The sequence below is a fragment of the Haloarchaeobius caseinilyticus genome, assembly GCF_051207395.1.
GTDB lineage: Archaea > Halobacteriota > Halobacteria > Halobacteriales > Natrialbaceae > Haloarchaeobius.
On record NZ_JBPJZC010000001.1, the window covers coordinates 490075 to 547745 of the forward strand.

The window sequence follows — 57671 nt, forward strand, 5'->3', positions numbered from 1 at the left end:
GCGTACACGTCCACGTCCACGGTGCCGACGTCGCCGCCACAGCGGACCACGTCGGCCTCGGCGTACAGGTCACCTGTCCCCGCCGCGAGGTAGTCGATACGCATGTCGATGGTCGGGACCGGCTGGTCCACGACCGAGACGAGCGCCGCGCCGCCGACAGTGTCTGCGAGCGTGAACGTCACGCCGCCGTGGGCCATCAACTGGTCGGCGTTCCACGACAGCTCTTCTCGCATCTCGATGTGGCCCTCGGCGTGGCCGTCGTCGACTTCCGTGACCTCGACGCCCAGCAGGTCGGCGAAGGGCATCGTCTCGAAGAACTCCTCTACGTCCATGGTGATGCCTGCTCGGGCAGTCCTCTTAACGCTTCATGCAGCGCTCCGGTAGTGGCCGACGAACCGGGAAACCGCCCGACTGCGCCATCTAGTCTAATATATTAGAGTGAATCCCACTCGCACACTCATAGATTTGACCCAACGGTTACTACCCTTTGCGTCCATCCATTAGATGGCGAACGAGCAGCGAGACGCTGTCGCCACCCCCATACTCCCCCCAACCCCCTTCCGATACTACTCCTCACGAGCCATCGCTGTGGAGTCCCGACCCCGCAGTGACACGTGGCCGATATCGCACCCACCGCAACCCCCAAGTTCCTGACCGGAGTGCTCTCGAACATGGACGGCCACGGCCGCGCGACCGCACCTGCCGCGGGGACGGTACTCAACGCCCTTGCGACACACCATGGGAGCGCCTTCGCCATCGACCTCGAAACGACAGCCACGGTCGACCTCGACGACTCGGGCGAGTTCGACGGCGACGTCGCAGGCCACCCAGACGCGGACACGCGACTCGTCGCGCGCTGTGCCGAACTTGCCGTGGAGCGCTGGGGCGACGAATCGGCCGCGACCGATACGGCCGCGATTGGCGCACACGTCACGACCGAGGGCGAGATTCCGATGGCTGCTGGGCTGAAATCGTCCAGCGCGGCCGCGAACGCGACGGTCGTCGCCACCTGTGACGCGCTCAGCGTCGACCCGGACCCACTCGATGCCTGTCGCGTCGGCGTCCAGGCCGCCCGCGACACCGGCGTCACGGTCACCGGCGCGTTCGATGACGCCAGCGCCAGCATGCTCGGCGGCGTCGTCGTCACCGACAACGACCGCGACGAACTCCTCGCACACGAGGAACTCGACTCGCACGCGCTCGTCTGGTGGCCCAACCAGCAAGCCTTCAGCGCGGACGCGGACACGGCACGGTGCGAACGAATCGCGCCGATGGCCCGACTGGTCGAAGAACTCGCCCTCGACGGCCGCTACGGCGAAGCGATGACCGTCAACGGCTTCGCCTACTGCGCCGCACTCGGCTTCCCGACCGACCCGCTCGTCGAGGCGCTGCCCGACGTGACGGGCGTCTCGCTCTCGGGCACTGGCCCGAGTTTCGTCGCACTCGGCGAGAGAGACGCACTCGAATCGCTCGCAGACCGCTGGAACACGAGAGAAGGTACGACATGGCTCACGACGACACGACAGACCGGCTGCCGGACGACATGACCCTCGACGAACTCCGCGAGGAGATCGAGGAGATAGACCGCGACATCGTCGAACTCATCGCGAGACGGACGTACGTCGCCGACACCATCGCGCAGGTCAAAGCCGACCGGGACCTGCCGACCACCGACGAGCAACAGGAACAGGCGGTGATGGACCGCGCGGGCGCGAACGCCGAACGGTTCGAGGTCGACTCGAACCTCGTGAAGGCGATTTTCCGGTTGCTCATCGAGTTGAACAAGGTGGAGCAGCGAAGCAAGCGGTAAGCAGAAATCTGGCGGTAGAAACCGTATAACGCCTGTTCATCCCTATAGATATGCTTTCGGTCGCTGTCCTCTCGATTCGGGGTCGATGAAAAACACCACATTCCAAACCCGCCGAACGCGAAGCCGAGGCGGGTCGCGGTCGACGAAACAACTATCAAAATCAATGGAGAACGGTCTTGGCTGTATGATGCAATAGACCTCGACACAAAATTGATTCTCGACGCTACATTGTTCAAGCATCACGACACGAATCCAGCAGCTGCGTTCCTGTTTAGGCTCGCTGAGAAACACGATCTCTCAGACGCAGTGTTTCTAGTCGATCAGTTCGGCTATCGGACTGCCCTCGCTCGGTTAGGATTGATCGGTCGGGTCGACTACACCGACCGAAACCTGATTGAAAAGCGGTTTCAGACCCTGAAGATGCGAGTCGACCGTTTCCACAACTCCTGGGTGGGCAGTCGGTTGAGCGTTCGCCGATGGATTGAGATGTTTGTGCATTACTACAACGTTCAGCGACCGCATCAGTCGCTCGATGGACGAACGCCAGCTCACGAGGTTAACTAGACAGTGCCTATAGTCCCTTATTCCCAGATGATGTGGACAACGCTATATAGATAATTGATAAATTAGGACTTTGCTTTTTAAATAATCCTACATAAACTCATCACTATGTCAATTAAGAAATTTTGGTTCCGTGCCACATTCGTACTGATGATTGTCGTCTCTGGTTGTACTACTTTCTCTTTTGGTGGTCAGTCAAGCCAGGAGCAGCCGGTAGAGTTAGTCATTGAGAATAAAGCAGATATAGAACAAACATTCGAAGTGTCAGTAATACAGCGACCAGGACCGGTTAAAATATTCTACGAAGATGGCAGGATTGGGAACCAAACAGTCAAAGAAGGAATATCCCAAACAGTACCTAATGAAGATGAAAATGTGTCAATTAAACGAGTGGAGCTGCCAAGCTCAGCTCGCAGCTATGACAATTTCAGGGTGGAAGGAGGCCAAAGAATCAATGATAATATATCCAACCTTCCTTCGAATTTTGCTATTGTTGTAGTAGTATATCAAAATAAAAACCGAATAATTTCTGTAGTAACTGCAAATTGTGGTGGGGCAGTACTAAAAGGATTAAGGGTTACGGGAGATCCAAACCCTGAAGAGGGAATCTATACCGCATATTCATGTGAATAGATGGTGTAGAAAGCGTACCTCTATCCCAAAGTACCCGATCCGGGCTACGGCACTGTCTAGATAAGCCAGTTTGAGAAACGAGCAAGTCCTAGAGTTAGTGATTGATGCTACTCTCAGACTTGCTCAAACAGAGTTTAGACACGGCTACGCTTGAATGTTGGCAGCGAGAGAGGACGGCAACGCCCATCAGGGCGTTCGCCGTCCGGCTCCACTCAGCAGGACTTTCACTCAGAGAAACAGAAGCCGTTCTTCGGTTACTTGGCGTAGAACTGTCGTTTCAAGCTATTTTCCAGTGGGTGCATCGACTTTCTGATAGCCTTTCAAACCCGCCGAAGGCGAAGCCGAGGCGGGTCGCGGTCGACGAGACTGCTATCAAAATCAATGGCGAATGGCCTTGGATGTACGCTGCAATAGACCTCGATACAAAGTTGGTTCTCGACGCCACATTGTTCAAGCGTCATGGCACGAATCCGGCGGCTGCGTTCCTGTTTGGACTCGCTGAGAAACACGATCTCTCAGACGCTGTGTTTCTAGTCGATCAGTTCAGCTATCGGACTGCCCTTGCTCGCTTAGGGTTGAACAGTCGGGTTGACTATACCGACCGAAACCTGATCGAAAAATGGTTTCAGACACTGAGGATGCGAGTCGACTGGTTCCACAACTCATGGGTGGGCAGTCGGTTGAGCGTCCGACGATGGATTTCGATGTTCGTGCATTACTACAACGTTCACCGACCGCATCAGGCGCTCGGTGGAAGAACGCCAGCTCAAGAGGTTAGCTAGACAGTTCCGACGGGTAATTGTTGTCAAGGATTCGGCTCTCTGGAGATCTCTCGAGAACCCTATCCTATTCATCATCGTCGTTTGTTTATATGCGACTGCGTTTCGAGGTCTGTACCAGTTGATATCGACACCCTTAAAATCGATATATTCAATATTTTCAATAAAATATACCATGGATTTAATCCATCTGAACAAGGTCGAGCAACGAAGCAAGCGATAGCGCGCTCTTCCGAGTCCGAGGACGTATTTGGGTCCTATCGCTCGCAGTTTGCGCATCAGGTCGCAAGTCGCTCCCCCGAGTGTGAACTCCCGACAGCTACCCGACAGTCACGTCGAAGCGGGCACCACCGTCGGCACTCTCCGACGCCGTGACCGTCCAGCCGTGTGCCTCGGCGATGCTCTTGACGATTGAGAGCCCGAACCCAGTCCCACAATCGCCCGTCGAGTAGCCGTGCTCGAATACATTCTCCAGCTGGTCGCAAGTGATTCCCGGGCCGTCGTCCGCGACGTAGAATCCCGCGTCGGCGGCGAGTAGGCCAACCGTGACGGTCACACCATCGCCGCCGTGTTCGACAGCGTTCGAGAGGAGGTTTTCGAGCAGTTGGCGTAACCGTGCCTCGTCGGCTTCGAGGGAGTACTCCTCGAACGCCACCTCGAGGTGCGCGTCGTCGAATGGGATGCTCTCCCACGTCGACTGGACGAGCGGCGCGAGTGCAACAGATTGGGTCTCCTCGACGCGCCGGCCCTTTCGTGCGAGCGTGAGCAGGTCGTCGATGAGCGTATCCATCCGCTCTAAGGCCGACGCGATGCGGTCGAAATCTTCCGGGTTGTCCCGCTCGCGAGCGAGTTCGAGCGACGTCCGGGCGACCATCAGCGGATTGCGAAGGTCGTGGCTGACCACACTCGCGAACTCCTCGAGGCGGTCGTTGTGCCGTTTCAGTTCGGTTATGTCCTCGAACGCGATGACCACGCGTTCGACGGACCCGTCTGCCGCGAGGATTGGTGCGCCACTGACCGAGATGACTCGATGTTGGCCGTTCGGGGCGACGTACGTCTCCCGTTTGGCGTACACCGGTTCGCCGTGCTCGACGACCTGGACGATGACGTACTCCTCTTTGGGAATCTGGTTACCTTCTTCGTCGAGGATGGTCCATTCGTCTGACCGATACGTCCGCGACTCGATCTCTTCTTTCGTCAAATCGAGCAGAACCGCAGCACGACGGTTCGCCCGGACGACGTTACCCTCGGGCGAGAAGATAACGATGCCGACGGGGCTGGTCTCGACGACTCGTTCGACGAGGTCCCGCTCACGCCTGAGCGCTTCCTCACGCTCGCGGCGGTCGGTCAAATCACGGGTGACTTTCGAGAAGCCCGTGAGTTCGCCGGCTTCGTCGTAGATGGCGGTGATGGTGACGCTCCCCCAGAACTGCGTGCCGTCTTTCCGGATGCGCCACCCCTCGTCTTGCACACTCCCCTCGCGTGCTGCACGTGCGAGTTTCTGGTCGAGCGACTCCCGCGGCACGTCGTCGGGATAGAACACGGAGAAGTGTTCGTCGAGGACTTCAGCCTCAGAGTACCCCTTGATTCGCTCGGCTCCCGCGTTCCACGTAACGACTCGCCCGTCGGGGTCCAGCATGAAGATGGCGTACTCGTCGACACCTTCGACGAGCGACCGGAACTGCAGTTCACTCTCTCGCAACTCGCGTTCGCGTTCTTTCAGTTCGGTTATGTCCGTGTACCACGCGAAGGCGTAGCCGGTGGTGTCGGTAACGTCGAACGGGATGACTCGCAGTTTGAAGTCACGCACCTCGCCGACGGTCTGCCGACGGACTTCCGCTTCGACGGGAATCCCATCGAACACCTGTTCGCGGAGTGCGAGATGCTCGTCGCGTTCCGATTCCGGGATGAGTAGCTCTGTGAGGTCCTGTCCGACGACCGCCGCGTCGTCGAAGCCGAAGATATCTACGAAGGCACTGTTCACGTCTTGGATGATGAGCTTCCTGTCTTCGAACGTGATATCGACGATCGGGTCGGGTGTGTGCTGGAAGAGTGCCGCGTGCCGCGTGCGTTCTCGTTCGAGTGTTCGTTTGACACGGTGCTGCTCGACGACGTTCTCGACTCGATTCGCGAGAATCGCGTACCGGTTCGGACCGGGCCCCTTCTGGAGGTAGTCTGTCACACCTCGTGAAATCGCCTCACTCGCTATCTCCTCGCTCCCCTCTCCCGTGAAGAGGATGAACGGTACGTCGCCGTATTCGGCACGAACCTGGTCGAGGAACGCTAGACCGTCTACTCTGGACATCTGATAGTCGCTGACAATACAGTCGACAGCCTCGGTCTGGAGTCGGTCGAGGCCGTCACTCGCGCTGGTGGCCGCTATCGTGGCGATACGGTCGTTTTCGCGCTTCAATAACGCAGCCGTCAGTTCGACGATTTCGGGGTCGTCGTCGACGCAGAGGACACAGATGTCCGGCTCACGCGTCGACTCCAGGGAGTCGGAAACCAGTGTAGCGCCGTCGTTCGTTGCAGGGTAATCGTTCATCTTCGTGACCCGTGCACGGTTGTACCGGCAGTCTTCCCCGAGGGTACTCGCCTCGATGTTCTCTCGGTGCTATCGGATGTATGACCACTGCCCGACACGGTAGGTCGGTGCGTCCGCGTCAGTCGTCCGTAACTAGTACGTGGACGAATTTCTATTCACTGGTACGTGTACGTACACTGGCTGCAAATCCCCCAACGAGGGACGAGACGATGGTAGTCACTCGGCGTGGGCTAGCCGTCGACCGACAGCGGACGAGTCTCAGAGAGCCACTCGTACATAGTATCGAAGTGATTCAACGGAAACCGGCTGCTACTCGCGCCGCACCGCGACGCTTCGACCCGAACAGTCGTACTCGTCCCTTCTCCACTCGTCGCGTCGACGAAGTGGACCCGCGGTGGAGCGAGTTCCCGCAGCTGCTCGAAGTACCGCTGCTGGGGTTCGGCGAACCGGATGTGCGTCTCGAAGTTTCGGCGAGTCCGTGTGTCGTCGGTTCCCTTCCGTCGTCGGAGCGTTCGCTCGTCAGCTGTCAGAACGAGATAACGGTCCGGGAACCCGATCGCTTCCGTTCGAAGCTTCTCACGGAAGAACGAATACACGGCATCGACCGACGCGAACACCTCGATACTCGGGTCGGCTGCCGCGAGTCCACGTGCGATCCAGTTGTACCAGAGCGGCTGCAACACGTCGCCGTCGAGAATCACGAACTCGTAGTCGGATTCGCGTTCGAGCGCCAGTTCCCAGCGGTCGCACTGACACTCGAAGTACCACGTTTCCGGCGCGCTCGGCGGCCGGTCGAACAGTTCGTTCACTTCCGGGACGCGGGAGGCATCGAGTTCCTCACAGAGCCGTTTCGCGGTCGTCGTCTTCCCGACCGCACTCGGGCCTTCGAGCGCGATGATGGTCATCGCCGAACGGTCATCAGTACGACTCGGCGTACTCCACGAAGTTTTCGAGAATCTTGAGACCGGTATCGCCGCTCTTCTCCGGGTGGAACTGGGTCCCCATCACGTTGCCCGCTTCGTTGGCGGCGACGGCGGCGAAGTCGAAGCCGTAGTCACACGAGGCGACCGTGTGGTCGCTCGTAGCCGAGCCGTACGAGTGGACAAAATAGGCGTAGTCACCGTCGCCGATGTCTCTGACGAGGGGGTGGTCGCGCTCGATGATGAGTTCGTTCCAGCCCATATGGGGCACTTTGACCGCGTCACTCGGAAGTCGTTCGACGCGGCCCGGGATACAGTCCAGTCCGGGAATCGTCTCGCCGGCTGGTGCCCCCTCGGTACTCTCCGTGAACAGGAGTTGCAGTCCGACACAGATACCGAGTATCGGCGTGTCCTCGGCCGCCTCTACGAGTACGTCGTGGAACCGTTTCGAGTTCCGGACGCACTCGCCGAACGCGCCGACGCCCGGGAGGACGAGCGCGGGGGCCGACGCTATCGCTTCGGGGTCGTCGGAGACGGTCACCGTCGCACCCGCTCGTTCGAGGCCGCGACGGAGGCTCCGAAGGTTGCCGACGCCGTAGTCGATGATCGTGACCTGCACACCGGAAGTGGGGACGCTCGCGGTATATCGTTTCCCGTCGGGAGAAACGTCGCCAGTGCCCATCGATGCGAACGGTTTTACTTCATATCGCCGTCCGACACGAGGATGACGGACTCCCGAGACCGGCCCATCGCCGAGTCGGCCTACGACGAACTCGCCGCAGGGTACGACCGACTCGGCGACACGAAGCCGTCGAACGCCTACCTCGAACGGCCAGCGATGCTGGCATTGCTGCCCGACCACGATGGCCAGCGCGTCCTCGACGCGGGCTGTGGCGCGGGCCACCTCACTGTCGAACTCTGCGACGGCGGAGCAGCGGTCGTCGGCCTCGACGCGAGTGCCGAGATGCTCGGCTACGCGAGCGACCGCGCACCGGCGGCCGACTTCGTGCGGGGCGACCTCGGGACGGAACTCCCGTTTCCGGCCGACGCGTTCGACGGCGTCGCGAGTTCACTGGCGTTCCACTACGTCGAGGACTGGGGGCCACTCTTTCGGGACCTCCGACGTGTCCTCGCGCCCGGTGGCTGGCTCGTGTTCACGGTCCAGCATCCACACGCAGACTTCGTAGAGTATGACGACGCTTCGAACTACCACGAGACGGAGTTCGTGACGGCGACGTGGGGGTCGTTCGGGACGCCGGTGGAGGTGCCAGCGTTCCGGCGACCGCTCGGCGCGATGGTCCAGCCGGCGCTCGACGCTGGCTTCGTCCTCGACGAGCTACTGGAGCCGACCCCGACCGAAGCATATCGCGAGGTCGCTCCGGACCGATACGAGTACGAAGCGACCAACCCGAACTTCATCGGGTTCCGGTTCCGCAAGCTGGATTGACTCGTTTTTCGTGGTCAGTACTCCCAGAGCCGGTCGATTCTGGCTTCCATCTCGGGGTAGGACTCGCGGAGGCTGTCGGTGTCGGTCTCGCCGTCGACGTTGATGACGTGGACTTCGCCACGGCGCTCCGAGTACACGTCCTGGAAGTCGTAGACGACGCCAGCGACCGTGACCGACTCGGGTATCTGGTCACTCGCTTCGAGGAATTCGACCTGCCTGTCGACGTTGTACTCGACGAGCCGATTGATGGCCTCGGTTCGGGACAGGTCGTCGGGCAGCGCGTCGACGCCGGCCGCGAGGTGATTTTCGAGCAGGCCGACACAGTGTTCGATACCGGCAGGTTCGTCGATGCCGCCGGTCAGTGAGTCGAAGGTCGCGGTCACCGCGCCACAGCCGGTGTGGCCGACGACGACGACGGTCTCCGTTCCTGTGTGGGCGACCGGGTACAGCACGTCGCCCGAGACGACTTCGCCCGCCGCCGTCTGCTGGACGACGCGGTTGCCGATGTTGCCGCAGGTGAAAATCTGTCCGGGCTCGTCGTTGCCCCAGATGTGGTCTTGCAGCACCCGAGAGTCCGAACAACAGACGGTCACGACATCGGGGTGCTGTGCGTCCTGTACGTCGTCGAAGCGGGACTGGAACTCGTCCGCGTGGGCTGCGTTCCGTTCCAGCAGGTCGAGGAGCGTCTGGTCCATGCCTTACACAGAGCATCGTCCGGAACACTATTTTTTGGTTTCCCTCCCTCGACGGCTGCTTCACGCAGCGTGTGCCCAATGACCCATTTTCCGGGCGACTACCCTGTCACAGCGGGATGCAGAGTGAACGAGACTGGGTCACTCGAACGTCTCACGAAGCGCCTCTCCGACGAGGTGCAGCACGTCGTCTGCAGCCTCGATGCCCGGGAACGGGGCCGCGAGTGTCCGCATGTTCGCGAAATCGTGTATCATGTCGTCGAAGTTGTGGTGGTCGACGGCGACACCGGCGTCGTCGAGGGCTTCCGCGTAGGCGAACCCTTCGTCACGGAGTGGGTCGTAGCCGCACGTGACCACCGTCGCTGGAGGAACCGAAGCGAGGACTCGCTCTGGCGCGCGCAACGGTGACGCGAGCGGGTTCAGCCCGTCGATGTCGTCGCGAAGGTAGTGGTTCCAGAACCAGACCATCGCTCGCGTCGTGAGGAAGAACCCGTCCGCGTTCTCCTCGTACGACGGCGTGTCGAACGAGTGGTCGGTCACCGGATACAGGAGCACCTGCCGGTCGATCGCGGGCGCACCCACCTCGTTCTCTCCAGCCAGTTGACAGACTACAGCAGCGAGGTTGCCGCCCGCGCTCTCACCGACGACCGCCAGTCCGTCACCAGCACCGATTTCGGTCGCGTCGTTTGCGACCCACTTCGTCGCGAGATACGCGTCCTCGACGGCGGCCGGGAACGGGTGTTCCGGTGCTTTCCGGTAATCGACCGAGACGACGACACAGTTCGACGCATTCGCTATCGACCGGGCGACCGAATCGTGCGTGTCCAGATTGCCAGCGACCCATCCGCCGCCGTGGAAGTAGACCACCGCAGGGTTTCGCTCGTCCGGCGCGGGGTCGTAGATTCGGACGCGAACGTCGCGGGCGTCGGCCCGAATCTTCCGTTCCGATACCGAAGCGACCGGTTCAGGCTCGTCAGGTGGCGTGAACAGGTCCCCGAGGACTGTTCGGGTCTGTTCGGCTGAAAGGTGTGTGATGTCTGGCGCACCCGCCGCTGCGAGTTCGTCGAGCAGTGCGCGTGCGTCAGCGTCTATCTCTCGAGCACGACGGTCGGCGCTGGCAGTGTCGGACATCGTGATTCACGCTAGCATTCGTCAGTCCATAACTCGCGTCCTTGATGGCGCAGTCCGGTCACCGGACGATTATTCGACGGCGCGAACTCGGACGTGGATGCCGGCCGCCCCTGTGACCTCGAACCCATCGTCACGTTCACCGACGAGATGTTCGCCACCTGAGAGGCGGTCACGTATCTCGCGTAGTGTCGTCGTGTCCGGAACAACGACTTCGAACCACGCCAGCCCCCGACTCGATTCGCGAACCGGCGATGACCGTCCCTGCCACGTGTTCAGCCCGACGTGATGGTGGTAGCCTCCAGCCGAGACGAACAGCGCCGACGGGTAGGTGTCGACCGTGACCGCGAACCCGAGTTCGTCGACGAAGAACGACTGGGCCGCTTCGAGCGACTGCACTTCGAGGTGGACGTGGCCGAGGTCAGTCGCTGGCGGAGCCTGCGAACCGCCACCGGCCTCAGCGAGCAGTGCGTCCAGGTCGAGTCCGTCGGTCGCCATCTGTATCGACCCGTCGTCGTGTCGCGGCCACGCCTCACGTGGCCGGTCGCAGTACACCTCGACCCCGTTCCCTTCTGGGTCGGTGCAGTAGAGCGCCTCGCTGACGAGGTGGTCCGACGCCCCGTCGAGTCTCCATCCATCGCGAATCCGTCGGAGTGCGTCGCCCAGTGCGGCCCGCGAAGGAACGCGAAATGCACTGTGGTACAGCCCAGCCTCGGTCCGTTCCCGTGGTTGCACATCTGTGTCACCGAGCAGTTCGAGCAGTGGCTCCTCGCCGGCACCGAGCGTCGCGTGCGCTGTGTCCCGGTCCAGTACAGCGAGACCCACTACGTCTCGGTAGAACGCGACCATCGCGTCGAGGTCCTCCACGCGGAGTGCGACCCGGCCGAGTCGGGTACTCGCCGGGAGCGTCGAATCGGTCATGCCACGAAGAGGTGCGCCCGACGCATAGCTGTCACGTCGGCCGGGCGGTGGACCAGCCGACACCCCAGCGTCACCTCACAACACCTTCCGCATCTCGACGACCGTTCCCTCGACGCCGCTCGGTGCGGAGAACTCGTGGCGCAGTTCGCGGACTCGCTCGTAGCCGTGTGCCTCGTAGAACGGAACCGCGTTTAGCGACGCTTCGAGTCCGACCGCGCCGAGGCCGTGGTCCTGCGCTCGTCGCTCCAGTTCGGTGATGACTGCCGTGCCGACCCCACTGCGTGCGACCGACGAGTGAACGTACACACCGGTCACTTCGCCGTCGACGCTGGCCCCGTAGTCCTCGGGTGCATCGACGCAGAGCGACCCGAACGCGACCACTTCGTCGTCGATTTCGGCGACGATGTACGCCATCGAGTCGTCGGTGATGACCGCCGCGTAGTCAGCGTCCTCGGCGTCGTCGACACCGCCGGCCCACGCTTCGACCTGCCGGTCCGAGTACGCTTCTGGACCGAGTTCGAGGATGGCGTCACGGTGGACGCGCCGGATGGCAGACGCGTCCTCGGCGGTCGCCGTGCGAACGTGCATACGTGGGTCGACACGACGGCGCAGGGTAGTGATTTCGGTCACACAGGTGTGGCTGCAAGTGACGGCCGCTGGCCGGTGGAAGGTGAGACAGGCCAGGACGGTTCGGGGAACGCCCGGTCAGTCCAGTCGTCGACGGGCGACGAGCAGGAGCGATACGACGGCTGCCACCGTGACGAGGACGGAGAAGCCCGGTGACGGCCCGGTCGAATCGTTCTCGCCGTCGGTCGGCACCGAAGAGGACGCACTGCCGGTCGTCACGCCCGAATCTGTCCCGGTCGTCGGTTCTGGCGTGTTGATGAGCGGTTCCGTCGTCGCCTGGGCGTTCTCTACCTTCTCGATGCGGAACCGGGAACTGACCGTGCTGTCGCCGACGCGTACCGGCTCGTCCGACGGCGTCGAGAACTCGCCGTCGCCGCTTCGTTCGTAGAGGCCGGCTTCGAGCGTCGTCCGGTTGCCCGTGTCGATGTCCGAGAAGAACGAGGACGAGAGCGAGACGGTCATGTTGTCGTACGTGCCCGGGTCGACGGTCTTCGTGCCGACGACGGTGCTCGCCGACCCATCGTCGCCGACGGCTCTGACGACGAGGTAGCTCGGGCGGTCGGTGGCGACCTGTCGGACCGTGACAGCGCTGCTGTCGACATCCTGGTCGTTGAAGCCGGAGGTCGCGACTCGAACCGCGCCGTCGTCGGACTTCCCGACCTCGATGGTCTGGCCAGCGTAGCCGCCGGTGAGACCCTGAATGGGAGTGTCCGTCCCGGGTTCGAACTTCCCGTCACCGTCGTCGCGGTGGAGCACGACCCAGTACGTCTGGTTACCCGAGTGGGCCTGCCAGAACCGGTCGTCGATGGCGACCTGTACGTTCCGGTGAAAGCCCTGCGAGACCTGTGCCGACCCGAGCGGTTGGCCGACACCGCTGCCGGTCTTCTGGTGGACGACGATGTGACCACCGTTCATGGTGAACAGTGATTCGACGACGAGCGTGCCGTCGCTGGAGAGCTGTGCGTCGGCGCTCAAGTGGTTGCCGTGGGCGGCGACCGGGACCGCGAGGGAGGCGGCGACCACGCACACGGCGAGCGCGAGAGAGAGGGGACCTCGCATGCCTCCACCTGCGAAGTGAACGAAAAAAGGTCTATCGCCTACGACCGGCACTCACAGCGTGAGCGTCGCACCGCCGTCCATCTGCAAGAAGGCGGTCTCGTACCCCTCGTGTCTGGCCACCTGCGGCGGTGTCACGACCGAGAGCGTCACCTCGTCACCGGACTGGAGCGCGTCGGTCTCCACGCCGTAGTGGTAGCCAGCCTCGTGGTCGATGGCTCTCGACAACTGGCCCTCGAAGACGGTCTCGCCGCCGCGAGTCACGGTCGCGTCGAGGCCCATCATCGGCAGGACGAGGTCGTTGTACGGCGTCCGCGCCGAGACGTACAGGTACGACTTGCCCGAGGCGGCGAAGCGGCCGCCGTTCACGTACTTCGTCACGAGGTCGGCGTCGTCGACGCGCTTCGTGCCGACGGTCGTCCCCGGTAGCGCCTTGGCTTCGGCCGCGATGCCGACGGGCATCATCATCGATTCCATCGGTTTGATGGCTCCTTTGTCGCCGGCCGACGGCAGGTCCTTCGTCGTAATCTTCGAGCGCGTCTGGTCGTTCAGGGCGAACTCCACTTCGGCGGTCGCGGGCGAACCGAACAGGTCCGCGTAGTTCCCGAGTCGGCCGATGCCGAGTTTCCCGACGGAGAGTTTCGCGATGTAGTCGCCGTCGCCCGAGAGCGTGAAGTTCCCGCCGTAGTGGAAACCCATCCGCTGGGAGAGCATCGGATAGATGACCTCCTCGCTGACGAGGTCGCCGTCTTTCAGAATCTCGATGGACATGTCCGTGTCGGCGAGTACTTGCTTCGTCGGCTCGTGCCACACCTGCGCCATGACGTGTGCGGTCTGTTCGTCGGATTTCTCCTGTTTCGTCCGGTCGGTGCCGGTGACGGTCCAGAACGTGTGCGGGACGGCGAGCATGAGCGCGAACGTGTAATCGCCCTTCGTCACCGGGCTGAACATGGCCATGCCTTCTTGGAAGGACTGGACGTACACACCGGCGGGACCGTCGCCGGACGTGGTATTCGTTCCGTTGTCGGTCGAGGATGGGCTATCGGTCGGTGGTGCTGTGGTCGACGAGCCGTCGTCACTGTCGTCGCCGAGACAGCCAGCCACAGCGACCAAACCGGCCGTTGTGGGGAGCGCGTGGAGGAACTGGCGGCGTCGCATGCCTTCGAGTACCAATATTCCGTAAAAAAGGATTGTGGTTCGACCGTCGAAACGCACCAGACCCGCCGTCAGTCGCCATCAGCCCCCGACAGGCCGAGAGAGAACCCACAGCGACAGCACCGTGTAGCCGACCATCAGCACCACGAGCGGCGCGTGGCCACGGGCGGCCGGACGCCCACGACCGAACAGTCGCGTCGCGACGGCGTGGGCGGCCAGCACCGCGGCGACGTGGCCGAGGACGACGAGACCGACTTCGCTCGTCCAGTACATTTCCGGCGACAGGGCGGCCAGTGGGTCGGCGACGAGTGCCTGCCCGAGCGACAACTCCGCGAGTTCGAACAGGTTTCGGACGACGTACGGGTAGTTGTGCGCAACGTCGTAGCCGACCGCGATAGGGAGCAAGGTCGCCCCGAAGCCGAGACTCGCCCGGGTCGGTGCGTCACCACCGAGGCGGGCGGCGAGACCGACGACCAGCCAGAACGTCACGAGGAAGGCGACGAACCCCGCGACGTACAACGCGATACCGGCGTACGCGCCGACACCGGCGTCTCGCACGTCGAACAGGAGCGACTGGAAGACCGCCGTCTCGACGAGGCCGTCGAAACTGACGGTGTAGACCGCGGCGACCGCGAGTGCAGCCGCGCCCTCGTCGGGAAGCGGGCGACTACAGGCGTGCCAGGGCGAGGCCCGGACGAGCGCGAGCGAGCCGTCGTCTCGTTCCTGCACACGGAGTGGGGCGACTCGCCCGACGAGGTCGTAGAACGCGCCGAGCGGGTCGGCCTGTGCGAACCACTCCCGACCGAAGACGACCGCCCCGGCCAGCATACAGACTGCGTACGCTGCGACGAGGACGGCGGTGAGTCGCGGGCGCGTCGGGACGACGGTCAGGTTCTCCACGATGCCGACGAGCAACAGGAAACCGACCGCTGCCGGCCACGTCCCGAGGCCGTCGGGGTAGGAGCGAACCGCCGGGTCGTCGCCTTCGAGGAGCGCGAGCAGGTCGTACAGCGTCTCCCACGGCGACAGCGTGCGCCACGGGCTGCCGACGAGCGCGGACACCACGAGGACGCCCTTGAACCACACTGGCCAGACGAAAACGGTCGCGAACTGGACCGGTTGCTGTGGTCCGGTCAACCCCGCGTAAATCGCCACGAGGAACCCCGTCAGGAAAGTGAGTCGCGCGACCCACCGGCCCGCCGTCGCGGTTTCTGCCGAGACGGCGACGAGGGTGGACCGGGTCGGTGTCGGTGTCGTCTCGAGTCGGGTGAGAACGCCGGCGGTCAGCGCGACGGTTCCGGCCGCGCCGACGAGCAGCAGGTCGGTCGGAATCGGCGGCGCGAACGTCGTCACACCGTGGGCGCTCACCGGACCAGCGAGCAGCGAGAGCGTGAGCACGGCCGCCAGTGCCAGGCGTCGAAGTCGCGCCATTACTCGGGATTGGTCGGGCCGCGCAAAAAGCGGCGTTGGTTTTCCAGTCGAATCCCCACGCTGGACGGGCACGCTTTTCTACCGGAATCGCCAACCTCGGGCCGAGATGCGTCTTCGAACCGTCCTCTCCGTCCTCCTCGTCTGCGGTGCCCTCCTCGGCGTCGTCTACGTCGGACTCGACGATGCAGGCGACACACTCTCGGTGACGTGGACCAGTGACACCGCGGTCGACGCGGGTGGGAACCACCACGAACCGGCCGTCGCCGTGGTCGACGGGAAACCGATGGTGTACGCACCCATCAGTTCGTCCCGCGTCGCCGACCAGTGTGAGGTCGTCGCGCTCTCTGGGGACACGGGGGAGCGGGAGTGGAATTATCGGGTTCCGCAAGCGAGCTGCACGCTCCACTCCGTCGCTGACCCGACCGTAGTCGACTACGACACGGACGGGACGCGCGAGGTGCTGGCAGCCTCGACCGAGCGCGAGGTCATCGCGTTCGGCCCGATGGACGGTGCAGTCGAACGTCGCTTCCCGCTGACCGACTACGGCTACACGACGCCAATCGTGGCCGACGTGGCGGTCGACGCACCCGGCGAGAACGACACGGCGACCGACGAGATGCTCGTCGCCGACGTGAACGGCTTCGTGCAGGCGATTCGCCCGAACGGCTCGGTCGCGTGGTCGGTGAACCGCTCGACGTACGTCTGGGCGACACCGGCGGTCGGCGACCTGGACAGCGACGGCGAGACCGAGGCCGCAGTCGCGGGCCGTGACGGCTTGCTCGCCGCGTACGACAGAACGGGCGACACGGAGTGGGAGCGAGACACCGGTGAGTCCATGACGTGGCTCACGTCGGGCCAACTCGACGACGACCCCGCGATCGAACTCGTCGGCGGGTCACAGTCCGGTTCGGTCGTCGCCTGGGACGGCGCGACGGGTGCGCAGGAGTGGCGATACGAGACGGCCCTGCTCTCGGCGGTCCACGCCATCGGCGCAGTCGACGGTGACCCGACCGTGTTCGCTACGGCTGCCGACGGGTCGCTCGTCGCGCTCGACGGCAACACGGGTGAGGTTCGGTGGAAGACGACGGTGACGACCGAGAAGGTCCAGATGATGCCGCCGCCAGTGCTCGGTGACGTGGACGGCGACCGCGAGGACGAACTCGTCGTCGCAGCCAACGACGGCACCGTGGCAGTCTACAACCCGGAAACAGGTGAAGTGCTGGCGAGTCACGAGCGTGACGTGGACATCCTCGCCCATCCCGTCCTCCACGACGTGGACGACGACTCGGCGAAGGAACTGTTCGTCATCTACGCCGACGGTCGCATCCAGCGGTTCGACTACGAAGGAAGCGAAAACTGAGTACTACTCGAAGAGTGGTTCGTCCGGCCGCGGCAGGTCGTACGTGTCGCGCATGGTGTCCGGAAGCAGGCCACCCTTGTCGAACGTGATGTAGACGACGACGAACTCGTGACCCGCGGGTCGGAGGACGAACACTTCGCGGGGGGCTCGTCCCTCACGGTCGTTCACTCGTGCGACGAGTGGTTCGATGGGCCGCTGCCCAGTGCGGAACTCGTCGTACAGGTCGCTCGCACCCGAAGACTCACCGAACACGTAGAGGACGCCGTTGACTGCCCCGTCGGTGTCTTTCGTCACCTGCGAGTTCATCCCCTCACCCTGTGCGCGAGCGTTTTCCCACGCGTCTGTGGCCGCTTCGAACAGGTTCGTCACGTCGTCGGCGAAGGCGTAGAGGCTCCGACGTTCGACCGATATCGATTCGACGGTCGGGTCGGCGTCGACCCACGACAGCGTCGCCTCGACCACGTAGCCCGGCCGGAGGTCCCCAACGGTCTCGTCGTGGTCGCCGTGGCCAGTGTGGGCCACGTCGATTGGCTCGTACTGCTCGGCCCCGTCGAGGTGTGGGTCGTCCGGTCCTTCGGCGGGGAGCGCGATGAACGTCCACGCGTCGGTGTTGCGCGTCCCAGCGAGTACCCGGAACCGGCCGCTCGTGGTCGTAGTCACGGCTATCCGTTACTGGCCACGGCAGTTAACGCTCGCGCTCTCCGTCGGGCCCGATACCCGATACGCTCCGCCGAGTCCACTGGCCGCGTTCGAACCTACGGCGTCGACCGGTCAGTCGAGGCTGACCTCGACGGTCGTCGACCGGGCCGACCGCTGTGCGTTACGGTCGTTCCACCACGGCTGTGTTCGGACGACGACCTCACTGGTCAGTGTCTCGTCGGTCGCACAGGACGCGGTGTCGACGTTGAGCAACAGGTCGTAGGACTGTCCCGACCCGATGGCAGGGATCTCCCAGACACCAGTCTTCGGGTCGTACAGCTCGCCGTACGTCCGGCCCGCCCCGGCGTGCCAGTGCGTTATCTTCTTCAGCACGTCGTCGACCGGTCCGCGGCGGACCCGCATTCCACGGACGTTCAGAGCGCCGCTCTCGTCGCGAGCACAGGCGGCGAACGCTCCTCGTTCGGCTGCGTCCCCGGCTGTCCCTGTCACGAGGTGCGCCCACGGGGTCGGTTCGACGACGACGCCGGTCGCCTCGCCGGGACCGGTGTTGTCGACGCGAACCACGTAGACGAGACTGTTCCCGTCGTTCTGCGTCCACGCACGACTCGTCACTTCGAGGCTCGCGCCGGGGTCGTCACCGCACGGGACGGCCAGGAAGCCGAGGTCGAATTTCACTGACGACTGGTCGAGTCGGGCCGCGAACGCTTCTGGAAGCGCCCAGTCGAAGCGAACGACGAGGATGTCCTCGGTCGTCGCACAGTCGACGAGGTCCGTCGAGGCGTCGCCGTCGAGTGTGGCCGGGGCGAGCGCGAGTTCTGCCAGGACAGACCGAAGCGTCCCGTCGACGAGGGGAACGTCCTGAAAGAAGCCCCGCTCGTCGCGGACGACCTGAACGACGGCGAACTCGACTGCGTCTGCGAGTCCGATAGGGTCGGCAGCCGGGTCGGGCGAACCGGTACCGGTAGTCGGTGCGTCCAAATCTGTCGACGTAGTTACGTCACCCGACGACGTGTCCCCCTCGGCAGTCGCCACGCTGCGACCGTCGGCCGTTGTCGGAGTCGTCGACTCACCTGACGAGGGTGCGGCTTCTCTCCCGGTAGTCGGTCGTGGTGTCGGTGCGGGTCCACCCTCGACGAGGTCCCCGGAGACACCGACGATGCCATCGCCGTCGACCAGATTCAGATACACCGTCAGCGACCCGGAATCACCGGGCTGAGCGGCCGAGAGGTCGAGCAATGGCTCACGCGCGCGCTCGCCGAACACCGCCGAAACGTCGGTGAACTGTGCGTCGAATCGCTCCTCGATGGCCTCGTCGTCCAGTTCGGGATGCTGGCTTCGGAGTTGCGACCGAGACCAGAGCACGGCTTGTGCCCCCGATTCGTCGCCCGGCGGGAACGCCTCCACCGGAAATCCGTTTATCGTCTCCGCCCACGCCACGCGAAGGTCGAGCGACTCGTCCGAGGCTGTGTCATCCGCAGGCGCTGTTCCCGCTTGCCCTCCGATTCGATTCCCTTCGAACGTCTCACGGTCGTCGGCGACTGGCCGCGCACCGACCGGCTGGCCGCCGATTCCGACGGCCGACCCACCGGCGACGATTCCGAGTAGCTGTCTCCGTGTCACTGTTGTCTCTCGCATTTTCGTCCTCTGTGCTCCGGGTTGCGTGGCCGCCCACCGTCAGTCACACCCGGAGGTCGTCTACAACTATGTCAGCATCGGTGATATGGCACACGCGCTCGGCCGACCTCGCAGCCCAATCGTCGATGGACATCTCAGCCAGATGGATTGTCACGGACTCGTCACCGAGCCAGACCGAGCCTTTCAAATCCGAACCGTCCGTTGTACGGACGAATGACCATACCCACGTTCGTCATCGGCATCGCGGGCGGAACCGGGGCCGGGAAGACGACCGTCGCCCGCGAGGTCGCCGACACGGTGGGCGAAGCGGTCACACGAATCCCGCTCGACAACTACTACGAGGACAACTCGGACCTCGAAATGGCCGAACGAGAGCAGGTCAACTACGACCACCCCGACGCGTTCGAGTGGGACTTGCTCGTCGACCAGCTCGACTCGCTGTTGATGGGCCAGCCTATCGAGATGCCCCAGTACGACTTCACCATCCACAACCGCAAGGAAGAGACGGTGACGGTCGAACCCTCGGACGTCATCGTCGTCGAAGGCATCTTCGCGCTGTTCGACCCCGCCGTCGTCGACATGTGCGACCTGCGCGTGTACGTCGAGACCGACGCCGACGTGCGTATCCTGCGACGCATCCGCCGCGACGTCATCGAGCGCGGGCGCGAACTCCCCGGCGTCATCGACCAGTACCTCTCGACGGTCAAACCGATGCACGAACAGTTCGTCGCGCCGAGCAAGAAAGACGCAGACGTCATCATCCCCGAAGGTGCCAACCAGATGGCGGTCGACCTCCTCACCGAGAAGGTCGAAGCCGAAACGTCGGACGACCCACACCAATCTGAGAGTATCGAGGAGGGCTCGTCGTGGGAGCGTGAGGTCCGAGACGGACGAACGAGAGTCGTACCCTCCGAATCCACCGCCGAACAGCCCGATTCGCCCTCTCCCCAGTGAGCGAGGAGAACAGGCAATTTTTATCTGCGTGCGGGCGTGATTCGTTCACATGAGTACTGGAACGGAACGAGCCGGTGACGGCCGTATCGAGGGTGTCGACGACGGGTTCCTCAAGCGGAACGCGTGGATAAAGCCCTTCTTGCTGGTCGAAGCTGGTCTCTTCGCCCTCCTCATCCTCATCGACATTGCGAACGACTTCGTCCCCGCGGTCCGCGGCGGATTCAGTGAGGCCATCTTCGGGATGGTGTTCGCGACGATCGTCCTCACGGCGATCACCGCGGTCGTCGTCCTCGCTATCAGCGGCGTTCGCTACCTCCTCGAAGGCTGAATCGGCACTCGAACACACTTCTCTCACACGTCGGGCTCCCAGCCGGCGGCTCGTCAGGCGAGACCAGCGAGGAGGTCGCCGACGACGTACGCCACACTCGCCGCGAGCATCCCGACGACGAGCATCTCGCCGCCGTTACGGTGCCACGCTCGTTCGGTGACGAGACTGCGACTCGCCCCCACGACGAAGAATGCGATACCCGTGACGACGACGGACAGTTCGAACAGTGGCTCCACGCCGACGATGTACGGTGCGAGAGGCATCCAACCCGCAGCCACGAACGCGAGGAACGTCGCCAACGCCGTTTTGCCCGGGGTCTTTCCGTCGTCGACTGCCTCGTCGCCCGCTGCTGCCTGATAGTCTATCTCTGAGCGACGACTCAGGTAGTTGCTCATCCCCATCGAGAAGCCGTCGGCGAAGAGGTTCGCCGCGCCGAGTACGAGAACGATTCCAGGGTCGAGTGCCGCACCCGCAACCCCCGAAACGACCGCGAACGTCGTGACGATACCGTCGTTCGCCCCGTAGATGATTTCGGCGATGTATCGACCGGAGTCGGTCACGTCGTCGCCGAGCAGTGCCCGTAACATCACGTCTCTATTCGTCGCGCCGACAGTTGAACCTCGCTACGCGCACGGACGATGCTATCCCCACGGCACGACTAGCAGTGGTATGAACGTCCTCGTGCCACTAGACGGCTCACCGCTCGCGGAGAAATCACTGACCTACGCACTCGATACGCACCCTCGCGCGACCTTCACACTCCTGTACGTCGTCGACCCGGTAGAGGCCATCTACGTGGCCGAGACCGAAGGGCTGGCGAAAGGGCGGTCGTTCGTTGCGGCCGCGCGCGACCGCGGGACCGAAATCTGCGAATCCGGGGCCGCGCTCGCGGCCGACCGAGACGTGTCTGTCACGACGGTCATCGAGACGGGGAACCCCGCCCGTGAGATACTCGCGTACGCCGACACCCACGATGTGGACGCCATCGTCATGGGCAGCCACGGCCGCGACCGACTCTCCCAGGTATTCCTCGGGAGTACGGCCGAGACAGTCGTCCACCGGTCGTCTGTCCCAGTGACGGTGGTCCGCTGAGGTGACGGGCTACTCGGTCGCCGGTGCCGCTTCGACGAGGACGGTCGCCTCACCCGTGATGACCTGTTCGTCTTCCGGGTCGGTGACTTCGACTTTGAGCCGGTAGCGCCCCCGGCCGATATTCTCGATTACCTCACACGCTGCGGTCACCCGGTCGCCGATGTGGACCGGTGCCCGAAACGTCAGGTTCTGACTGAGGAAGATGACCAGCCCCGGTAACCGAGCGAGCGCTGCGCTCACCGCGCTCGACACCAGCGCACCGTGGACGATTCGCCCGCCGAAGCGCGTCTGGGACGCGTAGGCGTCGTCGAGGTGGAGTGGGTTCTCGTCACCGCTAATCTCCGCGAACCGGCGCACCTCTTCGTCCGAAATCGACTGTGAGAACCGAACCACGTCGCCGACGCTCAGGCCCGCGTCGTCCCGGTCCTCGTACCCGCCTGCCCACTCTTCACCCGTGTCGATGACCGATTCGAACAGGAATTGCGGCAGGTAGTAGGACAGCTCTCGAATCGAAAGGACGCCGACGAGGCTCTCCCCCTTTGTGACGACTACCTGGTCGATACCATGCTCTCTGAGGATATCCGCCGCATCCTCGACCGACGCGTCCCCCGCGATGGTCCGTACAGGCGACGACATGAACGCCGTCACCTCGACCTCGTCCAGATTCGCCCCGTTCGCGACCAGTCGCACGATGTCGCCGTCGGTGATGATGCCGGCCGGACTCCCTTCCCGCGTCACGACGATTGACCCGACCTCGGCGTCGCGCAGTCGCTCTGCCGCCGTGCGTGCCGTCGCCGCCGCCGAGACGGTCTCGACGGTCTGGTGCATCACGTCCTCGACAAGTGTCTCGATCTGCATGGTCGAAAGTACCGTCGGAGGTGTGATATTTCTAGGCGTGGGTGAGAACGAAGGGGGGAATGGGGGGTCGCCTCGTCTGAGTGCCCAACGTTCCACCGAACGTGACGATAGCGATTCTCGCCCACTGGCGGTAATCACCAAATCGTCTGGGCCCTCGTCACTGTTACCTTGCCGATGGGGCATAAATCGCTTCGAGTAGTATCTCGTTCTGAGAACGCATCGGCGAGCGAGTACACGGCTCTCACCCCAACAGTTAGGTTCGAACCTCTCGAACGTGAATCATGTTCCATCTCGCTCGCCCTGTCCCCGGCGCACTGCTCGTCGCAACGGCGCGAGATGGCGTTCTCTGACCCGCGTGGTTCCGTCACGCTCGGCGTACCGGCCTGACGAACGCGCGTCGAACCGTCCGAAGACTACGCAACCATCCTGTACGTCGACAGTACCTGACGATGGCCGTCGTCGGTCTCGGTATCTGGCTTGGTGGGATGGGACTGTTCCTCGCAATCGGGGTTCGTTCGACGAGTGGACCCCTTAGTGTCCCAGCCGAGGCCGCAATCGGAGTGACAACGTTGTGGCTGTTCGGTGTCTGGTTTCTCGCACAGCGAACACGATTGCACTGGCGGACAGTCCAGAACGGTGACCTCCTGTTCACCACCGTCAGCACTCGGACGGTCGCGGCCGGAGTGGTCCTGACCGAACTCTGCCGCGCGGGATTGTTCCTCGCTGCACGACGGTTCGAGCGGTACACGCCGTACTGAGCAGTACTCGACGAAACAGTGTGGAGAAAATGTAAGCCGGTGGGGGGATTTGAACCCTCGACCTATTCCTTACGAAGGAATCGCTCTAGCCAGTCTGAGCTACACCGGCGCGGTTGCGTGCATCGCGTTCGGCCGCGCAGTCGTGCGCTCGAACGCATTTCATCGTAGCCCCAAGACGACAATAAGGGTTGCGAATCGATTCGGTCGTCATCGTCGGGTCAGGCGAACGTCGAGGCAGACGTTGTTCTCGTGCGGGGCGTACGACCGGACGGTCTGGCGGGTCTCGACGCTGACCTCGTACTCGGGTTCGGCGGCGTCGCGGATGGTTCGTTCGCCCGGTCCGAAGGCGTCGTCCTCGTGCTGGATGTCGTAGAGGTGGAGGACACAGTCGTCGCCGGCGAGTGCGACCGCGGTGTCGACGAACTCGTTCGCGCTGTGGGGCAGGTTCATCACGACGCGGTCGGCCCAGCCCTCGTAGTCTGCGGCGAGTTCGCGCACGTCGCCCTGAATCGCGGTCACGCGGTCGGCCACCCCGTTTCGCGCTGCGTTCTCGCGGCAGTACTCGACGGCGCGTTCGTTCAGGTCGGTGGCGACGACCGCCGCGCCGCGCTTCGCGGCCGGGATGGCGAACGGGCCGACGCCCGCGAACATGTCGAAGAAATGCTCGCCGGCTTCGACCTGCTCGGTGACGCGATGGCGCTCCGTGGCGAGTCGCGGCGAGAAGTACACTTCGGCGATGTCCAGTGCGAACTCGGTGCCGTACTCGCGGTGGACCGTCTCGGTCCCGTCGCCGGCGAGGACGGTCCAGTCGCGGATTCGCAACTCGCCTTTGACCTCCGAGGCGCGGTCGACCACGGTTTTGACTGGTAGGTCCGAGGCCATCACGGCTTCGGCGGTTTCTCGCGCTCGGTCCATGTCGTCTTCGTCGATGATGACGATATCGCCGAGTCGTTCCAGACTCGGTTCGTAGCCGAGGATGTCCGCAGGCGTCTTTGGCGTTCGCCGCTGGTCGGCGTCGAACTCGACCACGTCGAAACCGTCGGGGACCCCGGCCGGGTCCGTCACCGGAATGTACAGCCAGCCGTCCTCGTGGGTAATCTCGAACTCCTCCGAGAGACAGTCCGCCTCGGCGAGTGCTTGTCGCGTCTCCTCACCCGCCGACCGCTCGACTCGCACGCAGGGGACGTTCATACCCGGTCCGAACGGTGCAGGCGTCCTAACACTGACGCTTTCGAGTGGTACGAAGATGATCGTCGATGAAGTACTGTCCACTCTGGCGCGCGCGCCGCCGAGCGTTCCGAGCGCACGGCGAGGCGACGTAGTCGCCTCAATGCGAACGGGGAGCGAAGCGACCCGTGAGCGCGCGAGACCGCGAGGTGTAGGCGCGCGAGGGATGAGCGAGACGCAGTCGAGCGAATCGGATGGGGAGGGTGTGGCCGAGGGAGGCGGGAGGTGCGGTCATTTTCCGCCGGCGATAGTGAACTGATTCTCGGGCCAACCATCGACTGCAAAATTCACGCACCGACCACGGGCGACGACAGAACGCGCCACCCCATCAACGACAGCGACCACGAACAGACTCGAAACGTTATAGCCCCTAATCCCGCTACCACCCGTATGCTCACGTTCATCGGACTCGGCCTGTACGACGAACACTCCATCACCGTCGAAGGGGCCGACGCCCTGCAAGCGGCAGACCGCGCGTTCGCCGAGTTCTACACCAGCAAACTCCTCGGGGCCGACGTTGCCGACCTCGAAGCGTACCACGGCACGGACATCGAGGTCCGCGACCGCCCGGGCGTCGAACAGGACCCTGGCGACATCCTCGACGCGGCCGAAGACGAGGACGTGGCCTTCCTCACCGCAGGCGACACGATGATTTCGACGACGCACGTCGACCTGCGCCTGCGGGCCCACGACCGCGGCATCGAGACGCGTGTCCTCCACGGCGTCACGGCTCAGACCGCGACCAGTTCGCTCACCGGTTTACAGAACTACCGCTTCGGGAAGGCCACGACGCTTCCGTTCGAATACGCCCACGGCGGCGACGACGTGCCCGTCAGCGTGCGCGACACTATCGACGCGAACCGCGAGGCAGACCTCCACACCGTGGTCTATCTGGACATCAAGGTCGGGCGCGGCCCAGACGGCGACGACCCCGACCACGAGGAGTACATGACGGCCGACTACGCGGCGAACCTGCTCGCGGAGTACTACCCCGACACGCTCGGCGTCGTCGTCGCGCGTGCCGGGAGTCCCGACCCGCTGGTCGCCGCGGACTCGCTCTCGGCGCTGGCCGACCGCGAGTTCGGTGACCCGCTGCACCTGCTGGTGATCCCCGGTTCGTTGCACCTCATCGAAGCCGACGCACTGCGCGACCTCGCCGGTGCGCCTGCCGACCTGGTCGACGAATAGCCAGCTGTCGGTCTCTCTCTACCACTCGAAAAAAGGCCGAAACCGAAGACCGTCGCTCAGTGCAGCCGCCGACCGGCGAGGAGCGCAGCGCAGACGAGTGCGATGAGCGCAGCAGCGACACCGAAGCCTGGCTGGCCGGTGCCGTCGGTCGTCCCGTTGGTGCCAGTGCCGTCACCGCCGCCGACGGTGTCGCCGGTACCCTCGGTGGGCTCCGTGTTGTCGGTCGGTCCGTCGCCGGCCTCGGTCGTTTCCGTCCCGTCAGTTTCGCCCTCGCCGGGGGCCGTGGTGACCGTGTCGGTGCCGGTCGTTCCGGTCGTCGTGGCCGTCGTCGTGCCATTGGGGGCGGTGGTCGTGCCCGGCGTGGTCGTCGTCGTGCCGTTCGGCGACTCCGTGTCGTTTCCGGTGACCTGTCCCGTGGCCGTCGCCTGCCCGCCTTCGTCGTCCAGCGCAGTCATCGAGAAGTTCGTGTTCTCGGGGACGTCGCTGAAGTCGAGGGCTGCCTCCCACGTGCCGTTCTGGGTGACGGTCGCGGACGCGGTCTTGCGGAACGGCGCGCTCCGATCCTCGCTGTCGACGCGGAGGAGAATCTCCGACCCGGGTGCGAGCGTGCTCGACCCGGAAAGCGTCTGGTTGGCCGCTGCCTGCACCGCGACGCCGTCTCCCTCACTCGTCTCGAACGTTATCTCTCGCTCGACGAAGGTGAAGGCAGTCGACGCAGACTGGTTCTGTCCGCCTTCGGCATCGGAAGCGCTCCCGATGTAGAAGTTCGACTCGTACTCTTCACCAGCAGCCACGTCTCCCAGCGCACCGGTGGACGTGACGAGGTAGTACGAGTTGTTGTCAGCGTTGGCGACGACCTGCGTGTTGCTCGCGTCGAGCGTGATGCGCTTCGGGTCTCGATTCCTGCTGGCGTTCGTCTGGGCGATTTCGAGCGTGACGTTCTCACCGTCGACGACCTGGAAGAACTGCTCGGTGGGGCTCGCTCCGCCCGCGGCTGCGAGACGGCCTTCGAGTCCCGACGTGGTGAGTTCGTGGACCAGCACGTCGCCAGTGGCGATGCTGGTGTCCTGCGTGAGCGCACCGCTGTCGAGGGCTGCGCGAACGTCATCCGCAGACGAGACACCCAGACTCTGTGGTGCAGTCCAGACCGCCAGTCCGTCCGTGCTTGGGCTCTGGAGCGTCAGGGTCCCGATGTCCTGCGGTTCGGCCGTCGCGTTCTCGCCCGCGCCGACGGTCACCGGATAGTCGCTCGCTTCGATGGTGTCCGGAAGTTCGGTCTCGTCGAGGACCGTAACGCTATCCGACCCGAGCGTCGAGTAGGTCGTTCCCGACGCGACACCACCCATCGTGTACGTGTTCACGAGGAGCGTAACCTGTCCGTCACCGTCGCCGTCGGTGATGGAGACGTTGGCCGAGTAGCCAGTGTCGGCACTGCCGATGTGGACGATACCCGTGTCCGTCCCGGTCATCGAGACGTTGAGCGCGGCGACGTCGCCGACTTCGTCCGTGGTCGTGCCTTCGGGTAATGCGAGTTCACCCGGCTGCACGTCACCGACGGTGAGGTTCGCGACTGCGGTCGTGCCCGAGTCTGGGGCCGTGACGGTCACAGAGTAGTTGCCGGGTGCTTGCGGTCCGAAGTCGAGCGTCGCTTCGCCCGCCCCGGAGAGTGTCGTCGTCGTGTTGGCGACCGACTCGTTGTTCGAATCGAGCAGTTCTGCTTCGACCTGCAGACCGCCCTGATTACCGGTCACCGTCGCGGTCACCGATTCCTCCGCGGTCACGTCTTCCGACGAAACCGAGAGGTTGCTCTCGAAGAGACTGATAGCCGTCTCGCTCGACGAGGTGTTGAGCCACCACGTCTCGTCGGCCGCCGCGTCGGCGGAGTCCCAGACGTAGAGGTGACTGTTCACACCGGTCGTCCCGGTGAACACGCGGCTGGACCCACGCTCGACCGTGATGGGCGCGTCAGGCGCGCCCGCGTCGAACGCGACGACCGTCCCCGATGGGACTTGACTTTCTGCCGTCCCGGCCGTCACGACTGCGCCCGTGACCGTCGCCGAAACCGTCCCGGGCGTGACCGTGTTCCCGGACGCGTCACTCACTTCGCCGATGTCGACCGTGACCTCCTGGGTCTGGTCGATGTCTGGCAGTCCGGAGAGGACGAGCCGTCCCGTCGTCGAGTCGCCGTAACTGGAGACCGAGACCTCCTCGCCGTCGACGAGCACCGTGATGTCCTCGCCGTCCAGCGGCGCGGTGCTGTTCGGCTTAAACACCGGTTCGGACATCGCGATCTCGATGTTGCCGTCGTACTCGACGGCGGACTCGAACGCCGGTTCGGAGTCCTGCACGGTGAGCGTCGCCGACGTATTTCCGGCGAGTGCCTGCCCGTCGCTCGGTTCACTGGCGAGTTCGACGGCGTACACGTCGTACTGGCCGTCCAACCCTGCCGTGTCGATGCTCCCGACGGTCTGCGTGCCGTCCGTGCCGGTGGCAGAGAGGACGGTGTCGTTGGCGTCGTACACCCCGTCACCGTTCTCGTCGAGGATGACGTAGACCGTGCCGTTCGCGACCTGTCCGTTCGTGTCGGTTCCGTCGTCCGTCGCGTTGACCGAGACGCTCGTTCCCGATTCGACGCTCTCCTGTGCGAGCGTGACATCTGTCGACTCCGCGGTCGCACTCCCGGAGAACGCGACGACGCCCGCGACGACGGACGTGACCATCAGCGAGGCCAAGAGGATGCTTCGTACTCTGTAGTTTTCTTCTGTCATAATTTGTGTCTTGTATCTGTAATAGATTCGAGCCGCTCATCCGACGTCGATGGAGGGACGCTGGCTCTGAATCGTGCTGCCATCATGGGTAGGGGTACATCGTAGTGGAATGTGCGAAGAGGGCATATTACCCGCCGATGGATGCACTTCGTTGTACACTCGAAACAGTCTCATTCGCGAATCTCGTCGGCGTTACCGAAAATAGTGAAGACGGTGTGCCGTCGTTACGAACACCCGACCTCACGCGCATGGTCGACCGCTGACGGATGCGCGTGCCCGTCGTCGACCTGTCACAGATAGCGCATCGCCGAAGGATTGTTGCGAAGTTTTGTCGAAAATAGTTCACGCTAGCAGACTATTCGGTTACAGTTCGCCCGCTCGCTTCGGTGGCTACGCCTTCGACGCTGCTGGTACGCTCCCGTTTCGAGCGTCGGTCACTGACCAGACTGCCTGTGGAAACGTGACCCTATCCGACCTGCGTCGCTCGCGTTCTCACGCCTCGGTCGTGTCTATCCGGTTCTCACACCGGGGAAGCGTCTCTGGTGACCAGCATCCCCACTCAAGTCGAGCGGATCTCGTCGACGCTGTTGCGCAGCCGTAGTGCTGCCGCTGTGTGATGTAGCGTCCGAAGAAAAATGGGAAATCAGGGACCGGAACGATTCCGGTTAGTTAGCTTAGTCCTGGCGGCGGGCCGCGAGGAGTGCCGCACCAACGAGTGCGACGAGAGCGATGCCGATGCCGAAGCCGGGCTGACCGGAGCCGTCGTCAGACGGTTCCTCGGTGGTCTCGCCGGGGCCTTCCGTGGTCTCGCCGGGACCTTCCGTGGTCGGCTCTTCCGTGGTCGGCTCTTCCGTGGTCGGCTGCTCAGTCGTCGGCTCTTCCGTGGTCGGCTCTTCCGAGGTCGGCTCCTCAGTCGTACCTGCCGTGGTCGTTCCAGGCGTGGTCGTACCGGGCTCCTCGTCGGCTTCGCCGACCTGACCCTCAGCGGATGCGAGCTGAGTGTTGCTGTCCTGCGTGTCGCGGACAGTCATCGAGAAGTTCGTGCCAGCCGGGACGTCGCTGAAGTCCATGGAGGCCTCCCAGGTTCCGTCAGCCGACACCGTCGCGGTGCCGGTCTTGAGGAACGGGTTGTCAGCGTCTTCGCTGTTGACGCGGATGTTCAGTTCGGAGCCAGCTGCGAGCGAGCTCGAACCGGTGACGGACTGGTTGTCCGAGGCCGCGACGTTGACCATGTCGTTCTCCGTGTCGACGGATGCCTCACGGTTGACGAACTCGAAGCCAGCGGTGACTTCCTCGTCTTCCGCAGCGAGCGGCTTGTCCATGTCGTCGGAGCCGTTGACGACGAAGGTCGCGGTGTACTCGTCCGTGTTCATCAGGGACCGGATGTCCGTGTTAACAGACGAGGAGTCCGTGATGAGGTAGTAGGTGCTGTTGTCAGCGTCGGCGATGACGGTCGTGTTGTCCGCGCCGAGCTGGAGCATCTTCGCCTGCTGGTTCTGACCGGGGTTGTCCTGCGTGACCATCAGCGACGCGTTGTCGCCTGCGATGAGGTTGAAGAACTTGGCGGTCGAGTCAGCGCCGCTCTGTGCGGCGATGACGCCCTCGAGGCCACTTGCGTCGAGCTCGTGGATGAGGAGGTCGCCAGCGTCAGTGTCACTGTTCAGTGCAATCGACGAGTCCTCGGTGATGAGGCCGGCGTCGACAGCTGCCTGCACGTCGGATGCACTTTCGACGTCAGCGTCTGCGCCCGCGGGAGCGGTCCAGACGTTGAGGCCGTTGGTGCTGCGCTCGTTAATGTCGAGCGTCGCAACGTCCTGCGTGTCGGCACCCTCGCTGGGTGCGACGGACATTTCGTACTGACCGAAGTCGATGAGGTTGTCACCGAGGTCGGACATCGGCTGGTTCTCGAAGCCGGATGCCTGGTCGTCGCCAGCGGCGTATGCGCCAGCTGCTTCAGTTCCGCTACCCATAAGGTAGGTGTTAATCATGAGCGTGACCTGACCGTCGTCGTCGACGTCAGTGACGGTGCCGTTGGCCACGTAGCCTGCGTCTTCCGAACCGACAGTCACGAACGCGGAGTCCGTGCCCTGCAGGTCGATGGTGACCTCAGCGATGTCACCGCGGTCGGACGAGGTGATGTCCTGTGCGAAGGACGTCTCCTCGTCGCTGGCCTCGGAGACTTCGATGGTCTCGGTCGTCAGGGACATGCCGGTCTGCACGTCGGTAACTTCGACGGTGAAGTTCCCGGCTGCGCGCGCACCGAAGTTGAGCGAGCCGTCACCGGAGCCGTCGAGCGTGACGGTCCGAGTTGCGACAGCTTCGTCGTTCTCGTTGACGAGAACACCCTGAACCTGTGCACCACCACGGTTCTCGCTGACGGAGACCGTCAGCGACTGCTCCGTGTTGATGGAGGTGTCGTCGGCGGATGCGTCGAGCGTGAGCTCGCGCAGGTCGAAGGTCGTGTCAGTCGTGCTGCCACTCTCGTACGTCGTGAAGCCGTACGTGGAGGAGATGTTACGGTTCGCCGTGTTGAACACGTAGAGCGAACTGTTTGCTCCGGTGGAACCGTTGAAGATAACGGAACCGTCCTTCGTGACGTCGAGACCTTCGTCAGTGTTGTTCGCGACGAACGCGACCTTGCCACCAGCGTAGAAGGTCTGGCCAGAGTTACCGGCCGTGACCGTGTAGCTCGTGACGGTCGGGCTGACGTCGCCCAGCGTGTACGTGCCGGTCGTGTAGTCAGCTTCGTCGATGGTGACGGTGAGGTCGTCGGTCGGGTTGACGTTCTCGCCAGAGGCGGTGAGAACAATCGTTCCCGATTGACCGTCCTGAGCGACAGTGTAGTCGCCCGTGACGTTGTTACCGTTCTTCTCGATGGTGATGTCACCAGCGAGACTTGCGTTCGATGCTTCACTCAGTGCGATTTCGATAGTGGACGTCCCACCATCGTTGTACTCGACAGCGCCAGTAACCGAGGGCGCAACCGAGGCCGCTGCAGCCCCACCGGAGAACGCGATGACGCCCGCGAAGACGGACGTGACCATCAGCGCCGCCAGCAGAATGCTGCGTGCCTTGTCTTTGTTTCCTGTCATGGTTTGTGTTGAATCGTTTCGTCGGCAACAGTACCTTTGCTTCCCACCGCCTGTGGGGGGCGTGGGGCCCTACTCAGTACTGTCACCATGGGTAGGGGTACATCGAGTAACCAAGGACCATTATTATAAATGCTTTGTGGTCAATTGGTTTGTTGACAACCCTTCTCACACGGCTTCAGGCCCCTAAAATCCGGATATCCCGATTTTCCAACCAACGTCTGACGCCTCCACAAAGTACTTAAATGAATCCGGGGTTACGGCTCCCAGAATCAGGACAGAATCGGCGATAATGGTGCGTTACACGGTCGTTTCGACGCTCCCAGCCGCGAAACCCTCGACCGCGTCACACTGTCCTGTGATGGCCATCGAGAGTGCACGCAAAAGCAGAGTGACTGGCCCGGGGTCCCAGTGAGACTCGTGCCCCAGTGTGTCGCGCAACTCAGTCCCGCGTGACGAGTTCTATCTCGTGGCCGTCGGAGTCCTTGGTGAACGCGTACCTGTCGTCGCAGCTTTCGGGGTCGCGGTAGTCCTCGGCGTCACGCGACATGAGCGTCTCCCATGCGTCGTCTAAGTCGTCGACGCGCGCGGCGACGTGGCCCCACGCGTCGCCCATGTCGTAGGTGCTGCCGTCGTAGTTGTAGGTGAGCTCCATCGTCATGGCCTCCTCCGGCGCGTCGGCGGGCTTCATGAAGTAGAGCGCGAACGTGTCGAGCTCGGAGCGTCGGACGAGGTCGTAGTCCATCGCGCGCGTGTACCAGCCGATGGCCTCCTCGGCGTCTTCGACGCGAATCATGGTGTGGTCGAGGCTCCAGCGCGCGCCGTAGTCGCGCTCGACGATTTCGACTTCGTGGCCGTCGGGGTCTTTGACGAAGGCGTACGACCCGCCACAGGAGTCGGGGTCGCGGTAGTCAGAGACGCCCTGTTCCATGAGTTCGTCGTAGGCCTTGTACACGTCCTCGACGCGCACGGCGATGTGGCCCCACGCGTCGCCCATGTCGTAGGTCCGGTCGTCGTGGTTGTACGTGAGTTCGAGGACGGCCCCTTCCTCGTGCATGTCTTCGGGACCGAGGAAGACGTTCGTGAAGGTGTCCGCCTCCCAGCGGCCCTTCTCCTCGTAGCCGAGGTGTGTGGTGTACCAGTCGAGCGAGGCGTCGAGGTCCTCGACGCGCATCATGGTGTGGTCGAGCGTGAGCGACATGCGAGGGGATACGACCTTGACGGGAAAAGTGATACCGAAAGCGGAACTGAGAGTGGGCAGTCGACCTACTCACTCCGCCGCCGAGCGAGGAGCGAGACAGCGACGAGTGCGACGAGGAACGCGGGGGCACCGAACCCAGGCGTGGACCCGTCGGACGCCGCGTTGGTCGCCTCGGTGCTGTTGGGGCCGTCCGTGTCCGGCTGACCGGGCGTCGCATCCGCAGTCGACTCCTCCACGTCGCTCGACTGCCCGGCGCTGGTGGTGGTCACCGTCGACGGAGTCGTTTCCACGGTCGTCGTGGCCGTGCTGCCCGTCTGACCGGCATCGTTGTCGTCGGATGCTGGAGTCGTCGTAGTAGGACTCGACTCCTGGTCGCTTGCCGTCTCGACCGTCAGCCAGAGCGACGTGGTGTATCCCTCGATAGAGACAGTTCCACTGTAGGTGCCAGATGATTCCTCCGTAGACAACCCAGTCATCGAGACGGTCGTACGCTCGCCGCCGTCGAGCGTCACGGTCTGCTGTCGAAGCGTGGTCCCGTCGAGACGGAACGAGAGCGTCTCCGTCGTCGTCGAGTCGCCTTGGTTCTCGACGACCGCCGACACAGTGAAGGGGTCGTCCCGAACGACGGAGTCTGGTGCGTCGACGTCGGCGATGACCACACCGCCGCCACTCCCACCAGTGTCCGGTTTCGAGATGGAGACCGATGCAGTCTGCTGGATTCCAGTGTCTCTGTCCGTTGCCACGAGGACATACGTCCCGGCAGGTTGGCCACTGAGTGTCGCCGTCTTACTCCCAGTTCCATCGAGAGTAGTATCGATGGTTTCGAGGACCGAACCATCCTGTTGAAGTTCGAGCGTCGTGGCTCGGCTACCGGACGCTGCCTCGACCGTCACGTCGAACGAATCACCCGGCTTCACGTCGTTCTCCGAAGTCACCGACAGGCCCAGCGACTGGACCGTGACCGTTCCGTCCCCGTCACCCATCGTGGTCGCGCCGTCGTTCGACGCGTCAGCGTCGAAGGTGGTGTCCCCGTCGAACAGCACCTGGAGGACTGCTCCGACCGATTCGGCGCTCGTATCTACCACAGATACCTGACTACCCGTGCCGGTCGTTCCCTGCACGATGGCCGAGCCACCCTCGGTCACGCGGATGGATTCGTTCTCGCTGTCGGCCAAGACGGCGATGGTCTCGCCCTGATAAGTAGCGATGTCGTCACCGTCGCTCTGGTCGACTCCACCCAGTGCCTCGGCGACAGTGGACGACGTCGTCTGGACCGAGACGTTCTTCGCACCGACGTCGAACCCGTTCGTCCGCTGGAGGGCACCGGACGAAATCGAGACGGATGCGACGTCGACACTGCGAGTTGCACCGATATCGAGCACCAGTCGACCGTCGCCGTCGTCATCTTCGACCGCACTCACGGTATTCGTCGAACCGTTCTCGTTGGTCACGGTGAAATCTCCAGTTGCGGTACTCGTCGCGTTGATGCCCTCGCTGAACGCCAGTTCTACCTTCGACCGGTTACCATCACTTGGATCTGCGTAACTGATTGCCTCAACGGAGACTGCCTGCGGTGCGTCGACAGTGATGGCTGCGCCATTGCTGATGCCGCCGACCGGTGCGTCTTGTTCGAGATACAGCCCTCGGTCACCGCTGTCGAACGCGCCAGCCGTCCCACCGTCGGCGACGGGGGAGACGCTCGCGTCGATGGTGGAGCCAGTCGATGCTGCCATCGTCAGCGTGAGGTTAGCAGTAACGGTCGCGTCGGACACGTCGACCGGGGATCCGGTCAGGTCGAAGACGAGTACGCCGCTGGAGAGGGTACCAGTCGCCACCTGCGAACCGTCGACGACGAGTGCCGAATCCGAGACGTTCCCTGCGTCGAACGTGAGGTTGCCGGTATTCTCGATGGTGACCGCAGTGAGGTCGTCACCGAAATCCTCGGACCCGGCCGTTCCACCGTCACCTTCGAGATACACCTCGTCGCCACGGGAGAGGTCACCGCTCGTGTCGACGTCGACCGCGCCGTATGCGGACTCGTTGAGGTCGTTGTTCGAACTCGCGGCTCCATCGAGTACGTCGACCGTCCCGTCGGTACCCGTGTTGACGACGGTGTCCGCTCCCGCCGAATACGTGCCACGGTCACCGACGTCTTGGACGAGCGCGTCCGCCCCGCTGTCCCAGGAATCACTATCGGTCGCGTCGACACTGTCGAGCGACCAGTCCGCGTCGAAGCCGTCGAGCGTCGTGTAACTGGTGCCATCGGCAGGGGTGGTTCCCGCGACGGCGCTATCTGCTGCGGCAGAGTACGTCGCGCCCGCGTGCGTATCATTTATTATACTGTCGACTGCGGGGTCGTACGCATCACCATCCACCGCGTCGAAAAGGTTGACCGTCGTCCAGTCACCGTCCGTGCCACCGGCCCCCGTCGAACTCGTTCCATCGCTCGGTTCGACTCCGGCCAGAAGCGCATCCTCGGCGGTCTGGTAGCCGTTGGTCGACCCGTTCTCGATGTAGATGGTGTCGGCCGAGGGGTCCCAGGCGTCACCGTCTACGGCGTCGACGACTTCGACGTCCCCGGCGGTCGCGGTCCCGGACAGACCGTCACGCCAGTCACTATCAGACGTCGTCGAGAGTGCTGCAGCGTTGGCCGGTGCAGTTCCGTCGAGGACCGTGTCGGCCTGGTCGGTGTACGACCCGTCGCTGTCGTCGTCGAGTCCCACGAAGTCGGTACCTGCGTTCCATGCGTCACCGTCGCTGTCGTCGATACTGTCGAGTGACCAGTCAGCGTCCGAGCCGTTTTCGGTCGACACCGACGTTCCTTCTGCTGGTGCGGTGCCAGCAACGAGGCTGTCGGCTCCGGCAGTGTAGAATCCGTCGCCGTCGTCGTCGAGATACACTTCGTCTCCCGTATCGTACCCGTTCGAATCGGTGTCGACGAATCGTGCGTCGGTAGAGAAGACGAGCGTGGTACTCCCAGCACTCGTATCCAAGACGCCGTCACCATCGTTGACCACCACGTCGTCTGAAGAAACGGAGAGGTTCAACACCGTGACTGTCTCTCCGGGCAAAGGGGCGTTCGAACCGGAGTCGAGTTCCGTCGTTCGAGAGACCGAGGTCCCGGTCACGCTTCCAGCCGCACTGACGACCAATAGTGCGGTCAAGAAGAGTGACATTCGCGATGTACCGTTCATGATGTTCGTCTTTTGATAAGCAGGAAGGAAATACCTCGCTCGAACTCACGTCTCGATTGGTTGCCGTCTTGCCGTGGAAAAAAGTCGCTCGACGTTGTGGGTTGGCGCCACCACGTTCTGCGACCACAGATGTCTCGATGCGACGCCCGTGCTACGGCTCTGGCAGTGAGTAACTGAATTCCGCTTCGCGCCTGTACCGTCACACCGTCACTTTCGCAAAATCAGCTTCAGCACGTCCTCGTCCTCCAGGACGTGGTCCTCGCCGACTTGCTGGCCGTCGTGTTTCGCGCTCGGACCGCGGACTCTGGCGAAGCGGAATCGCTCCTCGAAGTCGCCGCCGAGTTTCGAGAGTGCTTCCTCGATGGTCGACCCCTCTTTCACGACGAGCGGTTCTTCCCAGTCGACGCCGCGACTGGGTTTGTCCATGTAGACGCGGATGAGGCCGAGGTGGTTCCAGATGCGCTCTTTCAGCGCGTCGAGGCCTTTCTCCTCGACGGCGGAGATGAACGTCGCCTTCTCCGGATTGATGTCGCGCTTTCTGAGTTCCTCGTCGACGTGGGACTTGTAGTCGGGGTCGATGAGGTCTGCCTTGTTGACGGCGACGATGGAGGGCGTGTACACTCGGTTGTCCATGATGCCGTCGATGAGGCGGTCGATGGTCAGCTTCTCGCCGAGATTGATGTCGGCGTTGACGTAGCCGTGTTCGCGCAGGATCTGTTTGATGGTGTCGTCGTCCATGTCCTGCTCGACCGTCGACGTGACCTTGATGCCGTCTTTGATCTTCTTGCGGATGGTCACGCGCGGTTTCGTCTGGTCGACGCGCACCTTGGTGTTGTACAGCTCGTCCATGAGGCGGTCGTACTGCTCTATCTCGAACACCGAGAGGACGAACACGAGGAGGTCGGCGCTGCGAACGACCGAGAGCACTTCTTTCCCGCCACCGCGGCCGTCGGCCGCGCCTTCGATGAGCCCAGGCACGTCGAGCATCTGGATGTGCGCACCGTTGATGTCGACCATCCCGGGATTCACGGTCAGCGTCGTGAACTCGTACTCCCCGGTCTCTGAGTCGGCGTTCGTCATCGCGTTGATGAGTGTCGACTTTCCGACACTCGGGAACCCGACGAGGGCGACCGACGCGTCACCGTGCTTCTCGACGGCGTAGCCGTGCCCGCCGCCACCACCCGACTGCTGCTTCTCGAACTTCTCTTTTTTCTGTGCGAGCTTCGACTTCAGCCGGCCGATGTGGGCCTCCGTCGACTTGTTGTAGGGCGTGTTGGCTATCTCCTCCTCGATTGACTCGATGTCCTCTTGTAGCCCCATTGTTCTCTTCTCCGCCGTCGGTACCGAAAAACCTGTCCACTCTCTCGCGTGCGAAGTAGTCGCGGGCCGTACCACTGATACTTCGACACGTTAATACCTGACGGCCAAGACGACACGAACGAGGAATGCCAAACCCGTCCGTCCTCCGCGATAGCACGCAGATCGTGTTGCCAGACGAGTCGCTGGACGGGTTGCGAGACGCGCTCGACGAGCAGTTCATGCTGACCATCTTGCACGAAGGTCCACACTATCGCCTCGTCGGTAGTCCAGTCGAGATAAAGCGCGCCAGCAACTTCCTCGCCCGCCACGGCATCTCGATGCCCTGACCGGGTGACGGAAGTTCGGTCGGACCCGTTTCGACTCGCTGCGACTGACTCTCTTCGATTCTTTCGGCTCTATCCGCTTACCGACGGCGTAGTTCGTCGAGTACCGACAACGTCCCCGTCGCGTGTTCGTCGTCGAGGACCACATCGGCCGCCGCCTTCGCTGCCGCATCGGCGTTCGCCGTGGCGTAGCTTTCGCCGACGATTTCGAACGTGGACACGTCGTTCTCCGAGTCGCCGACCGCGACGAACTCGTGGGTCTCGTAGTCGAGTACCGTGGCCACACGTTCGAGCATCTGTCCCTTCGATATCGTGGCGTCCTTCACGTGGAAGGCGTAGCCCGTGTCGATGACCTCGACGTCGTACTCGTCGGCGAGTCCGCGAAGCAACTCCTCGTCGGCGTCGAGTTGGACGGCCACTTCCGTCTCGCGCCAGCGGTTCACCAGGTCGGACTCGCCCCAGCCGAGGACGCCACCCGATTCGACGAACGCGTCGACAGCATCGAAAGCGGCCGACCGACCTGGTCCATCGTCCTCGCCACCGACGTGAAAGAGAATCTGGTCGTCGACGTAGGCGACGCCGCCGTTCTCCGCGATGACGCACTGGTCGATACCGATGAACTGACAGAGGGCGATGGGGTACGGGAACGCCTTCCCCGTCGCGATGACGACGGGTGCGGGCCACTCGCGGATGGGGTCGAACACCCGCGGGTCGATGCCGTGGTCCGGGCGCGTGAGCGTCCCATCGATGTCGAGGACGAGCGGGGGACAGGCCGAGTCGGTCATGTGCCATCATCGGGCGAGGCGGGATAAAGCAGTCACGCCTCGTCGATTGTGGGTGTTTGGTGAAGCGATGCTCGAAAGGACAGACCATGTGGCGCGCGCTTGCGAACGTGCCTCGCGCGGAGCGCGAGGTCTGGTGAATCGGTTGGGGAGGGTGTGGCTGTGGTCTGTACCGTCGTGATTCGTAGACGGCTCGTTGACACAATGGACAGCGACGACGAAAGCACCCACAGAATCAGACGACGCTCACGACGACTGCAGTTCGTACAGTCGGCGAAACACCAGCGTCGGAAAGCGCGGTTCGAGCCGACTCGGCGGCCGGCCCGCACGGTCGTCGGCGTCGGTCGCCGTTACCCGCTCCAAGATTCCGTCTTCGGCGAGTTCGTAGAGGAAGCGTCTGACCGTCCCCGAAGAGAGGTCCACCGCGGAATCCGCGGCGATGGCTTCCGTGGCGGCCCCCACTGACTCGGAAGCCGCCTCGTCGACGTCGAGGAGTGTCCGCAGGACCAGTTGTCGGTTCGCGGGCAGGGACAGCACGCGCCCGAGCGAGACGGAGGGACGAGGGACTGCGGCCATCCCGTCGTCAAGGTCACGCTCTTCGACGTGGTCACGTCCGGCCTCAGCCGCGATGTCTGCGGCACTGAACAGGGCGGCGAGTGCGTCGTGCGCGTCGCCGTTGGCCCAGTCCGCGAGTCGGCGAACCTGTTCGTGGGCCACGGCGTGGCTGGCGAGTCCGACGGAGGCCCGCGCGGTCAGCACGTCGACCAATCCGTGGCGGTCGTACGGTGGTACCTCGATTCGCTCCGGGGGCAGTGAGGTGGCAGGCAGTTCAGTTGGTGGCTCACGGCCGACTGCGAGCCAGGAGAGCGAGTCTCCGAGGTCGGCGAACGTCTCGGCGAGCGAGGCGAGCGTGGGCGTCACCGGTTCGAGCACGTGGTCGACGGCGACGACGACCTGTCGGTCGGGTGGGGCGAGGAAGGTCGCCAACCGCGAGCGAAGGTCGGCCGTCGGGATACCCTGTTTGGGAACCGACTCGTCGAGCAGTTCGTCGAGGACGGCGTGGTAGAGCGCGGTGTCGCTGTCGGCCCGTCGGGCGTCGACGTAGACGAACGACGGCGTGCTGTCGCTCCGTGCGCGTGTCGTCGTCTGGATGACCGAACTCGAACGCGCACAGAGTCGGTCGAGATGGTCGAACAGTGCGGTCACGACGGCCGACTTCCCAGCACCCTGTGGCCCCCACACGTACGCGTTCGGGGGGAGATTTCCGGCGAACACCGGGTCGAAGTAGTCGAGCAGTCGTTCGAGGACTGGGCCGCGGCCGGTCGGCTCTTCGAGATGGGCGACCGGGCTGATGGCGTCGTACTCGACGACCAGCGCGGTCGTCGACCCGGAGTGCTGTCTGCGACGTATCCGTGTTTTCAGGTCCATCGTCGATGTCGGATCGGCTGGCTGTCGGCGGGTGACAGAGTGGATTCTGACGGGGCTGTGCGGGCGTATGGGGCGTGCGGCCAAAAATCACGCGGCAGCGGGTGGCTGGTGGGGCTAGCCGGCGAGGTCACGGGATGGGAACCCAGCCGGGTGCCGGAAGCACGCCAGCGAGGTAGCAGACCGCGATGACGAACGTCCCGAAGACGATAGCCGCCGCGGGCGGGTCCCAGTGCGTGTCCCCGTGCGCGTAGAAGATACGCTGGAACAGTTCCCCGAACAGGGCACAAATCATCCCAAACAGGCCACCGACGAGCAGGGCCATGACCGGCATCTCCGCGGCCGGGATGCCGAGTGCGCCGGACGCCGCGTCGGTCGCCGACAACAGCGCGTCGGATTGGAGTGCTGGTTGTCCGTCACCACCCGCACCGAAGCCGAGCATCGCCAGCGCGGCGGTGCTAGCCGGGAGCGAAATGTGGTGCGTGACCGGGATGTTGTCGACGCCGCAGTTCAGGAACACCAGACTGGCCGCGCTGATACCGAACGCGAGGAAGTAACTCCCGGTCCGGAGCGCGGTGAACGCGGCGAGGATGCCGACGAACAAGCCGATGGCGGCGACGTTCGCCCACTTGTACTGGTGGGGGAGCCACGGTTCGACGACGAACCGACTGGAGTCGACCGCGCCGCCGTCGGTCGCGGTGTCACCGCTGCCGCCGGCGGCCGTACCGGCGTCGGTGAGGGCGCGGCGTTCCTCGCGCTCGAACGGCCCCATGTCGAGGATACCTCCTTTCACGTACCCGACGACGCTGTAGCCGAACACGAGCCGGTGGATGAGCGCCGAGAGGACCACACCCATGGCGATTGGGTCCCACGGCGCGCTGAACGCGGTCGAGAGTTGCGTGAGAACGAGGCCGATGATACCGAAGACGCCCCCGACGACGAGGACGTCCGGCCTGGTGCCGAGCGCGAAACCGATGTCTTTCGCGTTGTGGTAGTCGAAGCCGCTCTGGATGTAGCCCTTTTTGGCGGCGTAGGCGGCCGCCGCAGCACCGCCGGCGAAACTGATAGCGGGCGAGAACACCGGGCCGAAGGCGATCGAACCCGTGATACCGACCGAGCCGAGCGTCGACGCCTCACCACTGGTAGACTGGCCGACGCTCTTACCGAGGATGTTGACCGTCTCCCCGGCGATGACCATGAAGCCGGTGAAGATGAACGCTGGCAGCGCGCCGAGTGCGGCCCCGAACGCGCCGCCGGCGAACGCGGCGATGAGCAGGACAATCCAGGTCGACGGGTCGTATCCGAGTATCTGTAGTGGGACCAACATCGTCAGTCACCGTCGTCTCGCGCCCAGTCGAGGGAGCGCTCGACCGCGTCACTCCAGCGGCCGTACTTGCGGTCCATCGCTGCGGCATCTGCCTCGGGCGAGAACTCGCGGTCGACCTGCCAGTTGTTGCGAAGTTCGTCGATGGTCTCCCAGTAGCCGACCGCCAGTCCGGCGGCGTACGCCGACCCGAGTGCGGTCGTCTCGTCGACCTGTGGCCGGACGATGTCCGTCTCGATGATGTCGGACTGGAGTTGACAGAGGAAGTTGTTCTTGACCGCACCGCCGTCGACGCGCAGGCGGCCCATCTCGATACCGGCATCGGCTTCCATCGCCTCGGCCACGTCGCGGGTCTGGTACGCGATGGCTTCGAGCGTCGCCCGGACGATGTGTTCACGGCGGGTGCCCCGGGTCATCCCGACGATGGTCCCGCGGGCGCGGCCGTCCCAGTGGGGCGCGCCGAGACCCGTGAACGCGGGGACGACGTAGACGCCGTCGGTCGACTCTACGCTGCGAGCCAGTTCGGCCGTCTCGGCCGGGTTCTCGATGAGGTCGACGTCTTCCAGCCACTCGATTGCTGCGCCGGTGATGAAGATGGCACCCTCCAGTGCGTACTGGACGGGTTCGCCCGAGCGTTGGAAGCCGATGGTCGTGAGCAGGCCGTGGTCGCTCTTGACAGCCTCCTCGCCCGTATTCATCAGGAAGAACGAGCCAGTGCCGTAGGTGTTCTTCGCGTCGCCTTCGTCGAAACAGGTCTGCCCGAAGAGGGCCGCCTGCTGGTCACCGAGCGCGCCCGCGACGGGAATCTCTGCGCCGAGGAAGCCCTCTGCGTCGGTCGTCCCGTAGTGGTCGTCGTCGCTGGACGGTCTGACTTCGGGAAGCATGCTCTCGGGCACGCCGAACTCGGAGAGCAATTCGTCGTCCCACTGCATCTCCCGGATGTCGTACAACATCGTCCGAGAGGCGTTGGTGACGTCGGTGATGTGGTTGCCCGTGAGCTTGTAGATGAGCCAGGAGTCGATGGTCCCCATCCGGAGCTCGCCCGCTTCGGCGCGGTCGCGCACGTCGTCTGGGCGACTGCGCTCCATCTTGATGGGGTCCGCGTTGTCGAGCAGCCACTCGACCTTCGTCGCCGAGAAGTACGCGTCAGCTTCGAGTCCGGTCTTCTCGCGAATCCACTCGACTTTCTCGTCGGCCTGTAGCTCCTCGACGCGGTCGGTCGTTCGTCGGTCCTGCCAGACGAGTGCGTTGTGGACCGGCTTTCCGGTTTCTGGGTCCCACACGAGCGTCGTCTCGCGCTGGTTCGTGATGCCGAGTGCCGCGAGTTGTTCGGGGTCGAGCCCCGCTTCGGTGAGAGCCTCGCGGACGACCGCCTTCGTGTTCTCCCAGATCTCCATCGGGTCGTGCTCGACCCAGCCTGGTTCCGGATAGATCTGCTCGTGCTTCTCGTAGGCGTTCGCCACGACTTGCCCGGCGTGGTCGAACACCATGAATCGTGTTCCAGTCGTCCCCTGGTCTATCGCGCCGACGTAGGTGCTGTCTGTCATGGTACGTGGCTGACCACCACTTTACGAAAGGTGTGCCAGTACCAGTAAAGTGGATGGTCCATCATGATAAAACTTGGGAGCATGTGACAAGGTGACGGCCGGAAATACCCTCAAAATCCGCATCACATCTCTGTCTTTTGGCCGAAACCCGAGAGAAACCCGTCACAGACTGCCGGTAGTTACTGGTGGGTGTCCACCGAGGGTAAACAATAAAGTGGACACGGGCCCGAGTTGACGTAACTGGATGGTATCGACTACCGAGGTACTGGTCATCGGCGGCGGGTCGACGGGGACTGGCATCGCCCGCGACCTCGCCATGCGCGGACTCGACGTGACACTGGTCGAGCAGGGGAACCTGACCCACGGCACGACCGGCCGGATGCACGGCCTGCTCCACAGTGGCGGCCGCTACGCCGTCGCCGACCAGGCGAGCGCGACCGAGTGTATCGAGGAGAACCGCGTCCTGCGCGACATCGCCAGTCACTGCGTCGAGATGACCGGTGGCCTGTTCGTCAAACGACCCGAAGACACGGACGAGTACTTCGAGGAAAAGTTGCAGGGCTGTGCCGACTGCGACATCCCCGCGGAAGTCCTCTCCGCGAGCGAGGCCCGCGAGGTCGAGCCTTACCTCGCCAAAGACATCGACAAGGCGATTCGCGTGCCCGACGGCGCGGTCGACCCGTTCCGTCTCTGCGTCGCGAACGGTCTCTCGGCCGAGAACCACGGCGCGCGCATCGAGACCCACGCCGAGGTCGTCGACCTCCTCCGAGACGGTGACCGCGTGACCGGCGCACGCGTGAAACACGCGAGCGGCCCGGGCAAGCGTGAACACGGGTTACCCGGCCAGACCGAGGACATCGAAGCCGAGTACGTCGTCAACGCGACGGGCGCGTGGGCCGGGCGACTGGGCGAGATGGCTGGCGTCGACGTGGAAGTTCGCCCCTCGAAGGGCGTGATGGTCGTGATGAACGTCCGGCAGGTCGACACTGTCGTCAACCGCTGCAAGCCGAAGGGTGACGCCGACATCGTCGTCCCGCACGAGACGACCGCGATTCTGGGCACCACGGACGAGGAAGTCTCTGACCCGGCCGACTACCCGGAAGAGGGCTGGGAAGTCGACCTGATGATAGACGAGTTGTCGAAGCTCGTGCCCATCCTTGCTGATGCCCGCACCGTGCGCTCGTTCTGGGGCGTCCGCCCGCTGTACGAACCACCGGACACTGGAACTACGGATCCGACCGACATCACGCGAGACTTCTTCCTGCTCGACCACGAGGACCGTGACGGCCTCGACGGCTTCACCAGCGTCGTCGGCGGGAAGTTCACCACCTACCGAATGATGGCCGAGGACGTGGCCGACCACGTTTGCAACCAGTTGGGCGTCAGGGCGTCGTGCCAGACTGCCGATGTCCCCCTCCCAGGAAGCGAGGACACGGAAAAACTCGACGCCGCGATGAACCGATACGGCCTCCGCTCGCCGGTCGCCCGCCGCAGCCAGCAGCGACTCGGCTCGCGCGCCGACGACGTGCTCGGTACGACCGACCCGAACCCGGTCCTGTGCGAGTGCGAAGCCGTCACCCGCGCCGAGGTTCGAGACGCAATCGACCAGTCGGGCACCGACCTGAACGCGGTCCGTATCCGCACTCGCGCCTCGATGGGCAACTGTCAGGGCGGGATGTGCTGTCACCGATTGGCCAACGAACTCCACCCCGACTACGACGCACCTCGCGCCGTCGACGCACTCGACGAACTGTGGCAGGAACGCTGGAAGGGCGAGCGCCACGCGCTCTGGGGCGAACAGCTCAGACAGGCGATGGTGAACCACGCGCTGCACGGGGCAACGTGGAACCGCGGCCACGACCACACCGCAGACGACGTGGATTGGGACGCCTTCGGCGCGCCGACCGGCGCCCAGCAGTCCGACTCTCTTCGAAGCCCGGCTGCCGACGGAGGTGGCGACGATGCTCGAAAATGAAGTACTGGTCGTCGGCGGTGGCCTCGCCGGGTCGACCGCGGCCCTAGCTGCCGCCCGAACCGGTGCCTCGGTCAGACTCGTCTCTGCGAAAGAGAGTACCCTGCGACAAGCGTCCGGCCTCGCCGACTTTCTCGGCTACGTCGACGGCGACCTCGTGGCCGACCCGGCCGCAGCGGTCGCCGATTTACCCGAGGACCACCCGTACCGGGTCGTCGGCTCCGACGCCATCGAACGCGGGTTCGCCCTGTTCGACGAGGTGACCGGCGACACCTATACGGGCAGCGACCGGAACGTCCTCGTCCCCACGACGCGCGGGACGGTCAAGCCGACGTATCGCTACCCGACGAGCGTCCAGCCCGGACTCGCTGGCGACGACCGCGAGACGCTCCTCGTCTCGTTCGCGCACGATTCGGACTTCGACGCGCCGCTGGCCGCGGCGACGCTCGACGAGACGATTCCCGGAACGGTCCGCGGCGTCGACGTCGAGTTTCCGGTCGACCTGCGCGACGACGCGAAGTCCACCAGAGTCGCCAAACTACTCGGCGAAGACGGCGGCGTGCGCGGTGACCTCACGCGCGCCATCGAACCGCACCTCGGCGACGCCGAGCGCGTGGGTTTCCCGGCAGTCCTCGGTGACGACCCCGGGCCAGTCTGCAATTCGCTCGGAAAAGCAGTCGGCGTGCCCGTCTTCGAAGTACCGACTGGGCCACCGAGTCTCCCCGGCGTGCGCCTGCGTGACCGGTTCCGCGAGGCCCTACTCGAAGCAGGCGTCTCGGTGACGACCGGTTGTCCGATGGTCGGCTTCGAAGCCGGCGACAACAGCGACGGTAGCGACGATGGCGAACGAATCACCGTGGTCGAGATGGACCGCAACGGCGCTACCATCCCCCACGCACCCGAACAGGTTGTCCTCGCGACCGGCGGTCTCGTCGGCGGCGGTGTCGAAGCGGACCGCGAGACTGTCCGCGAACCACTGTTCGACCTGTACGTCGACGCGCCCGACGACCGGTACGACTGGTCCGAAACGGGTGCGTTCGACCGCCACGCCTTCCCCCGATTTGGCGTCAGTATCGACGACGACGGCCGCCCGCGCACTGCCAACGGGTCGGTCGCCTACGACAACCTCCGCGCTGCCGGCAGCGTCGTTCGCGGTGCGGACTTCGCGAACGAGTGTTCCGGCAGCGGTATCTCGCTCGCGACCGGCTGGCTGGCCGGCACGCGAGCAGGAGAGAGCGTATGAGAGAGATTCGAGAATGAGTACCGACGACGACACCCCCACCGACGACGAGTTCGAACCGATTCAGGTGTTCCCCGAGGGCGAGGCCGACCTCCGCCCCGGGGCCGACAGCTGTTACAAGTGCTCGACCTGCGACACCAACTGCCCCGTCGCCGAGGTCGACGACGAGTTCCCCGGCCCGAAGTTCCAGGGGCCGGAGCAATGGCGACTCAAGCGCAAGGAGGACGAGGCCGTCGATAAGTCGGTCATGAAGTGCTCGAACTGCATGCGCTGTGACAGCGCCTGCCCGACCGACGTGCCCCTCAGCCAGATGCACAACACGGCCCGCGCCGAGTACGTCGACGAGGAACTGTCGACCTTCTCGCGCGAGTACGTCCGCAACAAGATTCTCGCCAACTACGGTCGCCTCGGGAAACTCGGCTCGACGTTCCCCCGACTCACGAACGCCGTGATGGGTAACTCGCTCGTCCAGCAGGCAAACGAGAAACTGCTCGGTATCACCGCTGAGCGCGAGTTCCCGAAATTCGCACAGGAGTCGTTCCGCGAGTGGTTCGCAAACCGCGGCGGCGCGCAGGTCCGGAGTGACGAGAAGCGCATCGCCTACTTCCACGGCGACTACGCGAACTACAACACACCCGAAGTCGGCAAGGCACTGGTTCGAGTGTTCGAACACTTCGGCTACGAAGTCGCCGTCCCCGAACAGCGCTGCTCCGGCACGCCCATGTTCGCCAACGGCATGCTCGACGACGCCCACCGTGCCGCGAAGTTCAACGTCGAGACGTTCGCCGAACTAGTCGACGACGGCTACGACGTAGTCTGTTCGTGTACCTCCTGTTCGATGGCCCTTCGGCAGGAGTATCCCGAACTCTTCGACTTCGACGACACCGAGCGCGTCGCGTCGCACACCTACGACGCCGTCGAGTACCTCCGCGTGTTCGAGGATCTGGAAAGTGAATTATCGAAATCGGAGGATGTGGACTTCCCCGACCTCGCCTACCACGCACCGTGTCACGCGCGGAATCAGGGACTCGACGGACAGGCCGTCGAAGTCGTCGACAGTGTGGATGGCGTGGAAGCGCACGACGTCGGCGAGTCGTGTTCAGGAATCTCTGGAACCTACGGCTGGAAGTCGGAGAACTACGAGAACTCGATGGCCATCGGCGACGAGATGTTCGAGCACATGGACGATGCCGAGGCTGAGACCGGCATGACCGAGTGTCCCACCTGTGCGATGCAGATGGAACACGGCAGTGGGTACGAGGTGAAGCATACGTTGGAGGTGGTTGAGGAAGCAATCGGGGAGGAAGGTCTCTAGTGAGATTCGGCCGGTCATTTAAATAGAATGGACGTTATCATGTAAGCAGATACCCCAAGGGCGATTACACCAGACAGAGATCTCCTGGATTCAGTGAGACGAGTTGGCCGACTCGGTTAATCGGATATCAGCCGCTTGATTACGCCTGTCGCCCAATCTAGAAATTACTCGATACGAACAATGAAGGTTAGCTACCAACGCATGGAGGATCCAGCGGGAGTGGTCGTTAAAGATCAAATAAAGCAAAAGCAAGTTCGTATACTGACTGACTCTCCAATCTTCCCTATTGAAACTTCGATTGATGAGTTTGAGTATCCTGTCGATATTGCGTTTTCAATCACTGCAAGTCGGTTTATGTTGAATCTCCACGGAGCACCGTACCTTCGTAGTCAAGATGGGGAATATGATGGGCCAATCAAAATTGAAAATGATCTCGAATTAGAGGAAAATACTTACACGTTGGACCTGTCTACACCCGTGAAAGTCTACTGGAAATTCTCTGGATCTCCTCGATTCATTCAGTCGATGGATTCATTTCACCTGTTGTTCCCTGAGCCAACGAGCATAAAGCTTGGCGTTCGGACCACTCACAAGCAACCTGAAGAGACAATAACAGTTACAAGAGATATCGGCGATATTCGTACTGCGCTGAATTTTCTTCCGTCTTCATTGAAGACATTACTGCCGGACAGATCCTATCCCACGTTAAGAGGGTATCCACCATTGATTGAGTTCGGGTCAGAATTAGACGTCCCTGAGTCGCTCTCAAAACCCGACACCGGCCTCAAAATTGTCGTTCCCGAGGATTTTCGCTATCTGTATCCGGTAGCCCCGCTCGCTTTTTACACCGGGGCATCGATTGAGCCAGGTCGAAGTCCGAGAATTTCTGGTCCTAATTTTGAGTATTCACTAGAAACCGAACAACTGTTTGAGGATGTTGTTGCAAAGATACTCAAACAATTCTTGTTTTTGGATTGTATACTCCGCACAGAGGGTATTTATAAGGTTAATCTGTACGAGAGGGGCCAAATAGAGGCGAAATTGCCGTTCGAAGTGTCGAATATATATAGCGAGCCACTTTCAACTCAACTGAAATCGTACCTTGAGGTCGATTACGCTACTATCGAACCGCATATTCCACGCTGGTGCTTGACCGCACACCTACCATCGAAGCCGAAGAGCGCTGAGGCCATCCCTCACATCGTTAATGACCTTGGTATTATTCGAGACACACGTGGAAAGCGAAGCGAGTGGTCTCGAACGACAGAAAACACCCGCTCAAGGCTGTCTTATTCCCGGTCACTTGCGCGAAATAGTGAGAGGGAGAACGTTACACTAGAGGTCATCGAACCCGAACGAACCGATAACTCAGTAGAACATGCCTGGTTTGGTAATGAGACTCCGTTTGGGGCTTCAAAAGCATCAATAGAGTCGTTCCAGCATCAGTTGAATAATGTCCGCAGGAGCGAATCGATCAGCATCACCGTCGTCTGCAATGACGCGAGGATGATCGATGAACAGGCCTCACTTGATGGTGTGTACGGAAAGAGAGAGGGTCAACCGTTCAACGTAGACTCATATTTTGGTGTCTCGCGTGAAAAGTTACGGCACATCTTGACTGAGAAAGGCTGTGATTTTCTCCACTATATCGGCCACGCTACTCCGAGTGGACTTCGTTGCAACGACGGCGAGTTAGATGTGAGAAAATTGGATTCCGTCTCAGCAAATGTCTTTCTACTGAATGCTTGCCGCTCCTTCGAACAGGCGGAGGCACTGGTGAAAAAGGGCTCGTTCGGTGGTGTAGCAACATTGGGAGATGTAGTGAATCAGCATGCGATTGAAATTGGCCAGTCCGTAGCGAATCTTTTGAATCTCGGGTTCCCGTTACGTGCAGCAGTAGAGCTCGTGCACGACCATACAGAAATTGGCAAACAATATTTAATCGTTGGAGATGGTTCCCTCGATGTTGTCCAGACAGAAGATGGGGTACCAGTTGTTTTCGATGTTTCGCTTAGTGACAATGACCGATACGAACTCATCATCAATCCATTTCCAACAAAGAACTACCAAATTGGATCGGAGTTGACACCACAATTTAGTTCAGGAAACGAGCGTTTCCTCCTCCCTGGGCCAACTTGTCCTTTTGAAGTAGATAAGGAAACTCTATTGAACTTTCTCGGCTGGACGATATATCCATTTAGAATGGATGGCGAGTTGCATTGGAACAACAGTCTCGGCGTAGATATCCTCCCAGAATAGCCGCCACTACAACCAGTATCTAATTACCTAATTACGGTCCCGACGTGGCCGAACCTGCACCCATTGCGGTACTGGCCTGCATCAGCAGGAGCCCAATCATAAACACGACTCCGATCATCCGCGGGTGGTCTGCAAGGTAGTTCGTGAGGGGGTTGTCTTCTTCCATGACATCCTATCATGTGGGCGCCGATATCATCAAATTATCTTAAGGTTTCTTATAGAATAAAACAATTTTTAATCACATTTGAAAATGATTGGCCATAAATTTGGACAGATTATGAACAAGAATCCATACTTTACTCGCCTACCGCCACTATTCGAAATAGAAATCACCAAAACTCCTAGCTTCTTCAAATTTTGCCCGTCACGTGAACTCACATCCCACCTCCAATTCCGTCACTCGTAGTCCAGATCTTCCGTAAACGCGTCGACGCCCAACACGAGCGCACCACCGACGATTGCCAGAGCGACGACGGCCATCGTACTCTCACCTGTTGCCAGTGCGTTTTCCTCCGCGATGGTCTGCATCGGGAGCGCGAGGCCGCCGACCATCAGACTCACGAGGAACGTCAGCGTCGCCGCGCGGTAGTGCTCAAGTGCCCAGCTCACGACGCGCGACATCGTGAGCAGTCCGATGACCGCACCGGTACAGAACGTGACGACGACGCCCACAGAGTCGACGACCGCCTGTGCGTCGCCGCCGGTCGCAACTGCCACGAGGCCGTTCGTGAACTCCTTGAGCGTGCCAGTCATGTACTCGTACTGCTGGAGGACGTAGAGGAAGAACGAGCCCGAGACACCGGGAAGGATCATCGCACAGATGGCGATGACCCCGGAGAAGAAGATGACGGGAAGTGAGTGGTCGAGGGTACTCGCTGGCAACATCGTGATGCCGGCAGCCAAGCCGATGCCGACGAGTGCGACGGCGATTCGACCGGGTGTCCGCACGTCGACCTCACGGTAGAGGACGACGGCCGAAGCGGCGATGAGGCCGAAGAAGAACGCGGCCATCAACGCGGGGTAGTCTTGCAGCGCGTCGTGTAGCACGCGAGAGAGCGTCACCACGGCGGTGACGATGCCGACGCCGAGGACGATGAGGAAGACGGCGTCGACTCGCTCGAGGATGGAGACGACTCCCTCGCGACCGTTACGCAACTCGCCTAAGAGTGCGGGGTCGAGCGCGGTAATCGACCCGATGAGTCGCTCGTAAATCCCAGTGATGAGTGCAATGGTACCGCCCGAGACGCCGGGGACGGTGTCAGCCGCGCCCATCAAGAATCCTTTCAGGTAGACCGAGAGTGCCTCACGCATCGCTCGGAGATATCGGTGGAGCGCTGAAAACGGTTCCTGTTCGGAGAGTCCGAAATCCGCCAGTCGACCAGATTACCGAGTCGCTTCTGGTGCGACGAGCGTGTTGACCGATGCGGGTGCGTCGAGTGCACCAGCGGTCGGTGCCGTCGTGTTACTCGTGTTCGTGGTGTTCGAACCACCGGAGGTCTCGGTACCGTCCGAGGTGTTCGTCGAGTCGTCCGTCGTATTCGTCGAGTCCGAGCCGTCACTGGTGTTCGCGCCACCTGTGCTGCTCTCGGTGAGTTCGACCGTAATCGGCTGGCTATCCTCGCTCATGATGGCCGACTCTGAGACCTGTGCCGTTCCGGCTTGCCCTGCGTCAGCCACACTGACTGTGTACGAACCGTTGGCGAGGACGACTTCGTTCGTGCCACCCTGCTCGGGCGTCACCGTATTGTCCGTCGCGTAGGGGACGGTGATTTCGAAGTTCCCCTGCGCGTCGGTCTGGACCGTCTGGGCGTACTGGAACGTCCGGTTGGTCGTCTGCGAGCGCAGTTCGACCGACGCCGTCACGTTCGACGGGCTGGAGATGTCAGCCTGACCAGTTATGGTCGCACCGGGCACGCGCTCGTACGTTTTGACGGTCGATTCGGCCTCGGCGTCGTACAACTGGACCTGCTGCTGGCTCGACAGTTGGATGTACTGCTGGAAGCTGAGCGCACGGTGGAGGACTCGGGTCGGCTGCAACTGGCCCTCCTGATTCGTAACGGCTGCAGAGGCGAACACGCGCTGTGCACCCGCTTCGTGGACGAGTCGATAGTGTTCCAGTCCGTTCGCGTCGTCGAAGTACAGCTTCGACAGCATCGTGTTCTCGTACTTCTCACTCGTCGTCGGCAAGACAGCGGACTGGTTTCCGACGGACACCTGCCTCTGTTCGTAGTACTGTCCGTTGGGGTCCGTCCAGGTTGCGATGGCACCGAACTTGCCACCAGCCATCTGGGAGTCGATTACGACGTACCGCGTGTCTTCACCCTGTTGCTGCGCGGACTGGCTGTCCGCGAGTTGCTGGAGTTCCTGATTCGAAAGGTCTTCGACAGACTTGTCTGCCGAATTGAGGTTCGGAAGCGCGTCGAGCAGGAGTTCCGCGCGCGTCTCGTTCTGTGCGAGCAAGTACTGTGAGGCGAACCGAGCGTTGTGCTGGAACGGGTTCGCGACTGGCACGCGCTCGCCGCGGACCGTGATCCAGTGACCGTAGTCCCACCACGACATGACGCCGTACGCGCCCTCGGGATAGGCGAAGTCGTCTTGCTTCTGGTAGCGGTCGTAGTAGCCGAGTTCGTTGTCGGCACCACCGTACTGGCCGGGTTCGGGCGTGTTCTCCTGCATCCACGAGGTACTCTCGTTCCAGACGAGGACACTTCCAGGCCGCATGCTGTCTGCCTGCGCATCGACCGTCGTCGTGGTCATCGGGAGCACGGGCGTCAACGGCATCAGAACGAGGAGCAACACGGCGACGACCGACATTACCTGATACGGTTCGACGTCGAGGTCGTCGGTGGAGATGTCACCGAGGTCGAGGAAGCCGACGAGTCGGCCCACGAACCAGCCATTCAGCACTGCGACGGTGACTGCGAGGTAGTAGTTGAAACGCGTCTGGGTCAGCGCCATCAGCGTGATGAACACGGCCCAGACGAGGACGAAGAGATACTCCGAGCGATAGTCGTCACGGAAGTACAGGTGACCGGCAATCCAGACGAGGGAGACGAGTGCGACTGCGTACGTGAGGCCGTACTGGGCACCGAAGAACTGCGTCGCGGCCTGGATGAACGGTTCTCCCTGCGGGACGACTGCCCGAGCCTCACTGATGGTGAGCGTGGTGTCGCTCTGTGAGAGTGCGACCGTTCGTTCGATGTTATAGAGGATCGTGTTGAACGCACTCGGAACTGCGAGTTTGAGGACCAGCAGTGCCCCGGTCAGGAGCGACGTCACTGCGAGGGCGTACGACGCCCCGCGCTCTCGCAGTCCATCACGGAGGTAGACGACACCGGCGACCGCGCCACCGAAGAGCAGGATGAGCGCGAAGGGGAGGCCGAGGAACGGGAAGCCGACGACCGAAGAGAGCAAGATACCGACGAGGAGGAAACCGAAGAGCCCGCCGGATGCACGGAGGAGCGTCTCTGCATCGGTTTGGTCCCAAACACGCGCGAGGCCCGCGAGGAATGCACAGCCGAACGCGAGGCCGAATGCGAGACCCACCTGCAGCGGCGACATCGAGGTGACACCGAGGCTAAACTGGTCTATTTCGAGGAGTGCGATCACCCCAGCGACGAGGCCCATCACGACACCGGGGTATGCGATGTGCTCCGGGCTGCGGCCAGCCACGTACTCGAAGATAAGCGCGATGGTAAAGAACACGCCGAGGAGACCGACGATGACGACGGCCGGCGGCCACACCCACATGTAGAGACCGATAGCGAGTCCTGCCAGTGCGGCCCACTTGGTCGGTTCACGGAGTCCCGCGAAATCACGGTCGACGACGAGTTCGTAGATCGGTTTCTCACGCTCTGCCGAACGGAGCGCGACCATCACACCGAGCACTGCGAGTGCCTGGAACAGGACTTCTGCGACGTGGTGGTCGGAGAAGCCAACGGTACTCCGCCGGAGGAAGACCCCGGGTAGGAGTGCGAGGACGAGTGCAGCGGTGACGCCGCCGAAGCGACCGGCGAGGCGTCGTCCGATGAAGTACGTCGGAATCGCTACGAGGACGCCGAAGACGGCGGGTGCGACGAGCAGCGTCATCCCGACGGTGTGTTGAGAGGGGTCACCGAGGCCGACGATGAGCGCACCTGTCGCCACGAGCTGGTCGAACAGGGTCCCGAACTGGTCCGCTCTGACGCCCGTCGGGAACTCGGAATACACGTCGTACGGCATCGTCCACGGCCAGTTTCGAACCGTCCACGACACCTGGCGGTAGTGATACCAGGCGTCGTTTCCTGCGAAGAATATCTCGCCGTTCCGGGTGAAGTTGTCGAGTGGCTTAAGCCGAACCCAGAACATGAACACCATTATCAACGCCACTGACGGGACGTGATACCAGCGTTTGAAAAGTTCCAAGACGGAGTCCGAACTCACCTGTTCGGAGTCCGTCTGCTCGTTGGTCGACGTACTCATTGTACGGGAAAAGTCTGAAGCCACGAATAAGCCTTGTGTAATCCGTCTATCGATGAACACCTTTTGCTGGGGTATCAAAACCCTTATTCGAGATAGCGCGATTGGTTCTAGTAATGCACGTCTCCGTCGTCGTCTGTACCTACCCGACGGACCGGTACGAATACTTCTCCGACGCGGTCGAAAGTGTTCTGAACCAGACATACGACGACCTCGACGTCGTCCTCGTCGTCGACGGGAACGAGGAGGTCCACGAGTGGACCGTCGAAGACTTCGGTGACGTCGAGAACGTCACCATCCACTGCAATGAGGAGAATCGCGGCATCTCCTACAGTCGGACCAAAGGCGCAGAGTTGGCCGACGGCGACATCGTCGCGATGATCGACGACGACGCCGTCGCCGAACCCGACTGGATAGAGACGCTGGTCGAGACGTACGAAACGACCGACGCCGTCGCCGTCGGTGGCCACGTCAAACCGGTGTGGCAGATTCCGAAACCCGACTTCTTCCCGGACGAGTTCTACTGGCTGGTCGGCTGTGACGAGAAGGGGTTCGGCGAGCACATGGAGGAGATGCGAAACACGTACGGGTCGAACATCTCGTTCCGCCGTGACGTGTTGTTACACGTCGGCGGCTACGACGAGAACACCGGTCGAAAGGGCGAGAAGCACATCCAGGCTCACGAGAGCACCGTCGGCGCGAAGATTCGGCGCGAGTACGGCCGTGGCGTGATCTACAACAAGGAGGCCGTCGTGAACCACAAACTCCTCGGCTACCGTGGCGACTTCCGGTGGCTGGTGGGTCGCTCGTTCTGGCAGGGCTACTCGAAGCGGATTATGGACCACATCATCCCCGAAGCCTCCGCCGACAAGAATGAGTATCTGGCCGACTTACTGCTGAAGTATGTGCCAGAGCGCATCGCGAACTTGGTGAAAGACCCTGAGACGGCGAAGGTGAAACAGTTCGTCGCTATATTCGTGTTCACCGCCGCCGTCGGGTTCGGATACCTGTACGCGATACTGACGCCGAATTTGCTCAAGGAGTACAATTAAAACTGAAATATGGTCGAAATAAGTGTTGTCGTCGTTACTCTGCTGGACGAGGATTCGATTCCAAGTGTACAACATCTCAAATCGCAAGAGTTCGACGACTACGAAATCATTGTCAGAGACGACCCTGGAATCTGTGCCGCCAGAAACGCCGGAATTCGGGAGGCAAACGCCAACAAAATCGTTTTCATTGATGACGATGCCATCCCAGCAGAAGGGTACCTCCAAATTGCCTCTCGTGCACTTGAGCAACACGCTGTCGTCGCAGGACGAGTCGTGCATCCCACTGGTACTGTCGTTTCAGAGTTCCCAGGTCACTACGATCAGGGACCTACGGGGAAATCAACGGAGACGATAGTTGGCTGCAATATGGCCTTTAGAAAAGATGTATTCGCAGAAGTTGGAGGTTTCGACGAAGCACTACAGTGGGGCCACGACGAAACGGAGTTAGCAGACAGAGTATTAGAAGAATTTGACATATATTATGAACCGGAGATGGTCGTGGAACATAGCTACGCTGACGGCGTAATCGACTACTGGAATAAGATGTATCGGTTCGGTCCTGCTGATGTTTATTATGGGACAAAGCGGGAGGACACCACATGGAAAGACGGACTGGCAACAATGTTTGGACCGTCGTCATATCTCTCGAAGAGCCTCTATGGGACCTTCGTCAAGAGTGTCGGTAGGATAGTTCGGAATATTAGTATCGCTAAGACAATGGTTGAAAACACAGTACGTACAGGTGAGTAAGACGATGAGTACGATTGGAACCCTGAAAGAGGGGGTTGGTATCCTTCGAACACAAGGAGTTCTACAACTGCTCCGGGAAGGGTCGTTATTTTTGACAAAGAAATTGGTGTCTAGGCGAACCTTCCCCATCACAATGCCAATATATGCTCAGTCACGACGACTGATCCAGGAGATTGCAATAAGACAACTTCTTGACGCGGGGTTCAAGAACCGACTCTCCGATGTTGACCTGCTAGATTACAAAACTAGTGATACGGTTTTTATTTTGGGCTCCGGGTCAAGTATTAACGAGTTAACTGAACGGGAGTGGAACCAAATCAACGAGAACGATTCAATTGGATTGAACTTTTGGCTTACCCACGATTTTGTCCCTACTTTCTACGTATATGAGCTTTCTAAGTACGAATCAGACCGTGAAACGTTCTACCAACTGTTAGATTACAAGGAGGACGATTATTCAGACGTACCGTTCATAATGAAAGATACCGCTCGGACGTTTCCACACTGTGATCCCACTCGCATCCCCGACACGCTTCTGAACAACACGTATCTCTGTAAGAGCATTCGAATTCCATGGAAAAACATGGACTACGAAGTGTTTACGCGTTCGTTACATTGGTTTAATAAGAGGGAATATTTTAGCCAGGGTGGGAGAATAAGCTGTGGCTTACAAAAACGAGCGTCGATTAGTTTCCTGATTTTCCTCGCGATGAACATGGGGTATGACAAGATCGTCCTCTGTGGCGTCGATATGAATGACAGTAAGTATTTTTACGAGGAGGAGCGCGATAAGTACGAACGAAAAGGAGTTCCACTGCGCGACATGTCCGACCCAGACAGAGAAGAAAGTCAGGTACATCGAACGAACGACCCAGCCATCTATCGTCCAATCTTTGAGAATGTTCTCTACAAGCTTAATGATAAACTTCTGTGTCCGAATGGAGTGGAGTTGTACACGTCTTCAACTTCATCAGCAATTCACCCAAAGATTCCGAAATACGATTTCGAATAAAATCCTCTCCCCCTGTATTTATGTGTAACGATACCTCAAAGCCAGTAATGACAAGAGTATACGAGCGATTAAATGGCATAATGAGAATAACATATTTATCAATTAAGAGCCAATGACTGGTACAAAAAAGCGTCCGGAAATTACTGTTGAGGACAGATCGATCGTCAATGAGATAATGAAACTTCCATGGCGAATCGGGAACAAGATAAACAAACAGTATTATTCGAGAGGAAAGACCAGTCACAACCCAAAGGGGCAGTCTATATTTGATCGAGACTGGGACAATCTTATCATTTTAGATGCAGCAAGGGCAGATACTTTTACCAGCATATGTTCTCTAGAAGGAAAGTATGGGAATCACATTTCTTTGGGAGCGGGAAGTCATGAGTTTGTCCGTGCAAACTTCGCAGGGAAAGACCTGAGAGATACAGTGATTGTAACCGCAAATGCATTTTACCAGAAGGTGATGCAGGAAGAGGGTTACAAAATCCACGACCTTCATGCCGTGAAAGAATATGAACACAATGAATTACAAACACGATTCGTCGAATCGGGACGGGGTGGCTGGAACATGCCTGGACCAGTCACTGAAAAAGCTAAAGAGTTTTCGGAAAGGTACCCGAACAAAAGGTTGGTAATTCACTACCACCAGCCACATTCTCCATATATCGGAGAAACGGGTGTCGAATTCTTCGATGATATCCCTCACAAATTAGCTTATAAGCAAAGACGTGAGATCAACGTATCTGAGGAGATTCTTGAAAGAGCCTATCGAGAGAACCTCGAAATTGCTATAAAATCCGCTGGAGAATTAGTCGATTCGTTAACGGGGAAAACTGTAGTATCTGCGGACCATGGAGAAATGCTGGGTGAGA

At 61.9% G+C, this 57671-nt stretch carries 48 protein-coding genes, 1 tRNA gene and 1 pseudogene (2 of these 50 only partly in view); 21 read left to right on the plus strand and 29 right to left on the minus strand.

Annotated elements, in window-relative coordinates:
• Positions 1-332: the 5' portion of a PaaI family thioesterase gene (locus ACSC1P_RS02740; protein WP_435358597.1), read on the minus strand. Its footprint begins 55 nt before the window's first position; the window shows 332 of its 387 coding nt (coding positions 1-332); it begins with the start codon at positions 330-332; its stop codon lies beyond the left edge, outside the window.
• 339 nt (positions 333-671) lie between these two features.
• Between ACSC1P_RS02740 and ACSC1P_RS02745 the strand changes: the two genes are divergently transcribed.
• From ACSC1P_RS02745 to ACSC1P_RS02765, 5 genes and pseudogenes are all read left to right on the plus strand, one after another.
• On the plus strand, positions 672-1547 hold the full coding sequence (locus tag ACSC1P_RS02745; RefSeq protein ID WP_435358598.1) for a shikimate kinase: 876 nt from the start codon (positions 672-674) through the stop codon (positions 1545-1547).
• Positions 1505-1810 carry a chorismate mutase gene (locus tag ACSC1P_RS02750; RefSeq protein ID WP_435358599.1) on the plus strand — a complete coding sequence of 102 codons (306 nt, stop codon included), beginning with the start codon at positions 1505-1507 and terminating at the stop codon, positions 1808-1810. Before ACSC1P_RS02745 ends, ACSC1P_RS02750 begins: the two co-directional genes overlap by 43 nt.
• A 99-nt stretch (positions 1811-1909) precedes the next feature.
• Positions 1910-2374, plus strand: a pseudogene (locus tag ACSC1P_RS02755) (IS6 family transposase); the annotation flags it as partial.
• A gap of 147 nt (positions 2375-2521) precedes the next feature.
• Complete coding sequence (locus ACSC1P_RS02760) at positions 2522-3004, plus strand: hypothetical protein (RefSeq protein ID WP_435358600.1); 483 nt, start codon at positions 2522-2524, stop codon at positions 3002-3004.
• Positions 3005-3108: 104 nt separating this feature from the next.
• Entirely contained in the window at positions 3109-3786 is a 678-nt protein-coding gene (locus ACSC1P_RS02765; protein WP_435358601.1) for an IS6 family transposase, read from the plus strand.
• Positions 3787-4102: 316 nt separating this feature from the next.
• On the opposite strand, the gene ACSC1P_RS02770 is transcribed toward ACSC1P_RS02765, so the two are convergent.
• The 3 genes from ACSC1P_RS02770 to hisH form a co-directional block, all read right to left on the minus strand.
• Positions 4103-6328, minus strand: a complete 2226-nt coding sequence (locus tag ACSC1P_RS02770) for a PAS domain-containing protein (protein ID WP_435358602.1) — start codon at positions 6326-6328, stop codon at positions 4103-4105.
• A 230-nt stretch (positions 6329-6558) separates the two neighbouring features.
• Positions 6559-7233: a nucleoside/nucleotide kinase family protein gene (locus ACSC1P_RS02775; protein WP_435358603.1), complete on the minus strand. Its 675-nt coding sequence runs from the start codon at positions 7231-7233 to the stop codon at positions 6559-6561.
• A 13-nt stretch (positions 7234-7246) separates the two neighbouring features.
• A complete protein-coding gene (gene hisH, locus ACSC1P_RS02780) occupies positions 7247-7867 on the minus strand; it encodes an imidazole glycerol phosphate synthase subunit HisH (protein ID WP_435358604.1) in 621 nt (206 codons plus the stop codon).
• Between the two features lie 105 nt (positions 7868-7972).
• Here hisH and ACSC1P_RS02785 point away from each other — a divergent pair, with 105 nt between their 5' ends.
• A complete protein-coding gene (locus ACSC1P_RS02785; protein WP_435358605.1) occupies positions 7973-8695 on the plus strand; it encodes a class I SAM-dependent methyltransferase in 723 nt (240 codons plus the stop codon).
• A 14-nt stretch (positions 8696-8709) separates the two neighbouring features.
• Here ACSC1P_RS02785 and ACSC1P_RS02790 read toward each other — a convergent pair whose 3' ends face one another.
• From ACSC1P_RS02790 to ACSC1P_RS02820, 7 genes are all read right to left on the minus strand, one after another.
• A complete protein-coding gene (locus ACSC1P_RS02790; RefSeq protein WP_435358606.1) occupies positions 8710-9390 on the minus strand; it encodes a carbonic anhydrase in 681 nt (226 codons plus the stop codon).
• A 138-nt stretch (positions 9391-9528) separates the two neighbouring features.
• Positions 9529-10518 (minus strand): LipP1 family hormone-sensitive lipase, encoded by a 990-nt coding sequence (lipP1, locus tag ACSC1P_RS02795; RefSeq protein ID WP_435358607.1) that lies wholly within the window; start codon positions 10516-10518, stop codon positions 9529-9531.
• A 69-nt stretch (positions 10519-10587) separates the two neighbouring features.
• A complete protein-coding gene (locus tag ACSC1P_RS02800; protein ID WP_435358608.1) occupies positions 10588-11436 on the minus strand; it encodes a VOC family protein in 849 nt (282 codons plus the stop codon).
• Between the two features lie 75 nt (positions 11437-11511).
• The gene (locus tag ACSC1P_RS02805) at positions 11512-12024 is read right to left on the minus strand and encodes a GNAT family N-acetyltransferase (RefSeq protein ID WP_435358609.1); all 513 of its coding nucleotides are present in this window, start codon (positions 12022-12024) and stop codon (positions 11512-11514) included.
• A gap of 117 nt (positions 12025-12141) precedes the next feature.
• Positions 12142-13122 (minus strand): DUF7282 domain-containing protein, encoded by a 981-nt coding sequence (locus ACSC1P_RS02810; RefSeq protein ID WP_435358610.1) that lies wholly within the window; start codon positions 13120-13122, stop codon positions 12142-12144.
• Between the two features lie 51 nt (positions 13123-13173).
• Positions 13174-14277 (minus strand): DUF7350 domain-containing protein, encoded by a 1104-nt coding sequence (locus ACSC1P_RS02815; RefSeq protein ID WP_435358611.1) that lies wholly within the window; start codon positions 14275-14277, stop codon positions 13174-13176.
• A gap of 78 nt (positions 14278-14355) precedes the next feature.
• Positions 14356-15705, minus strand: a complete 1350-nt coding sequence (locus ACSC1P_RS02820) for a hypothetical protein (protein WP_435358612.1) — start codon at positions 15703-15705, stop codon at positions 14356-14358.
• Positions 15706-15811: 106 nt separating this feature from the next.
• On the opposite strand from ACSC1P_RS02820, the gene ACSC1P_RS02825 reads away from it, so the two are divergent.
• Complete coding sequence (locus tag ACSC1P_RS02825; protein ID WP_435358613.1) at positions 15812-17065, plus strand: outer membrane protein assembly factor BamB family protein; 1254 nt, start codon at positions 15812-15814, stop codon at positions 17063-17065.
• Between the two features lie 3 nt (positions 17066-17068).
• Here the strand turns inward: ACSC1P_RS02825 and ACSC1P_RS02830 are convergent, their stop codons facing one another.
• The gene (locus ACSC1P_RS02830) at positions 17069-17725 is read right to left on the minus strand and encodes a DUF6663 family protein (RefSeq protein WP_435358614.1); all 657 of its coding nucleotides are present in this window, start codon (positions 17723-17725) and stop codon (positions 17069-17071) included.
• Positions 17726-17836: 111 nt separating this feature from the next.
• Positions 17837-19360 carry a hypothetical protein gene (locus tag ACSC1P_RS02835; protein ID WP_435358615.1) on the minus strand — a complete coding sequence of 508 codons (1524 nt, stop codon included), beginning with the start codon at positions 19358-19360 and terminating at the stop codon, positions 17837-17839.
• A 213-nt stretch (positions 19361-19573) separates the two neighbouring features.
• On the opposite strand from ACSC1P_RS02835, the gene udk reads away from it, so the two are divergent.
• Both udk and ACSC1P_RS02845 read left to right on the plus strand, forming a co-directional pair.
• Positions 19574-20314, plus strand: a complete 741-nt coding sequence (gene udk, locus ACSC1P_RS02840) for a uridine kinase (protein WP_435358616.1) — start codon at positions 19574-19576, stop codon at positions 20312-20314.
• A gap of 49 nt (positions 20315-20363) precedes the next feature.
• A complete protein-coding gene (locus ACSC1P_RS02845; RefSeq protein ID WP_435358617.1) occupies positions 20364-20642 on the plus strand; it encodes a hypothetical protein in 279 nt (92 codons plus the stop codon).
• Between the two features lie 53 nt (positions 20643-20695).
• Here the strand turns inward: ACSC1P_RS02845 and ACSC1P_RS02850 are convergent, their stop codons facing one another.
• Positions 20696-21229 carry a VIT1/CCC1 transporter family protein gene (locus ACSC1P_RS02850; RefSeq protein ID WP_435358618.1) on the minus strand — a complete coding sequence of 178 codons (534 nt, stop codon included), beginning with the start codon at positions 21227-21229 and terminating at the stop codon, positions 20696-20698.
• A gap of 82 nt (positions 21230-21311) precedes the next feature.
• On the opposite strand from ACSC1P_RS02850, the gene ACSC1P_RS02855 reads away from it, so the two are divergent.
• Positions 21312-21734 carry a universal stress protein gene (locus tag ACSC1P_RS02855; protein ID WP_435358619.1) on the plus strand — a complete coding sequence of 141 codons (423 nt, stop codon included), beginning with the start codon at positions 21312-21314 and terminating at the stop codon, positions 21732-21734.
• Positions 21735-21743: 9 nt separating this feature from the next.
• On the opposite strand, the gene ACSC1P_RS02860 is transcribed toward ACSC1P_RS02855, so the two are convergent.
• Positions 21744-22592, minus strand: coding sequence for a CBS domain-containing protein (locus ACSC1P_RS02860; protein WP_435358620.1), 849 nt, complete (start codon positions 22590-22592; stop codon positions 21744-21746).
• A gap of 449 nt (positions 22593-23041) precedes the next feature.
• Here ACSC1P_RS02860 and ACSC1P_RS02865 point away from each other — a divergent pair, with 449 nt between their 5' ends.
• A complete protein-coding gene (locus ACSC1P_RS02865) occupies positions 23042-23350 on the plus strand; it encodes a hypothetical protein (protein WP_435358621.1) in 309 nt (102 codons plus the stop codon).
• Between the two features lie 34 nt (positions 23351-23384).
• Here ACSC1P_RS02865 and ACSC1P_RS02870 read toward each other — a convergent pair.
• Positions 23385-23459: transfer RNA gene (locus ACSC1P_RS02870), tRNA-Thr, on the minus strand.
• A 98-nt stretch (positions 23460-23557) separates the two neighbouring features.
• Positions 23558-24541, minus strand: coding sequence for a class I SAM-dependent methyltransferase (locus ACSC1P_RS02875; protein ID WP_435358622.1), 984 nt, complete (start codon positions 24539-24541; stop codon positions 23558-23560).
• A 426-nt stretch (positions 24542-24967) separates the two neighbouring features.
• On the opposite strand from ACSC1P_RS02875, the gene dph5 reads away from it, so the two are divergent.
• On the plus strand, positions 24968-25765 hold the full coding sequence (dph5, locus tag ACSC1P_RS02880; RefSeq protein ID WP_435358623.1) for a diphthine synthase: 798 nt from the start codon (positions 24968-24970) through the stop codon (positions 25763-25765).
• Between the two features lie 56 nt (positions 25766-25821).
• Here the strand turns inward: dph5 and ACSC1P_RS02885 are convergent, their stop codons facing one another.
• The 5 genes from ACSC1P_RS02885 to ACSC1P_RS02905 form a co-directional block, all read right to left on the minus strand.
• Positions 25822-28533, minus strand: coding sequence for a DUF7827 domain-containing protein (locus ACSC1P_RS02885; RefSeq protein ID WP_435358624.1), 2712 nt, complete (start codon positions 28531-28533; stop codon positions 25822-25824).
• A 674-nt stretch (positions 28534-29207) separates the two neighbouring features.
• A complete protein-coding gene (locus tag ACSC1P_RS02890; protein ID WP_435358625.1) occupies positions 29208-31625 on the minus strand; it encodes a DUF7827 domain-containing protein in 2418 nt (805 codons plus the stop codon).
• Positions 31626-32064: 439 nt separating this feature from the next.
• On the minus strand, positions 32065-32823 hold the full coding sequence (locus ACSC1P_RS02895; protein WP_435358626.1) for a VOC family protein: 759 nt from the start codon (positions 32821-32823) through the stop codon (positions 32065-32067).
• 65 nt (positions 32824-32888) lie between these two features.
• Positions 32889-36017, minus strand: coding sequence for a PGF-CTERM sorting domain-containing protein (locus ACSC1P_RS02900; RefSeq protein WP_435358627.1), 3129 nt, complete (start codon positions 36015-36017; stop codon positions 32889-32891).
• Between the two features lie 207 nt (positions 36018-36224).
• Positions 36225-37337, minus strand: coding sequence for an OBG GTPase family GTP-binding protein (locus tag ACSC1P_RS02905; RefSeq protein WP_435358628.1), 1113 nt, complete (start codon positions 37335-37337; stop codon positions 36225-36227).
• A 125-nt stretch (positions 37338-37462) separates the two neighbouring features.
• Here ACSC1P_RS02905 and ACSC1P_RS02910 point away from each other — a divergent pair, with 125 nt between their 5' ends.
• Positions 37463-37663, plus strand: coding sequence for a VNG_1110C family protein (locus ACSC1P_RS02910; RefSeq protein WP_435358629.1), 201 nt, complete (start codon positions 37463-37465; stop codon positions 37661-37663).
• Positions 37664-37740: 77 nt separating this feature from the next.
• On the opposite strand, the gene ACSC1P_RS02915 is transcribed toward ACSC1P_RS02910, so the two are convergent.
• The 4 genes from ACSC1P_RS02915 to glpK form a co-directional block, all read right to left on the minus strand.
• A complete protein-coding gene (locus ACSC1P_RS02915) occupies positions 37741-38445 on the minus strand; it encodes an HAD-IIB family hydrolase (RefSeq protein WP_435358630.1) in 705 nt (234 codons plus the stop codon).
• Positions 38446-38688: 243 nt separating this feature from the next.
• A complete protein-coding gene (locus ACSC1P_RS02920; protein WP_435358631.1) occupies positions 38689-39870 on the minus strand; it encodes a Cdc6/Cdc18 family protein in 1182 nt (393 codons plus the stop codon).
• Positions 39871-39997: 127 nt separating this feature from the next.
• Positions 39998-41194, minus strand: coding sequence for a DUF7973 family transport facilitator (locus ACSC1P_RS02925; protein ID WP_435358632.1), 1197 nt, complete (start codon positions 41192-41194; stop codon positions 39998-40000).
• Positions 41195-41196: 2 nt separating this feature from the next.
• Positions 41197-42738, minus strand: coding sequence for a glycerol kinase GlpK (gene glpK / locus ACSC1P_RS02930; RefSeq protein WP_435358633.1), 1542 nt, complete (start codon positions 42736-42738; stop codon positions 41197-41199).
• 244 nt (positions 42739-42982) lie between these two features.
• Here glpK and glpA point away from each other — a divergent pair, with 244 nt between their 5' ends.
• From glpA to ACSC1P_RS02950, 4 genes are all read left to right on the plus strand, one after another.
• Positions 42983-44713, plus strand: coding sequence for an anaerobic glycerol-3-phosphate dehydrogenase subunit GlpA (gene glpA / locus ACSC1P_RS02935; protein ID WP_435358634.1), 1731 nt, complete (start codon positions 42983-42985; stop codon positions 44711-44713).
• Positions 44700-45953, plus strand: a complete 1254-nt coding sequence (gene glpB, locus ACSC1P_RS02940; RefSeq protein WP_435358635.1) for a glycerol-3-phosphate dehydrogenase subunit GlpB — start codon at positions 44700-44702, stop codon at positions 45951-45953. Before glpA ends, glpB begins: the two co-directional genes overlap by 14 nt.
• A 13-nt stretch (positions 45954-45966) precedes the next feature.
• On the plus strand, positions 45967-47265 hold the full coding sequence (locus ACSC1P_RS02945) for an anaerobic glycerol-3-phosphate dehydrogenase subunit C (protein ID WP_435358636.1): 1299 nt from the start codon (positions 45967-45969) through the stop codon (positions 47263-47265).
• A 201-nt stretch (positions 47266-47466) separates the two neighbouring features.
• Entirely contained in the window at positions 47467-49524 is a 2058-nt protein-coding gene (locus tag ACSC1P_RS02950) for a hypothetical protein (protein WP_435358637.1), read from the plus strand.
• Between the two features lie 31 nt (positions 49525-49555).
• Here the strand turns inward: ACSC1P_RS02950 and ACSC1P_RS02955 are convergent, their stop codons facing one another.
• The 3 genes from ACSC1P_RS02955 to ACSC1P_RS02965 all read right to left on the minus strand — a co-directional run bounded on the left by ACSC1P_RS02955 (position 49556) and on the right by ACSC1P_RS02965 (position 53985).
• Positions 49556-49690, minus strand: a complete 135-nt coding sequence (locus tag ACSC1P_RS02955) for a DUF7503 family protein (protein WP_435358638.1) — start codon at positions 49688-49690, stop codon at positions 49556-49558.
• A gap of 230 nt (positions 49691-49920) precedes the next feature.
• The gene (locus ACSC1P_RS02960) at positions 49921-50835 is read right to left on the minus strand and encodes a DUF368 domain-containing protein (RefSeq protein WP_435358639.1); all 915 of its coding nucleotides are present in this window, start codon (positions 50833-50835) and stop codon (positions 49921-49923) included.
• Between the two features lie 72 nt (positions 50836-50907).
• Entirely contained in the window at positions 50908-53985 is a 3078-nt protein-coding gene (locus ACSC1P_RS02965) for an STT3 domain-containing protein (protein WP_435358640.1), read from the minus strand.
• Positions 53986-54098: 113 nt separating this feature from the next.
• On the opposite strand from ACSC1P_RS02965, the gene aglG reads away from it, so the two are divergent.
• The 4 genes from aglG to ACSC1P_RS02985 all read left to right on the plus strand — a co-directional run.
• Positions 54099-55034, plus strand: coding sequence for a glucosyl-dolichyl phosphate glucuronosyltransferase (gene aglG / locus ACSC1P_RS02970; RefSeq protein ID WP_435358641.1), 936 nt, complete (start codon positions 54099-54101; stop codon positions 55032-55034).
• A gap of 9 nt (positions 55035-55043) precedes the next feature.
• A complete protein-coding gene (locus tag ACSC1P_RS02975; RefSeq protein WP_435358642.1) occupies positions 55044-55784 on the plus strand; it encodes a glycosyltransferase family 2 protein in 741 nt (246 codons plus the stop codon).
• A 4-nt stretch (positions 55785-55788) separates the two neighbouring features.
• Positions 55789-56796, plus strand: a complete 1008-nt coding sequence (locus ACSC1P_RS02980; RefSeq protein WP_435358643.1) for a hypothetical protein — start codon at positions 55789-55791, stop codon at positions 56794-56796.
• Positions 56797-56908: 112 nt separating this feature from the next.
• Positions 56909-57671, plus strand: partial view of an alkaline phosphatase family protein gene (locus ACSC1P_RS02985; RefSeq protein ID WP_435358644.1) — the 5' portion only. Its footprint extends 194 nt past the window's final position; only the first 763 of its 957 coding nucleotides appear in the window; its start codon is at positions 56909-56911; its stop codon lies beyond the right edge, outside the window.

Coding starts and splice junctions, on each gene's coding strand:
- ACSC1P_RS02745 (WP_435358598.1), top strand. CDS start 672: ATGGACGGCCACGGCCGCGCGACCGCACCTGCCGCGGGGACGGTACTC.
- ACSC1P_RS02750 (WP_435358599.1), top strand. CDS start 1,505: ATGGCTCACGACGACACGACAGACCGGCTGCCGGACGACATGACCCTC.
- ACSC1P_RS02760 (WP_435358600.1), top strand. CDS start 2,522: ATGATTGTCGTCTCTGGTTGTACTACTTTCTCTTTTGGTGGTCAGTCA.
- ACSC1P_RS02765 (WP_435358601.1), top strand. CDS start 3,109: ATGCTACTCTCAGACTTGCTCAAACAGAGTTTAGACACGGCTACGCTT.
- ACSC1P_RS02770 (WP_435358602.1), bottom strand. CDS start 6,328: ATGAACGATTACCCTGCAACGAACGACGGCGCTACACTGGTTTCCGAC.
- ACSC1P_RS02775 (WP_435358603.1), bottom strand. CDS start 7,233: ATGACCATCATCGCGCTCGAAGGCCCGAGTGCGGTCGGGAAGACGACG.
- ACSC1P_RS02785 (WP_435358605.1), top strand. CDS start 7,973: ATGACGGACTCCCGAGACCGGCCCATCGCCGAGTCGGCCTACGACGAA.
- ACSC1P_RS02790 (WP_435358606.1), bottom strand. CDS start 9,390: ATGGACCAGACGCTCCTCGACCTGCTGGAACGGAACGCAGCCCACGCG.
- lipP1 (WP_435358607.1), bottom strand. CDS start 10,518: ATGTCCGACACTGCCAGCGCCGACCGTCGTGCTCGAGAGATAGACGCT.
- ACSC1P_RS02800 (WP_435358608.1), bottom strand. CDS start 11,436: ATGACCGATTCGACGCTCCCGGCGAGTACCCGACTCGGCCGGGTCGCA.
- ACSC1P_RS02805 (WP_435358609.1), bottom strand. CDS start 12,024: ATGCACGTTCGCACGGCGACCGCCGAGGACGCGTCTGCCATCCGGCGC.
- ACSC1P_RS02810 (WP_435358610.1), bottom strand. CDS start 13,122: ATGCGAGGTCCCCTCTCTCTCGCGCTCGCCGTGTGCGTGGTCGCCGCC.
- ACSC1P_RS02815 (WP_435358611.1), bottom strand. CDS start 14,277: ATGCGACGCCGCCAGTTCCTCCACGCGCTCCCCACAACGGCCGGTTTG.
- ACSC1P_RS02820 (WP_435358612.1), bottom strand. CDS start 15,705: ATGGCGCGACTTCGACGCCTGGCACTGGCGGCCGTGCTCACGCTCTCG.
- ACSC1P_RS02825 (WP_435358613.1), top strand. CDS start 15,812: ATGCGTCTTCGAACCGTCCTCTCCGTCCTCCTCGTCTGCGGTGCCCTC.
- ACSC1P_RS02835 (WP_435358615.1), bottom strand. CDS start 19,360: ATGCGAGAGACAACAGTGACACGGAGACAGCTACTCGGAATCGTCGCC.
- udk (WP_435358616.1), top strand. CDS start 19,574: ATGACCATACCCACGTTCGTCATCGGCATCGCGGGCGGAACCGGGGCC.
- ACSC1P_RS02845 (WP_435358617.1), top strand. CDS start 20,364: ATGAGTACTGGAACGGAACGAGCCGGTGACGGCCGTATCGAGGGTGTC.
- ACSC1P_RS02850 (WP_435358618.1), bottom strand. CDS start 21,229: ATGTTACGGGCACTGCTCGGCGACGACGTGACCGACTCCGGTCGATAC.
- ACSC1P_RS02855 (WP_435358619.1), top strand. CDS start 21,312: ATGAACGTCCTCGTGCCACTAGACGGCTCACCGCTCGCGGAGAAATCA.
- ACSC1P_RS02860 (WP_435358620.1), bottom strand. CDS start 22,592: ATGCAGATCGAGACACTTGTCGAGGACGTGATGCACCAGACCGTCGAG.
- ACSC1P_RS02865 (WP_435358621.1), top strand. CDS start 23,042: ATGGCCGTCGTCGGTCTCGGTATCTGGCTTGGTGGGATGGGACTGTTC.
- ACSC1P_RS02875 (WP_435358622.1), bottom strand. CDS start 24,541: ATGAACGTCCCCTGCGTGCGAGTCGAGCGGTCGGCGGGTGAGGAGACG.
- dph5 (WP_435358623.1), top strand. CDS start 24,968: ATGCTCACGTTCATCGGACTCGGCCTGTACGACGAACACTCCATCACC.
- ACSC1P_RS02885 (WP_435358624.1), bottom strand. CDS start 28,533: ATGACAGAAGAAAACTACAGAGTACGAAGCATCCTCTTGGCCTCGCTG.
- ACSC1P_RS02890 (WP_435358625.1), bottom strand. CDS start 31,625: ATGACAGGAAACAAAGACAAGGCACGCAGCATTCTGCTGGCGGCGCTG.
- ACSC1P_RS02895 (WP_435358626.1), bottom strand. CDS start 32,823: ATGTCGCTCACGCTCGACCACACCATGATGCGCGTCGAGGACCTCGAC.
- ACSC1P_RS02900 (WP_435358627.1), bottom strand. CDS start 36,017: ATGAACGGTACATCGCGAATGTCACTCTTCTTGACCGCACTATTGGTC.
- ACSC1P_RS02905 (WP_435358628.1), bottom strand. CDS start 37,337: ATGGGGCTACAAGAGGACATCGAGTCAATCGAGGAGGAGATAGCCAAC.
- ACSC1P_RS02910 (WP_435358629.1), top strand. CDS start 37,463: ATGCCAAACCCGTCCGTCCTCCGCGATAGCACGCAGATCGTGTTGCCA.
- ACSC1P_RS02915 (WP_435358630.1), bottom strand. CDS start 38,445: ATGACCGACTCGGCCTGTCCCCCGCTCGTCCTCGACATCGATGGGACG.
- ACSC1P_RS02920 (WP_435358631.1), bottom strand. CDS start 39,870: ATGGACCTGAAAACACGGATACGTCGCAGACAGCACTCCGGGTCGACG.
- ACSC1P_RS02925 (WP_435358632.1), bottom strand. CDS start 41,194: ATGTTGGTCCCACTACAGATACTCGGATACGACCCGTCGACCTGGATT.
- glpK (WP_435358633.1), bottom strand. CDS start 42,738: ATGACAGACAGCACCTACGTCGGCGCGATAGACCAGGGGACGACTGGA.
- glpA (WP_435358634.1), top strand. CDS start 42,983: ATGGTATCGACTACCGAGGTACTGGTCATCGGCGGCGGGTCGACGGGG.
- glpB (WP_435358635.1), top strand. CDS start 44,700: ATGCTCGAAAATGAAGTACTGGTCGTCGGCGGTGGCCTCGCCGGGTCG.
- ACSC1P_RS02945 (WP_435358636.1), top strand. CDS start 45,967: ATGAGTACCGACGACGACACCCCCACCGACGACGAGTTCGAACCGATT.
- ACSC1P_RS02950 (WP_435358637.1), top strand. CDS start 47,467: ATGGAGGATCCAGCGGGAGTGGTCGTTAAAGATCAAATAAAGCAAAAG.
- ACSC1P_RS02955 (WP_435358638.1), bottom strand. CDS start 49,690: ATGGAAGAAGACAACCCCCTCACGAACTACCTTGCAGACCACCCGCGG.
- ACSC1P_RS02960 (WP_435358639.1), bottom strand. CDS start 50,835: ATGCGTGAGGCACTCTCGGTCTACCTGAAAGGATTCTTGATGGGCGCG.
- ACSC1P_RS02965 (WP_435358640.1), bottom strand. CDS start 53,985: ATGAGTACGTCGACCAACGAGCAGACGGACTCCGAACAGGTGAGTTCG.
- aglG (WP_435358641.1), top strand. CDS start 54,099: ATGCACGTCTCCGTCGTCGTCTGTACCTACCCGACGGACCGGTACGAA.
- ACSC1P_RS02975 (WP_435358642.1), top strand. CDS start 55,044: ATGGTCGAAATAAGTGTTGTCGTCGTTACTCTGCTGGACGAGGATTCG.
- ACSC1P_RS02980 (WP_435358643.1), top strand. CDS start 55,789: ATGAGTACGATTGGAACCCTGAAAGAGGGGGTTGGTATCCTTCGAACA.